General features: G+C 69.2%; 40 protein-coding genes (2 of these 40 cut by a window edge). 25 read left to right on the top strand and 15 right to left on the bottom strand.

Annotated elements, in window-relative coordinates:
• Positions 1 to 318: the start of a peptidase M3 gene (locus tag KY661_RS10150; protein WP_225410013.1), read on the bottom strand. 1,203 nt of this gene lie to the left of the window's left edge; 318 of the gene's 1,521 nt are visible here — the first part of the coding sequence; it begins with the start codon at positions 316 to 318; its stop codon lies beyond the left edge, outside the window.
• Between the two features lie 202 nt (positions 319 to 520).
• Here KY661_RS10150 and KY661_RS10155 point away from each other — a divergent pair, with 202 nt between their 5' ends.
• The 3 genes from KY661_RS10155 (at position 521) to KY661_RS10175 (ending at position 4,615) form a co-directional block, all read left to right on the top strand.
• On the top strand, positions 521 to 1,132 hold the full coding sequence (locus tag KY661_RS10155; RefSeq protein ID WP_225410014.1) for an RNA polymerase sigma factor: 612 nt from the start codon (positions 521 to 523) through the stop codon (positions 1,130 to 1,132).
• Entirely contained in the window at positions 1,129 to 4,062 is a 2,934-nt protein-coding gene (locus KY661_RS37225; protein ID WP_263436862.1) for a CHAT domain-containing protein, read from the top strand. The genes KY661_RS10155 and KY661_RS37225 overlap by 4 nt, the downstream gene beginning before the upstream one ends.
• 70 nt (positions 4,063 to 4,132) lie before the next feature.
• Positions 4,133 to 4,615 carry a hypothetical protein gene (locus KY661_RS10175; RefSeq protein ID WP_225410015.1) on the top strand — a complete coding sequence of 161 codons (483 nt, stop codon included), beginning with the start codon at positions 4,133 to 4,135 and terminating at the stop codon, positions 4,613 to 4,615.
• Between the two features lie 21 nt (positions 4,616 to 4,636).
• On the opposite strand, the gene purU is transcribed toward KY661_RS10175, so the two are convergent.
• The gene (purU, locus tag KY661_RS10180; protein WP_225410016.1) at positions 4,637 to 5,506 is read right to left on the bottom strand and encodes a formyltetrahydrofolate deformylase; all 870 of its coding nucleotides are present in this window, start codon (positions 5,504 to 5,506) and stop codon (positions 4,637 to 4,639) included.
• A gap of 142 nt (positions 5,507 to 5,648) precedes the next feature.
• On the opposite strand from purU, the gene KY661_RS10185 reads away from it, so the two are divergent.
• From KY661_RS10185 to KY661_RS10195, 3 genes are all read left to right on the top strand, one after another.
• Positions 5,649 to 7,058 (top strand): deoxyribodipyrimidine photo-lyase, encoded by a 1,410-nt coding sequence (locus KY661_RS10185; RefSeq protein WP_225410017.1) that lies wholly within the window; start codon positions 5,649 to 5,651, stop codon positions 7,056 to 7,058.
• Between the two features lie 398 nt (positions 7,059 to 7,456).
• Entirely contained in the window at positions 7,457 to 12,358 is a 4,902-nt protein-coding gene (locus tag KY661_RS10190) for a hypothetical protein (protein ID WP_225410018.1), read from the top strand.
• Entirely contained in the window at positions 12,355 to 13,845 is a 1,491-nt protein-coding gene (locus KY661_RS10195) for a hypothetical protein (RefSeq protein WP_225410019.1), read from the top strand. Before KY661_RS10190 ends, KY661_RS10195 begins: the two co-directional genes overlap by 4 nt.
• A gap of 247 nt (positions 13,846 to 14,092) precedes the next feature.
• Here the strand turns inward: KY661_RS10195 and KY661_RS10200 are convergent, their stop codons facing one another.
• Both KY661_RS10200 and KY661_RS10205 read right to left on the bottom strand, forming a co-directional pair.
• The gene (locus KY661_RS10200; RefSeq protein ID WP_225410020.1) at positions 14,093 to 15,694 is read right to left on the bottom strand and encodes an acyl-CoA synthetase; all 1,602 of its coding nucleotides are present in this window, start codon (positions 15,692 to 15,694) and stop codon (positions 14,093 to 14,095) included.
• A 62-nt stretch (positions 15,695 to 15,756) separates the two neighbouring features.
• Entirely contained in the window at positions 15,757 to 17,940 is a 2,184-nt protein-coding gene (locus KY661_RS10205) for a DUF7151 family protein (RefSeq protein ID WP_450097570.1), read from the bottom strand.
• A 339-nt stretch (positions 17,941 to 18,279) separates the two neighbouring features.
• On the opposite strand from KY661_RS10205, the gene KY661_RS10210 reads away from it, so the two are divergent.
• On the top strand, positions 18,280 to 18,948 hold the full coding sequence (locus tag KY661_RS10210; RefSeq protein WP_225410022.1) for an acetoacetate decarboxylase family protein: 669 nt from the start codon (positions 18,280 to 18,282) through the stop codon (positions 18,946 to 18,948).
• Positions 18,949 to 18,951: 3 nt separating this feature from the next.
• Here KY661_RS10210 and KY661_RS10215 read toward each other — a convergent pair whose 3' ends face one another.
• The 3 genes from KY661_RS10215 to KY661_RS10225 form a co-directional block, all read right to left on the bottom strand.
• Positions 18,952 to 20,796: a hypothetical protein gene (locus KY661_RS10215; protein ID WP_225410131.1), complete on the bottom strand. Its 1,845-nt coding sequence runs from the start codon at positions 20,794 to 20,796 to the stop codon at positions 18,952 to 18,954.
• A gap of 137 nt (positions 20,797 to 20,933) precedes the next feature.
• Complete coding sequence (locus KY661_RS10220; protein WP_225410023.1) at positions 20,934 to 22,301, bottom strand: serine/threonine-protein kinase; 1,368 nt, start codon at positions 22,299 to 22,301, stop codon at positions 20,934 to 20,936.
• Positions 22,302 to 22,396: 95 nt separating this feature from the next.
• A complete protein-coding gene (locus KY661_RS10225; protein ID WP_225410024.1) occupies positions 22,397 to 22,858 on the bottom strand; it encodes a hypothetical protein in 462 nt (153 codons plus the stop codon).
• A gap of 31 nt (positions 22,859 to 22,889) precedes the next feature.
• On the opposite strand from KY661_RS10225, the gene KY661_RS10230 reads away from it, so the two are divergent.
• On the top strand, positions 22,890 to 23,033 hold the full coding sequence (locus tag KY661_RS10230) for a hypothetical protein (RefSeq protein WP_177241288.1): 144 nt from the start codon (positions 22,890 to 22,892) through the stop codon (positions 23,031 to 23,033).
• Positions 23,034 to 23,138: 105 nt separating this feature from the next.
• Here KY661_RS10230 and KY661_RS10235 read toward each other — a convergent pair whose 3' ends face one another.
• Positions 23,139 to 24,488 carry a cellulose binding domain-containing protein gene (locus tag KY661_RS10235; protein WP_225410025.1) on the bottom strand — a complete coding sequence of 450 codons (1,350 nt, stop codon included), beginning with the start codon at positions 24,486 to 24,488 and terminating at the stop codon, positions 23,139 to 23,141.
• Positions 24,489 to 24,640: 152 nt separating this feature from the next.
• Here KY661_RS10235 and KY661_RS10240 point away from each other — a divergent pair, with 152 nt between their 5' ends.
• Entirely contained in the window at positions 24,641 to 26,392 is a 1,752-nt protein-coding gene (locus KY661_RS10240) for a DUF4215 domain-containing protein (protein WP_225410026.1), read from the top strand.
• Positions 26,393 to 26,398: 6 nt separating this feature from the next.
• Here KY661_RS10240 and KY661_RS10245 read toward each other — a convergent pair whose 3' ends face one another.
• On the bottom strand, positions 26,399 to 27,361 hold the full coding sequence (locus tag KY661_RS10245; RefSeq protein ID WP_225410027.1) for a LysR family transcriptional regulator: 963 nt from the start codon (positions 27,359 to 27,361) through the stop codon (positions 26,399 to 26,401).
• 126 nt (positions 27,362 to 27,487) lie between these two features.
• Here KY661_RS10245 and KY661_RS10250 point away from each other — a divergent pair, with 126 nt between their 5' ends.
• Both KY661_RS10250 and KY661_RS10255 read left to right on the top strand, forming a co-directional pair.
• Positions 27,488 to 28,225, top strand: coding sequence for an SDR family oxidoreductase (locus KY661_RS10250; protein ID WP_225410028.1), 738 nt, complete (start codon positions 27,488 to 27,490; stop codon positions 28,223 to 28,225).
• Positions 28,226 to 28,302: 77 nt separating this feature from the next.
• A complete protein-coding gene (locus KY661_RS10255) occupies positions 28,303 to 29,277 on the top strand; it encodes an RluA family pseudouridine synthase (protein WP_225410029.1) in 975 nt (324 codons plus the stop codon).
• Here KY661_RS10255 and KY661_RS10260 read toward each other — a convergent pair.
• On the bottom strand, positions 29,228 to 30,241 hold the full coding sequence (locus KY661_RS10260; protein ID WP_225410126.1) for a glycosyltransferase: 1,014 nt from the start codon (positions 30,239 to 30,241) through the stop codon (positions 29,228 to 29,230). The genes KY661_RS10255 and KY661_RS10260 overlap by 50 nt on opposite strands.
• Before the next feature lie 21 nt (positions 30,242 to 30,262).
• Here KY661_RS10260 and KY661_RS10265 point away from each other — a divergent pair, with 21 nt between their 5' ends.
• The gene (locus KY661_RS10265) at positions 30,263 to 34,273 is read left to right on the top strand and encodes a hypothetical protein (protein WP_263436864.1); all 4,011 of its coding nucleotides are present in this window, start codon (positions 30,263 to 30,265) and stop codon (positions 34,271 to 34,273) included.
• Between the two features lie 6 nt (positions 34,274 to 34,279).
• Here the strand turns inward: KY661_RS10265 and KY661_RS10270 are convergent, their stop codons facing one another.
• Positions 34,280 to 35,143: a PorV/PorQ family protein gene (locus KY661_RS10270; protein ID WP_225410031.1), complete on the bottom strand. Its 864-nt coding sequence runs from the start codon at positions 35,141 to 35,143 to the stop codon at positions 34,280 to 34,282.
• A 112-nt stretch (positions 35,144 to 35,255) separates the two neighbouring features.
• Between KY661_RS10270 and KY661_RS10275 the strand changes: the two genes are divergently transcribed.
• From KY661_RS10275 to def, 6 genes are all read left to right on the top strand, one after another.
• A complete protein-coding gene (locus KY661_RS10275) occupies positions 35,256 to 36,008 on the top strand; it encodes a hypothetical protein (RefSeq protein ID WP_225410032.1) in 753 nt (250 codons plus the stop codon).
• A gap of 82 nt (positions 36,009 to 36,090) precedes the next feature.
• The gene (locus KY661_RS10280) at positions 36,091 to 38,586 is read left to right on the top strand and encodes an HD domain-containing protein (protein WP_225410033.1); all 2,496 of its coding nucleotides are present in this window, start codon (positions 36,091 to 36,093) and stop codon (positions 38,584 to 38,586) included.
• 115 nt (positions 38,587 to 38,701) lie between these two features.
• On the top strand, positions 38,702 to 40,948 hold the full coding sequence (gene priA, locus KY661_RS10285) for a replication restart helicase PriA (RefSeq protein WP_225410034.1): 2,247 nt from the start codon (positions 38,702 to 38,704) through the stop codon (positions 40,946 to 40,948).
• A gap of 15 nt (positions 40,949 to 40,963) precedes the next feature.
• Positions 40,964 to 45,715: a DUF4388 domain-containing protein gene (locus KY661_RS37230; protein WP_263436865.1), complete on the top strand. Its 4,752-nt coding sequence runs from the start codon at positions 40,964 to 40,966 to the stop codon at positions 45,713 to 45,715.
• Between the two features lie 5 nt (positions 45,716 to 45,720).
• Complete coding sequence (locus KY661_RS10295) at positions 45,721 to 46,173, top strand: inorganic diphosphatase (protein ID WP_225410035.1); 453 nt, start codon at positions 45,721 to 45,723, stop codon at positions 46,171 to 46,173.
• 59 nt (positions 46,174 to 46,232) lie between these two features.
• A complete protein-coding gene (gene def / locus KY661_RS10300) occupies positions 46,233 to 46,754 on the top strand; it encodes a peptide deformylase (protein WP_075004573.1) in 522 nt (173 codons plus the stop codon).
• Here def and nth read toward each other — a convergent pair.
• A complete protein-coding gene (gene nth, locus KY661_RS10305; RefSeq protein ID WP_225410036.1) occupies positions 46,720 to 47,406 on the bottom strand; it encodes an endonuclease III in 687 nt (228 codons plus the stop codon). The genes def and nth overlap by 35 nt on opposite strands.
• A 69-nt stretch (positions 47,407 to 47,475) precedes the next feature.
• Here nth and ltaE point away from each other — a divergent pair, with 69 nt between their 5' ends.
• Together ltaE and KY661_RS10315 are read left to right on the top strand one after the other, a co-directional pair.
• A complete protein-coding gene (gene ltaE / locus KY661_RS10310; protein ID WP_225410037.1) occupies positions 47,476 to 48,501 on the top strand; it encodes a low-specificity L-threonine aldolase in 1,026 nt (341 codons plus the stop codon).
• Positions 48,502 to 48,533: 32 nt separating this feature from the next.
• Positions 48,534 to 49,511, top strand: coding sequence for a M23 family metallopeptidase (locus KY661_RS10315; protein ID WP_225410038.1), 978 nt, complete (start codon positions 48,534 to 48,536; stop codon positions 49,509 to 49,511).
• A gap of 57 nt (positions 49,512 to 49,568) precedes the next feature.
• Here KY661_RS10315 and KY661_RS10320 read toward each other — a convergent pair whose 3' ends face one another.
• Complete coding sequence (locus KY661_RS10320) at positions 49,569 to 49,838, bottom strand: HU family DNA-binding protein (RefSeq protein WP_002610473.1); 270 nt, start codon at positions 49,836 to 49,838, stop codon at positions 49,569 to 49,571.
• A 307-nt stretch (positions 49,839 to 50,145) separates the two neighbouring features.
• Here KY661_RS10320 and KY661_RS10325 point away from each other — a divergent pair, with 307 nt between their 5' ends.
• A complete protein-coding gene (locus KY661_RS10325; protein ID WP_225410039.1) occupies positions 50,146 to 51,612 on the top strand; it encodes a DUF1565 domain-containing protein in 1,467 nt (488 codons plus the stop codon).
• A gap of 17 nt (positions 51,613 to 51,629) precedes the next feature.
• Here KY661_RS10325 and KY661_RS10330 read toward each other — a convergent pair whose 3' ends face one another.
• Positions 51,630 to 52,763, bottom strand: coding sequence for an alpha/beta fold hydrolase (locus tag KY661_RS10330; protein ID WP_225410040.1), 1,134 nt, complete (start codon positions 52,761 to 52,763; stop codon positions 51,630 to 51,632).
• Between the two features lie 83 nt (positions 52,764 to 52,846).
• Here KY661_RS10330 and pssA point away from each other — a divergent pair, with 83 nt between their 5' ends.
• From pssA to KY661_RS10350, 4 genes are read left to right on the top strand one after another with little or no spacing between them, the layout of a single operon-like run.
• Positions 52,847 to 53,707, top strand: a complete 861-nt coding sequence (gene pssA / locus KY661_RS10335; RefSeq protein ID WP_075004578.1) for a CDP-diacylglycerol--serine O-phosphatidyltransferase — start codon at positions 52,847 to 52,849, stop codon at positions 53,705 to 53,707.
• Positions 53,708 to 53,767: 60 nt separating this feature from the next.
• Positions 53,768 to 55,033, top strand: a complete 1,266-nt coding sequence (locus KY661_RS10340; protein WP_225410041.1) for a CinA family nicotinamide mononucleotide deamidase-related protein — start codon at positions 53,768 to 53,770, stop codon at positions 55,031 to 55,033.
• Positions 55,030 to 56,403 carry a hypothetical protein gene (locus KY661_RS10345; protein ID WP_225410042.1) on the top strand — a complete coding sequence of 458 codons (1,374 nt, stop codon included), beginning with the start codon at positions 55,030 to 55,032 and terminating at the stop codon, positions 56,401 to 56,403. Before KY661_RS10340 ends, KY661_RS10345 begins: the two co-directional genes overlap by 4 nt.
• Positions 56,404 to 56,457: 54 nt before the next feature.
• Positions 56,458 to 56,955 carry a DUF1285 domain-containing protein gene (locus KY661_RS10350; protein WP_225410043.1) on the top strand — a complete coding sequence of 166 codons (498 nt, stop codon included), beginning with the start codon at positions 56,458 to 56,460 and terminating at the stop codon, positions 56,953 to 56,955.
• On the opposite strand, the gene recA is transcribed toward KY661_RS10350, so the two are convergent.
• Positions 56,952 to 57,671, bottom strand: the 3' portion of a protein-coding gene (recA, locus tag KY661_RS10355; RefSeq protein ID WP_225410044.1) for a recombinase RecA. 312 nt of this gene lie beyond the right edge of the window; 720 of the gene's 1,032 nt are visible here — the last part of the coding sequence; its start codon lies beyond the right edge, outside the window; it ends in the stop codon at positions 56,952 to 56,954. The genes KY661_RS10350 and recA overlap by 4 nt on opposite strands.

The raw sequence follows: 57,671 nt of genomic DNA on the forward strand, positions 1-57,671 counted from the left end.
CAGGCACGCCTGGGCCTCCAGCCGCGCGATGGCCTCCACGTCGCGCGCGGCGAGGGCCTCCTCGGCCTGCCCGGCGATGAGCTCGCGCAGGAGCTGCAGGCGGCGCACCCCGAGGGGCTCGCCCTTGGCGCGGACCTTCTCCAGCGCCTCCGTGGCGGCGGCGAAGGAGTCCTCCGCGGACAGCTCGGGGAAGGAGGCGTGGAGGGGGGCGACGGGCAACTCTGGCGAGAGGCCCGCGCCGTAGCGGTAGTGGAGGTTGGCCAACTCGGCGAGAAAGTCGTCCAACCTCGCACGCACGGAGTGCACGGGACGGTCCATAGGCGGGCGGACGCTAACAGGAAGCGGCCCCCGGGGAAGGGAGGCGGGAAGGAAAAGTCCTCCGGAAAATGCTCCGGAATAGTCCCCTGCTCCGGCGTACCGGAAGGGAAGGGCCCGACGAACGAGGGAGGACACCATGCAAGCGAGGGAGGCCCTGGAACCCCTTTCGCGATGGGTCCCCTCTGTGCCAAGTAGCGGGACTGTGGAGTTCCCGTTCCGATTCTCCCGCTCCCGGAAGCGGGACCGGGAGCCCGAGGCTACCGAAGGCCCTCGCGCCGCGGCCCCGGTGGTGGGGGATGCGGCGGAGTTCCAGCGGGTGGTGGCCAGCTGCCAGGTGAAGCTGGAGGAGCGGGCGCGCTTTCTGTGCCGGGGCCGGAACCCATCGGATGCCACGGACCTCCTGCAGGACACCTACGAGCGGGCCTTCCGGGCCTTCCACACGTACGACCGGAATGCGCCCCCGCTGCCGTGGTTGGCCTCCATCCTCGTCCGGCGCTTTCTCGACCTGTGCCGGCACGACAAGCGCCACCCCGAGCAGGAGTTCACCGAGGCGCTGGACCGGCCGCGCGAGGAGGACGAGCCCGCGGAAGCCTGGGGCGGCTATACGCTGGACGATGTCTGGCGCGCGGTGGAGCTGTTGCCCCAGGAGTTCCGGGACGTGGTGCGGTTGAAGGACATGGAAGGGCTCTCGTACGCGCAGATTGGCCAGCGCCTGGGCATCGCCCCGATGACGGTGGGCACCCGGCTCTTCCGGGCGCGCAAGAAGCTCAAGGCGCTGCTCCTGAAGCAGGCGGGCCCGGAGGGCGGACGATGACGTCTTCCTGCGAGCAGTTGGCCGCCTTCGTGGATGGGGAGCTGTCCCCCGCGGAGGCGGAGGCCTTCCAGAAGCACCTGTCCGGCTGCGAGGAATGCCAGGTGGGGCTGATGGATCAGGTGCAGGCGAGCACCGCCGTGCAGGCCGCCGGGGAGCACGCCCGGCAGAAGACCCGCGCGCCCTTTCAACCCGTCCGGGCCCGGCGGCGGACCCGCGCCTTGCCGTATGCCGTGGGGGCCGTGGCCGTGGTCCTGCTCGGCGTCCTGGCGGTGCGTGGACTGCGGACGTCTCCCGAGGATCCCCTGCTGCTGGCCCATGCCGGGACACGGCCCCTGGAGGGCTGGCTCAGCTACCCGGGCGCGGGGCGCTACCGTCCCCTGGCCACGATGCGAAGCGGCTCGGCGGACCGGGCGGCGCTGGACCACCGCCGCCTGGCGGAACTCGAGGACCGGGGGGACTTCCACGGCGTGGCGACGGCGTACCTGCTCGCCGGTGAGTTCGAGCGCGCGGAGCAGTTCCTGGACCGGGTGCCCGCCTCCCCAGAGGCGGACAGTGACCGTGCGCTGGCGGCGCTGGGGCGGGGAGATGCCGAGCGCGCCCTGGGGCTGCTGGAGCACGCGCTGACGTCAGCGCCGCGGAGCCCGCGGGTGCACTGGAACCGGGGCGTGGTGCTGCGGGCCATGGCCCTGGAGCTGGCCGCCTCCGTCGAGTTCCAGCGCGTGGCGGACACGGCCGAGCCGGGCTGGAGCGAGGAGGCGAAGCGGCTCGCCGGAGGGCTTCGGGCCAGCGCGGAGGCCCGCCAGAAGGCGTGGAGCGCCTTGACGGAAGCGGGGCAGGCGCTGGCGTTGCAGGGCACGCCCATGCCCGCCGCGATGGTGCCGCGCAACCCAGGCCGGGTGCGGCTGTACCTCTACCATGCGCTCCGGACTGCGGCGTCGCGGGAGCAGGTGCTCGCGCTGCTGCCCCTGGCCCAGTCGCTGGACCAGGTGTCCCGGACGCGCACGGCCTCCGCCTCCGTCCAGCGCATCGCCCAGGCGGACTTCACGCGGCGGGCACCCCTGGCGGAGACGTACCGCACGCTGCTGGCGGACCCGGGGGCGCTGTCGGATGGGGAGAAGGCGGCGTACCTGGAGCGGCTCCGGCGCTCGGGCGAGCAGGACCTGCTCCTGGGGGCCATCCTCCTGATGGGGGCGGAGCGCCAGCACCTCGCCGAGGTGGAGCGGCTCGTCCAGGCTTCGGACGACGTGCTCTGGTACCGGGGGCCGCTGGTGAAGGCCCAGGCCCTGGAGGAGATGGCGCGGGGCGCGGGCACGGCGGCCGAGCAGCGCCTCCAGGAGGCCGTGGAGGACTCCCGCCGGGCGGGGCTGGACTACCGGAGCATCGCGCTCCAGGAAGAGCTGAGCACCCTCTACAACCGGCTGGACCGCCGCCGGGAGGCCATGCAGGTGGCGCGCGCGGCGCTGGAGGCGGCCCGCAGGACCGATGACTGGTTCCACGAGGACCTGCTCGTGTTCGACCTGGTGACGAGCGCCCGGTTGAGCCACGCCCCCGCGCTGGCCCGGGCCTACCTGGACGAGTACCTTCAGCGCGCCCCGGAGGACTGTGACCGGCGCGCGGAGTACCACCACTTCCGGGCCCTGCTGGCCGTGGAGGCGCTGGATGCGCAGGCAGCGCGGCACGAGCTGGCCCAGGCCCAGGCGTGCCCCGCGGCCCCGACACTGTTCGAGATCGCCGTCTACGGAGACCTGCTCCGGTTTGGCGCCACCGGAGCTGAGCGGGCACAGGCCGAGGACCGGATCCGCCTGCTGCGCCAGGACGCTTCGCTCGAACCGGACCAGCGCCTGCTGCTGGAGCACCTCGCGGGCCGCATCCTCATCGAGACGGATCGCACCGGGGGCCAGCGCATCCTCCGCGACGTCATCGCCGGGGCGGAGAAGCGCAGGGAAACGGACATCGAGGCACGCAAGGCCTGGTCCCACAGCTACCAGGCCCTGGTGCGGGACGCGGGCAAGGCCGGAGCGTTCGATGAGGCCATCGCCCTGCTCTCGGCCGAGCTCGAACGGACCGCGCCGTCCACATGCCTGCTGGCCCTGGCCGGGCAGGACGAGCGGATCCTCTTCGTGGCGAAGGGCCCCCAGGGCGAGACCCGGGGCGAATACCGCGAGGGGCTCACCCGCTCCCTGCACGAGGCGGTGCCTCCCGTCCCCGCCGCGCTCCAGGCGGTGCTCGAAGGCTGTGACACGGTGCGGGTGCTCGCGGAGCCGCTCCTGCAAGGACGGCCGGGGCTGCTGGGACCGGACCGGGCTTGGAGCTACCTGGCCCCCAAGGTCCGGGGGACGAATGCCCCGGCGGTGGGAACCTCCTTCAAGCACGTGGTCGTGTCGGACGTGGAGCCTCCGGCCTCCCTGGGCCTGCCGCGCTTGCTGCCCTGGAACCGCCCCCCGGAGCCGGGCGAGGTCCACCTGCGGGGCGCTTCCGCGACCCCCGAGGCCGTGCTGGCGGAGCTCACCGACGCCACCCAGGTGGAGTTCCACGCGCATGGCCTGAGCCGGTCCGGTTTCTCCGATGCGTCCTTCCTCGCGCTCTCGCCGGGCGCCAGGGGCCGCTACGCGCTGACGGCGGCGGACCTTCAGGGCCGCTCGCTCCGGGGCGCGCCCCTGGTGTTGCTGGCGGCGTGCGAGGCGAACGTGGGGGCCCTGCGCTACCACGATGTGTGGAGCCTGCCCGCGGCCTTCATCCAGGCCGGCGCGCGCTCGGTGGTGGCCCCGTCCTCCCAGGTTCCGGACGCCGAGGTGGGCACCTTCTTCCAGGAGCTGCTCGAACGCGTGGACGCGGGGGCCACGGCCGCCCAGGCGCTCCGGGACACGCGCCGGGCCTGGCTCCAGACCAAGCCCACGCGTTGGGTGGAGGACCTGGTGGTGTTCGAGTAGCCGGAAATAACGCTGGCCTGGGGCGTACAGGAGGAGAATCGTCACCTTGGACACCTCCTGGAGGTTTGGAATGAAGCGCGGACTTCTGCTGGCACTGCTCACGGCAACGGTGGCCCTGGCCAAAGAGCCTCAACGGGCCCAGGTGCCCCGGGGGGAGCCTTCTGGACAGAACGCGCCCCGCTCCACCCCCCTCGCCCCGGCGGCCGAGCCGGCCTACTTCGATGTCGTGGCCTCCAACGACAAGGGCCAGCGCGTGGGGACCTACCGGTTCTACCGGGACACCCGGAAGGTGGTCCTGCTGCGGGCCGGGAAGGAAATCGAGAACACGGCGGCCTTCAACCGCATCACCAGCCCCGGTGACTATGTGATTGCCGTGGCGCCGGAGAAGAAGCCGAAGCCCAACCCGCCCAACCCGGGGGACGAGTTCCGGAGCTCGTGGAAGGTGCCCCAGGCGGAGCTTCAAGAGGCCCTGAAGCAGGTCCAGGCCGAGGTGCCGGCGGCGAAGGGCTTCCTCGTCGGCCAGTTCGCCTCGGACGTGCCCCGGGCGCGGTAGCCGCGCGCCCGGCGTGGGGGCTCAGGCGAAGACGATGGTCTTGTTGCCGTCGACGATGATGCGGTCCTCGGCATGCCAGCGCACGGCGCGCGCCAGCACCTGGCGCTCGAGATCCCTCCCGAGGTGCCGCAGCTCGGGCACCGCCTGGCGGTGGGACACGCGGCCGGTGTCCTGCTCGATGATGGGTCCCTGATCCAGCTCCGACGTCACGTAGTGCGCCGTGGCGCCGATGAGCTTCACCCCCCGCTCATACGCCTGCTTGTACGGGTCGGCGCCGATGAAGGCCGGCAGGAACGAGTGGTGGATGTTGATGATGCGGTGGGGGTAGCGCGCCACGAACCCCGCCGAGAGGATGCGCATGTAGCGCGCCAGCACGACGAAGTCCGCCTGGCCCTCCAGGAGCGCCAGCATGCGGGCCTCCGACTCCGCGTGGGTGGCCGCGTCCACCGGCACGTGCTCGAAGCGCACCCCGAAGCGCTCCACCGCCTCGCGGAGGTCGGGGTGGTTGGAGATGACCAGGGGGATGTCCACCCGGAGCTCTCCGCGCTGCCAGCGCCAGAGCAGGTCCATCAGCGCATGGTCATGCTTGGAGACGAGGATGCCCATGCGGGGCTTGTCGGCGGCGAAGCTGAGGCGCCAGTCCATCTCGAAGCGCTGGCCCACGACATCCCCGAATGCTTGCTTCAGCGTGGCCCGGGACACGTCCAGGTGGGGCGTCTGGAATTCCAGGCGCATGAAGAAGCGGCCACCGGTGGGGTCCGTGGAGTACTGGTCCAGCTCGGTGACGTTGGCCCCATGGTGGTACAGGAACGTGGTGACCGCCGAGACGATGCCGGGGCGGTCAGGGCAGGTGATGAGCAAACGGGCCGTCGTCTCGAATTGGGAAATCATGGGCGCCAGGGGGGATGCGGGCCGTGGGGTGCGGAAGTGGTCATCATACTGGCTTCCCTGACGTGCCGGACTCCCAGACGTACGGCTTCTGTGGGACATGTCCGGCGCAACGGAGAAGGGCACCCGGACCCAGGGGGACGAGATGGCGAGCAGGAAGGTCGAGGAGGGCCGGCTCAAGAGGCTCAACGCGCACGCGGCGAAGGGCGGCGAGTACGTGCTGTATTGGATGCAGCAGAGCGCCCGCGCGGAGCACAACCCCGCCCTGGAGTACGCGGTTCAGCAGGCGAACGCGGCGAAGCTCCCACTGCTCGTGGGCTACGGGCTGATGGATGACTACCCCGAGGCGAACGTTCGCCATTACCGCTTCCTCTTGGAGGGGCTCCAGGACTGCCAGCGGACCCTGGCGGAGCGGGGAATTCCCTTCGTGCTCCAACGGGGTGCGCTGCCCGAGGTGGCGCTGAAGCTCGCGCGGAACGCGGCGCTCGTGGTGTGTGACCGGGGCTACCTGCGGCACCAGAAGCAGTGGCGGGAGCAGGTGGCCCAGAAGGCCCCCTGCCCGGTGGTGCAGGTGGAGGCGGACGTGGTGGTGCCGGTGGAGGTGGCCTCGGTCAAGGCGGAGTATGCGGCGCGCACCCTGCGGCCGAAGATTCACCGGCTCTGGGAGACGTACCTGGTGAAGCTCGCGCCCACGCCGCTCCAGGTGGACTCGCGGAAGCTCGGCGTGAAGGGCGTGAACCTGGAGGATGTGGACGCGGTGCTGAAGAAGCTGGTGCTGGACCGCTCGGTACCCCCGGTGCACCACCGCTTCCGGGGGGGCACGCGGGAGGCGAACCGGCTGTTGCGGACGTTCCTCAACCGGCACCTGCCCGAGTACCAGGAGAACCGGCCGCACCCCGAGACGGACCACGTCTCGCACATGAGCAAGTACCTCCATTTCGGGCAGATCAGCCCGGTGGTGATTGCCCTCGCGGCCCGGGAGGCCCGGGCATTGCGGCCGCAGCGGGACACGTTCCTGGAGGAACTCATCGTCCGGCGGGAATTGGCGCAGAACTTCGCCGAGTACACGCCTCAGTACGATTCCTATGCCTGCCTTCCGGCCTGGGCGCGCAAGACCTTGGCGGCCCACATGGGGGACGAGCGCCCCTTCCAATACACGAAGGATCAGCTCGAACAGGCACGCACGCATGACCCGTACTGGAACGCCGCGATGCGAGAGATGCGTTACACGGGCTACATGCACAACGCCATGCGCATGTACTGGGGGAAGAAGATCCTGGAGTGGGGGAAGACGCCCGAGGAGGCGTACCGGACGGCGCTGACGCTCAACAACACGTACTTCCTGGATGGGCGCGACGCGAACTCCTTCACCAACATTGGCTGGGTGTTCGGCTTGCATGACCGCCCCTGGGGCGCGCGCGCCGTCTACGGCACCGTGCGCTCCATGTCCTCCAAGGGATTGGAGCGAAAGGCAGACATGGCTGCCTATATCGCGAAGGTGGACGCACTCGTGGAAGAAGCGAAGGCGGCCGGGGTGTGGTTCGAGGATGATTAAATATTTGTTAAGCGCTCAGCGTACCTTCATTGGTAAATACGAAAAAGAATGTGTTCGTTTGCTGCGCGAATGCCTTTCAATCCCGGCGCTTTTGCTGGCCGTGAGACAAAACACGCAAAGAGGAGCGGGAATCGAATCCAAAGTAAGGTGGAAGCAAAACTCTAAGCAGGCTGCGCTGTTGTCGGCTAAGAGTTCCTAACAAAAATCAGATTTGAGGGGCCATTCCCCTCGGGGCGGCGGCCCCAGCCCTTATTTTTGGTAGGAAATCTCAAGGCGAGGTGGTGCGGTTGCTGAGGGTTGTGCGCCACCGTGCGATGCGCTTGCTGGAGAAAACCTGCCCGCCCCAGGGCCCGAGGTACTCCGCGAGCTTACGAAGAAGGTATGTTAGGATGCTCTAGATGAGTGAGAGCGCCAACACTGCAGGCGGCCGTGCTACCGAAACGGGCATGGCCTTCCAAGCTGCCGTCGCGACTTGGTTCGCCGTCCAGATGCTCGCTGACGTGCCTGTCGGTTCTACCTTCGGTCTGTCGGCGGGCCTGAAGATCTCCGGACTTCAATGCGAGACCGGGGATGCTATTGACGACATCGTCGTTCGGCTTGACGGCGGAGGGGCCATTTATGTGCAGTGCAAGACACGGCCAGCTCTGGCAGTGGGGTCTGGTACCCCTCTTGCGAAGGGGCTTGCTCAGGTCGTTGCTCTGTATGCGCGCCAGAAGAATAGTTCGTCGCCTAATGGCCACGTTCGTGCCCTGCTTGCGGTCGCCGAAGACGCGCCACGAACCCTCGATACGCTGAATTCGGCTTGCCGCCTGTTCGACTATGGTGGCGTGTGGGATGAGGTGAATGCGCGAGCGACTGCCGAAGCGCAAAGGGCCTTGCAGGTGTTCGAAACCCACGTCCGCTCCGCTTGGCCTAACGATCTGAACACGCCGCTTGATGTAGGTGATCTCGTCGAACTCGCGCGGTTGTTCCAGATCCGACGGTTTCCCGAGGACACCACGAGTGAGGCTTGGCGTACCACCGCACAACTCCTTGGCCGGAGCCTCTATGGCTCCGAGGGCATCGGCGAAGGGCCGATAGATACCCTCCTTGGTCTCAGCCGTCGATTCATGCGCACTGGCGCGCCTATCGACCGCACGGGCTTGTTACGTGGGCTCCGCTCTGCGGGGCACGTCGATGTTTCCTCGCCAGGTTTCGACAAAGACATCAAGAAACTGTTCACCTACTCCCACGAAGAGCGAGAGCGCCTGCGCAAGCACAAGAGCTTGCCGATTGATGACGGAATCCCTATCCTACGGGACTGTCTCGCCCCGCTCCGAGCGGCTGCGGAGAGCGGAAGCCTGCTTGTCACTGGAGAACCGGGGGCCGGCAAGACAGGTGTTTTGCTACAACTTGCGGACCAAGTGGAAAAAGCGCCGGGACCGGTCATCTTTCTATCCGTTGAGCGATTCTCTGGCTTACTCAAGCGGAGCGACTTCCGCGATGAGCTCGGGCTGGGCCATGAGCTGATCGACGTTCTGAAAGCCTGGCCTGGCGCTAGTCCTGGCTTGCTGATCGTGGATGCTCTCGACGCTTCGCGGGGCGGTCCGTCCGAGGCGGTCATCGCATCGTTCATTGAGGATGCGGTTCGCAGCCTAGGCGCACGCTGGTCGATCGTTGCATCCATCCGAAGCTTTGACCTTCGCAACGGCCGTCGTTTCCGGGAACTCATGCCTGGTGAGATTCCTAACCTGAATTTCGCTGAAAAAGATCTCCGAGGTATCCGGCATTTCCACGTGCCAAGGCTCTCCGCTGGAGAAGTAGAGGCCGTGGCTGCGGCAGCGCCAAGGCTTCGCGAACTGGTAGCCTCGGCGCCGGACAAGTTAAGAGACCTGCTCCGCAACATCTTCAATCTCTCTCTAGCTGCTGAGTTATTGAGTGTCGGCGAGGATCCACAATCTATCCGTACTGTGTCCACCCAATCGGAACTCATCCGCCAGTACGAGAATAGACGGCTCCCGAATCAACGCCTTCACCTCGCCGTAAAGGCTGTAGTGGCCGTTATGGTTCGCCACAGACGACTCACGGTTCGAGCGACGGACATTGAGAATGAAGCGGTGGAAGAAGTGCGTCAAGCCGGGGTGCTGAATCCTGCCGGTGACAACGTGGCCTTTGCTCACCATGTGCTCTTCGACCACATCGCCGCCCGTTTCTACCTTTCGTGGAATGATCCAGATGCCCTGCGTGTGCAAATCACCCAAGACTCGACGATTGGGCTCATGCTCGGGCCGGCCCTGAGGTTTGCTCTAGAGCAAATGTGGAAGGAACCCAACGGACGGCCGACCACTTGGCGCTTTCTCGTAGATGTCGCCGGGGTGGCCGTCCCGGATCCAGTGATCCTGAGCATTGTTCTTAGGACCGTTGCGGAGCATGTCGATGTACCATCGGACATCAATGACCTTTGCTCCTTCATTGAGTCTGGGAAGGTTTCGGAAGCAGTCGGTCGGCTCGTGGGCCAACTGGCTCGGTTTGTTGGAATGGCTGCTGCTGAGAGGGGCGGTCTCCCAGCGTCGGCGGCCAAAGCCTGGGCCCACGTCGCATCCATCGCTGCTGCGACAAAGATCGAACGGATTGTAGATGCGTCCCGGGTGCTGTTACTGACTCTCGCGGACCAGGCTGACTGCACGGATCCAAGCGTCTTGACTGTATTTGGTGGCGCTGCGCGGACTCTCTTGGACACAGCTTGGTCGCTTCCTTCGGAGCACCCGGCTCTGACCACGGCGGGCATCCGCTTCGTGGCAAAATCCTACGGAACGGATCCTGACGCTTCGCGCAAACTCTTGAGCCGCATTCTGGACGACCGTTTCGAAGAGCACGCGCCGCAGGAGGCGCCTTGGCTCGCAGAAGGTGTCACAACGATCATTCCGCACGACCCGAATTTTGTCGCCCGGATCTACACGATACTGTTCGGGAGGGAGGTGACAGATGATGCAAAGACATGGCTAGGCGGGTCTCCGAGTCGGCTTCTTGCGATGACTTCCACCCGCCGACAGGATTACGAGCAGGCTCGTTGGCGCTTGAACGAGGCGCTTGGGCCCTTTCTGGAAGTGTCCCCAGGTGCTGGCACTGCAGGGGTGATCGGCGCCGTCCAAGGACTCGACGCAGCAGAGCGGCACGGCCACGACAATCCGCAGGTGGTCACTCGCCTAAGAGTCGGCGAAAAAGATCTCCAAGTCATCGACGACAACTTGTCCCTCCATGACTGGCGGGAGGCAGATACCCACGAAGAGGAGCCCCTGATCGCATTTGTGACCTTCCTCCGCACCTGCCCGCGGGAAGCCTTCCGCGAGGCGGTGGCGGCTGCCTTGGCTCTTCCCACGAATGCGTCCGTATGGGCTCGCCTGCTCAGGATGGCTGCTCAACGCCCCGAGGTGGCGGATGACATGCTCTGGCCCTTAGCCGTGCATCCCCACTTCACGGCGCTCCAAGGCCTGTCGCGCGACGCGGTGATTTTCCTGGCTGCTGCGTACCCACGGCAGCCGCCTGAGTGTCGTTCGGCTTTCGAGGTAGAGGCTTTGGCGCCAGACCTTTTCCCAAGCGAGCAAGAAGCCAACTGGTGGGCCTCAGTTCTCAATCGGTTTCTTTCAATTGCCCCTGGCGATCAAATTGTAACTCGTGAGATGCGCGCTCGGCGGTCCGACCTGGAGGCGTCTAGCAGGCTCACTGGGAATCCGCCGCTCCAAAGAATGAGCATCGAATGGGGCTCAACGAGAGATGTCGTCGACAACCTGCTGCGCACTCAAGGGGCGAATCTTGAGCGAAGCCCTGACCGCGAAATCCGTACTGCCAGTCGCAAACTTGAGGACCGTCTCAAGCAGCACACGGATGCTCCCGATACAGCCTACCTCGTGAATCTATGGGCTGACATCATAGCCCTTGTTCAACTCCTCGATTTAGGGGCTCAACAGGCTCCCCACCCAAAGCTTGTCCATTCCAGTTGGGGAGAGATCAGCAATGGCGTCGAGCGGCTTGCCAAGAGCAAAGATTATTCGCCAGAATCCGACGGGTTACCACAACTCGATGCCCTGCTGGATTTACTCGATCGACTGTTGGCGAGTCCCTATCCCGAGCGCACGGATACTCCCGAAGAGATGAGCTGGAGCAACTGGGATGTCCGAGTCTATGCTGCCTCAAGCTTGGTGGCTCTCGCGCCGAGGTTCGCGGAAACTCGGTTCGACATTGTCGACCGGATGGCCGCATGCCTACGCGATTCTGCTCACACGGTGCGGCTCCAGATCGCCCGAGGGCTAAGTGCCCTGTATGACGTCGCAAAAGAGCGAATGTGGACGCTAGCGGCCGAAGTTGCCGATCGCGAGATGCATAGAGGCGTGCTTCAATTCTTCGCCAGCGATTCCATGCGAGTGCTGTCGTACGCTGAGCCCGAACAGTGCGCGGTAATTCTTGATCGGCTGCTCACGCGCGATTGGGACCTCCGAGACGTGCGGGGGGCAAGCCATCCTCACGCGAGCGATGCGTTCGCTCGCCTAGTTGCATTCCTGTACGTGGCTCGCAGCCAGAATCTTGCTTGGAAGTGGATTGAGCGATGGGCCTCTGATTTACGTCACGGCGAAGCTTACATCGTGCCGATGCTGCATGACCTGCGACAGGTGTTCTTCTTCCCCTACTCGGACACTACAAAGCCTGAACAGCTTGAGATGGCGAAGAGAGCGCTCAAACTGCTTGATCTCGTCGTTGGCGCATCCGTCCGCGCTATTGATGAGGCTCGCCTACATTTGTTGGGTTCCTCCTCGCAAGAAGTGATCGAAGTTTGGCGACCACTGTATGTGGCTGGCGATCATGTGATCGGTCAGGTTTGCAGTCAATTCTATTTTGGCTCAGGCGCATTTCAGTCGCTAGAGAGGAGCGAAGCTGCGCTTGGCCTTGCCACTTCCAAGGCCAAACAGAGTTTCTTGGCCGACAATGCGATGGTCCTTGATGAGATCGCCGCTCACGCTCAAGCCCGGACAGTCCACAATCTCGTCGAACTGCTCGCCTATCTCGTAGACGGCGACCCTCCTGGGGTGTTCGATCGGATCGCTAAGGTTCTCCTCGGGCCAGCTGCTGAAGGTGGATACCAGTTCGAGGCACTCGGTTTGAGTAGCTTGGTGAAATTGGTCCGACGTTATTTGGCCGACCACCGTCCGATTTTCGACGATGCCTCTCGCCGTCGTACCCTTGTTAAAATTTTGGAGCTGTTCTCGTCAGCAGGTTGGCCCGAGGCTCTAAAGCTGCTCTTCGAACTGCCGGAACTGCTACGATGAGCGAAGCGGATAGAATTACTGCTTTTGAAAAAGCACTGCGGACTGCCTTCACGCAGTTTAAGCTCGAAGAGCAGGTCATTAGGGCCAAGCACGCTGCAGCCGTCCAGTCGGGGAGTCTGCGCGTTCCGCTCGACGACGACGCACTTCTTGAGCGGCCGACACGGCGCTTTCTAATCGATCCGATGCTGCGAGCTCTTGACTGGAATCCAGACAACCCAAATCAGTTGCAGGAGGAGGCGAGGAGCTGGGCCGAGAACGGCGATCGACTTTATTTTGATTACTTAGGTGTCAGTTGGCAACGCGCACCGACCCTTCTCGTCGAAGCGAAGGGTGCGGATTCTGTGAGTGCTAGACCGCCGCGTGAAGACAACATCAGCGCCCGGCATATGTCGGAATTGATCAGTGAAGCACTAGCCAAGCTGAAGACCGGCGACAAGCCCGGTGTTCTGGCGCAGTGGATCGTTTGGCTTAAGGATCTTCGCACATACGTTGCTTCGTTCAGCGAGGCGGATCGCTCGACACTTAAGCGAGTCGTGATTACTGCCGGATGTTGGCTGATTGTCTTTAAGAATCCCTTAACGGCATTCATCAACGATGGAAGTCCTGACCCCACCGAGATTCACTGCTATACTTCACCAGACGAAATTCTTGAGAGGCACCGCGAAATCTATAGTCTATTAGATCGTCGCCGGCTTATCGATACACTCCCGCTGACTATGAAACTGGGAGAAGCGCTACAGTTGCTTAAGCCCGAGTCATTGACTCAAGCGTACAGAGGAGTTGTGGTGGCGACCCGAATGATAGGGGGGATGCGCAGTGAATTCCCTCATCGTGTTGTCTATCCTGCGCTTGTGCTGATCAGTGGCGGTCGAGCGTTCGCGGTGGTTGACTACAGCACAACCCCTGCCTTCGAGCCGCGAGAGGCTAGCCAGCTCCGCACTTTTATCGCGGGCCTTACAACGAAAGCTAATCTTTTTCAAGGACGTGTGCTGAACGCTTTCAATCGAAGCGACCTGCAGATGATGCCGACATCCAATTTTCCCATCAACATTCGAGAGTCGGAACTCGGGGCTTCGTTTGCGCCGGAGCCTGGCTCGACGGTGGCTCTTGCTCCGACAGTTTCGCTCCGGCCTCAGCTAGTTCGACAGACTGGAGAGCGCAACGCACAGTATGAGTTCTTGGTGATCACCGGCCAAAGCTGGTTCTACAAGGAGGCCCTCCCTGCGGGACCAGAATGCGATTTCCACAACTTTCGGATCGCTAAGAAACGCGGTGCTGCGGGCGAGCAAGGACGATTCGAGCATATTGTTGATAGCTTCACGACTTCAGATGACCTTCAAAACTGCGAACACGCGGATCTCCTTGGCCTTCGGCGATCGCGCTGTCAGGTACTACAGATCGAATCGCACCTGTGCTGTAGGACATGCATCTTCCACGAGATCTGCTGGGAGACTGTCGAACTCAGCCGACTCCCCTGCGGGAAGTGATCTATTAGGATTGTAGGACCGCGCTATTTACGGCATCGTGCGATCTATGTTCTCCAAGGGGCTGGAGTGAAAGGCAGACATGGAGGCCTACCTCGCGAAGGTGGGCGCACTCGTGCGGGAGGCGAAGGCGGCGGGGGGCGGCTCACGAAGGATTGACTCCTGTTTAGGAGATGTTGGCGGTCTCTGGGACGGGAGCGGTCTTTGAGCATGAGGGCGGCGCTGAAGGCCCAAGCGTTGAACGCGCCGTTCAGAGGGGGAGCAACCGTTCCCGGAGAACGTGCTTCTGAATCTTGCCCAGTGCGTTACGCGGTAGCGCGTCAACGAATTCCACGCGGCGGGGCTTCTTGAAGCTGGCCAGCCGGTCCTTGCACCAATCCACCAAGGCCTGCGCGCTGGGCGCGGGCTGTCCGGCGGCGGGAACCACCACGGCGACCACATGCTCGCCGAAGTCCGGGTCCGGAAGCCCAAGCACCGCCACCTCGCCCACCCCTGGGTGCGTGGCGAGCACCTCCTCGACCTCTCGCGGGTAGATGTTGAAGCCACCGCTGATGATCAGCTCGCGTGCGCGGCCTGTAATGTGGAAGTAGCCGTCCGAATCCCGCAGCCCCAAATCGCCTGTCCGGAACCACCCCCCGTCCTTGTCGAAGGACTCCTCCGTGGCCTGTTCGCGCCTCCAGTAGCCCGAGAAGACGTGAGGGCCCCGGACTTCGATCTCGCCCGGCTCTCCATCCGGCACGGGCTTGCGCGTCCGCACGTCCACCACACGCGCCGCCTGGCCGGGGAAGGGCATGCCCACCGTGCCCGGCCGGCGCTCCCCCTCATAGGGGTTGGTGGTGTTCATGATCGTCTCCGTCATCCCGTAGCGCTCCAGAATGCGCTGGCCGAACTCGGCTTCGATCTCCTGGAAAAGCTGGGCGCTGAGCGGTGCCGAGCCCGAGACCATCAGCCGCAAGGGACGGGGCAGGACCCCGGTGCGCCGGGACTCCTCAAGCAGCCGCCCGTACATGGTCGGCACACCGAAGAACAGCGTGAACGCCGGATCCGCGTGCAGACGCTCCAGCACCTCCGGGGCCACGAAGCGGCGGTGCAACTCCGCGCTGGCGCCCGTGTAGAGGGTGCCGTGCAGGCCCACCAGGAGCCCATGGGCGTGGAACAACGGCAGGACGAGCAGCAGCCGGTCCTCCTCCGTCCACCGCCAGGCCTGGGTCACGGCCCGGATGTTGGAAAGCAGGTTGCTCTGCCGCAGCATGGCTCCCTTGGAGCGCCCGGTGGTGCCCGAGGTGTAGCCCAACACTGCGATGTCGGTGCCCCCAGGCAGGGACATGGGGCGCTCCTCCACTGGCTCGGCGAGGAGCGTGTCGAAGGAGAGGAGGGGCCGGGAGGGTGGGGGCGAGGCGGTGAGCGGCTCCACGGTGATGAGCCACTCCAGCGCGGGAAGCTCCCCCAGGAGCGGTGTCAGCTCGGCCGCGCCCGCGTCCCCGGTGATGCAAACGCGGGCTTCGGAGTCGCTGAGGATGTGGTTCAGCTCCACCTGCCGGTACTGCGTGTTGACGAGCACCACGATGCCCTGGGCGTACTGCACGCCCAAGTAGGCGATGACGAACGCCGGGCTGTTCTCCAGATAGAGAGCGACACGCTCCCCCGGCTTCAGGTGACGGCGAAGGAGCGCCTGCGCGAAGGCAGTCACGTCACGGGCGAGTTCGCCGTAGGTGTAGCGCTTCGCATCGAAGCGCAGGGCCAGCCGGTGTGGAGTCTTCCGGGCGTGCTCCAGGAAGACCTCCAGGATGCTGGAGGGACTTCCTGGGCCGTGCTTGTCCGGAGGCGTCGAGGGCGGATGCGGGAGCGTCATGGGCAGGTGAGCCTACCCAATCCCAAGGGCCGTGTTCCGCGGAGACTTACGGCCGTGCCCGGTTACGGCAACTCTTCGACCATCAGCAGGTTCTGCCCCCGGTTCCAACCGAAGAAATTGGAGCCGCAGGTGCTTCCATCCTGTTGCAGGGTCGTCGACCAGATAGAGAACGTGTGGTAGCCAGGCATCAGGTTGGGAACAAGGCACGTCAGGTTCATCGGATGATGGTGATTTTGAGCAGGCCCCACGCCCGAAACGAATTGGCCGTTGATGCACCCAGTCGGCTGGTAGTCGACGTACAGCTGGAAAGAGCCCCCTTTCTTGTTGCAATTGCCCACCGCACGGAACGTGTCCGAATAGGTCACCTTCAAGGTCTTCCCGGGTGAACTGACGCTGTGCGCAATCTGCCGCGCACCGACACCCGCCCAATCTCCAGAGAGTTCACCACTCCCGATGTTCATGTTCGAGAAGGTGAGCCCGGTATTCGGAAGTTCCTCGACGAGCAGAAGGGGACTGCTCCGCTCCCAACCCAGGTATGCATCTCCCCCTCCTGCTGTCTGCGAGAACGCTACGTCCAACTGATGCCTCCCCGCGGAGACGTTATGGAGGATGCAGGTCATCACGAAAGGATTGATGATATTGCCACCCTTTCCCTGCGCATCGTACTTGCCCGTGTAACAACTGGTGGTAGCGCCATCGAGCCGTACCATCACCGTCGCGGATGCGCCATCCAGTGCAGTACCCGCCCGGAATGTGTCCGCGAGCGTGACTTTGAGAAGCGAGGACGCGGACTGCTTCGTGAAGGTGACCTCCCGTCCGTTCACCTTGACGAGCGACGTGCTCCCCGTGCCCTCGCCTATGCCTTCCTTCGAAAATGCGTAGGGCTGGGTATCATCCATCTCCTCGGCGAGGAGTAGTGCACTGCCGCTGTAGTTTCCGCCAATGTAACTGGTTCCGAGCTCCGCGATCGACCACACATCGAATTCATACAGACCTTTGGGAAGTTGATCAGTCAGGCAGACGTTCGCGAATGGAAATTGATAATCCTGACTTGCGAAGGACAGATTGGAGTTGTGCTGCTTGGCGTCGCAGCCCATCCCGCTGCCATTCATTCGCACCGAGTACCAGCCACCTCCTCCGGGGGAGTTGAGACCCACCCGGAAGTTATCGGAGATGGTGAGCTTAATGCGAGACGTATTCTTGGTCTTGTAGAGCGACACCCGGCGAGACACGGGGACCCACAGGGTGGTGATCTCTCCAGAGGGATAGCCTCCCCGTGGGTTGCTCGCCCACTTCGTCCGGAAGAGATTGGCCATGCTGCACACGAACTGGGTGGTCGTGACCTCGGCGTCGTTCAGGACCTTGTCGCCATTCAGATCGAGGCCACTCTTCACGGCCGTGCCGCCGTAGGCACAGTTGGTGCCCGAGGCGTCGAGGTCGAGCCGGACGAGGGAATTCCTTCCATTCTGACCGTCGTTGCCACGCAGGCCATTGCACACGAAGGTGGTGTTCGTGACCTCGCTCGTTTCGAGCGTTCCATTGGAGTTGGCGTCGAGGCCACTCTTGACGGCCGTGCCCCCCTGACCGCAGTTTGCTCCGGACGGCTCGGCATCGAGCCGGATGAGGGCTTGGTGGCCGGCCGCTTCTGCAAGAGGAGTGCAGACGTACTGAGTCGTTGTCACCTCCGTGCTCTCGAGTTGCGCGTTGGCGTTCACGTCGATGCCCCCGAGCACGGCCGTTCCACTCCGTGAACAGTGCGCACCGGAAGCCTCGGGGACCAACTTCACCAAATAAGTGTTCCCACGCCTCCCGTCTTCGCCGTTGCAGAGGTACTGCGTGCTCGAGACCTCGGTGTCTCCCTGGATTCCGTCTGCGTTCGTGTCGAGGCCGGACAGGATCGCCGTGCCACCGGACGCGCACTGGGCGCCTGCGGACTCGGGCATCAGCTTCACGAGCGACATGCTCCCGGTCTGGCCCCCGCCACCGCTGCACACGTACGAGGTCTGTTTCACCTCATCGTCGGACAAGGCTCCGTCCTCATTGTCGTCGAGGCCGGTCTGGATCGCAGTGCCTCCTTGGGGGCACCTCGTTCCTGGTGGTTCCGGAACGAGCCGGACCGAGGCATTCTTGCCGTCGGTGCCATTGTGTCCACCCGCTCCCACGACGTCCGGAGGCGAAAAACAGGCGGTGAGCGCGACAACGAGACCGGCCACGACGGACCGGCGCCAAATCCAATGCTGGTGCATTCGAACTTCTCCCCCATAACTGGCTCGCGGGACACGCACTTCACGATTCACGCGCAGGCCAGCGGGAGGGAGAGAACCTTGTTTTCACTCTCAACGTCAAACCGTCACGGCTTCGATGGCCGGGCGCCTGTCTGACCGGTGACAGCAAAATGACAGCGATGTCGCTTGTCCGTCAGGCGTCTGTGATTCGGGGGCCTCCTGCTGCGTGGAGCCATCCAGACGGCCATTCCGGTTGTGCCCTGCGGACCGTGCAGGGGTTGCATGAAGAACACGTCTCTAGCGCTAAAAACGGTTGCTGGGGATGCCGCGATGCTGCTTGTCTTTTTGCAGGAGGTTTGCGTGAACCCTTCCAGCTTTCCGCCCGCGCCCTGGCGGCTTCAGGGGCAGCTTTACGCGTCCGTCTGGTGGGTGCCCGTGCGGCGCCTCCAGCTCTCCCTGGACCCGGCGCTCGAACTGCTCACCGTCGCGGGCCGCGCCTGCGTTGCCGCTGCCTTCGTCGACTACCAGCCAGGGAGCGTGCTGACCTATGGCGAGCTCTTCGGGGCCGTCAGCGTGAGGCTTCGGGGCTCTCTCCGCGCTGGCATGACCGTGACCCATATGTGGGTGGACAGCGAGCCCTCGCTCCGGGGCGGCCGGGCGCTCTGGGGCATGCCCAAGCAGATGGCCCGTTTCGCGCTCGACCCTGCGCCCCCGGATGCAGCCTTCACGGGCGCGAGCTGGGACTCCCAGGGCAAGGAGCTGGCACGGGTGCGCATGCAGCCGCTCGCTGGGGCTCCTCGGAAGGTGCGCCTGCCCGTGCCGGTGCTCAACCTGCAGGTGCTCCACGGGAAGGTGCAGGCCCCTCCCTCCGCCATCCGCTTCTCGCCCCGGTTGCTGCGGGCCGCCGAGTGGACCATCCCTGGAGACAGTCCCTTGGCCGAGCTTGGCATCGCGGGCGTACGCCCCGGGGTGAGCGCTCAGGCCCGGGACTTCGAAGGCAGCCTGTCCGCGGCCGTCCCCGTGACGTGAGGGCTAGCGGAGGTCATCCATCTGGTCGCCCAGGAGCCCTTCAATGTACTGGCTCAGTCCTCGCTCCACCTCGTCCGGGGTGCTGCCCTGGAGCTCGTAGCCGCTCTTGATTTCATTCAGAGCGGACATGACAGCATTGACGTCGCCGAGTTTCCCTTCGAGCGCTTCAATGAAGTGGCTGAACTTCTCTGGGCTCACGCCCGCTGCCTGGGCGCCGTCCGTGAGGGCCTCGAAGTAGCCCCCGTAGCTGATGAGGTCCGGATGGTCGTGGATGACCTGTTGGACTTGCTCAGGCGTCAGACCAAGCGCCTGCAACCGGTCCGCGCGTGAGTCCTGGCTGGAGACCGCCTCGATGACATCCTCGGGGATGGTGGGCAGGCCCTGACGGGCCAACGCCTCGTTGGCGGCGGCCATCAGGTCCTTCTCCTCCTGCTGGCGCTCTCCCCGGTTGATGATGCCGCTGGCGAAGTCGCCCACGGCGGTAAGCACCGTGCCCGCCGCGTTGATGATTCCTCCCACGGGCGCCAGGGGGGTGGCTTCGAGCACGCTGCCGGCGATGGACAGCAGGTCCCCGCCCATGGCCAGCCAGGTGCCCGCGTTCTTGTCGTCCTCGGTGGCGTGCTGGTACAGCGAGGCGGAGGCGGCTGCGGCTCCGAGCGCTGGCGCGAACCGGCTGGCGAGCCCCGCGAGACGCTCGGCCTTGGCGGCATGGCTGCCCAGCATCTCCGCGAGCTTGCCGCTCTGCGCGAGGGACTTGGTGACTCCCGCCAGCAGCTCCAGGCCGTTCTGGCCCGTCTCGGCCAGCGCCCCGATGGCCTCGGCGTAGTTGCCCTGGCGAAGCTCATTAGTGGCCGAGGCCGCGCCCGCCGCCACGCCGATGACGGCGATGGACTTCATCAGGCTGCTCTGGCCGCTCCAGTCCTCGGCCAGGTCTGCGAGCCGGTCATAGTTGCCGTTGGCGGCCTCCTCCGCGATGTCGAAGGCTTCCTTCAAGTCCTTGATGGACCCGGCGACCTCCGCGCCCTCCATGAACGGCGCGAGCTTCTCGCGCAGAAGGGCCACGCCCTCCTGCGGAGTGCCCGCCTGGGCGATGATGTCCGTGGAGGCGGTGGCGGCGGCTTTGCCCGCGATCTCCGCCAGCGCGGCGTCCTGGTGGAGCGGCGAGCCTGCCTGCGTGTAGCTGCGGCTCGCCCAGTCCAGCGCCGCCTGTGCTTCGGAGCTCTCCGCCAGCGCCGTGTAGCCTTCCTTCAGCGCGTCCGTGTTCTGTGCGAGCGCGGGATCTTCCAGCGCTGTCCGGAACTCGGTGGCGGCTTGGGCTTCGGCCTCGTAAACGTCCTTGTGCTCCTCGTGGTAGGCCTTGATGTACTCCTGCTTCTGCGCGTCGGTCAGCGCCGGGCCCAGGCGGGCCAGCTGGCCTTTGAGCACCTCATCCGCTTCCTTCACCTCCTCGCGCGCCGTATCGAGTGAGGCTTGGGCCGAGCTCACCTGGCTGGCGGCCTGCTGCTCCGCGGAAGGGGGCGGCGGCGGGGTGGGGGTGGGGCCGGGCTGCGGGGTCGGAACAGGAGTACCCCCCGCCTGCGTGGGAGCCGGCGTGGACGAGGCCGGTGGCGGGAGCGTCGGGGGAGCGGAGGGCGTCGGGGTGGGGGTCGGCCCCGGGCTGGGGGTAGGGCCCTGCCTGAAGGACTTCACCTCGAAGCTGCTGACGCCCTGGTGGCTGGCCAGCGCCACGTTCTTCGAGAGCTTGCTCTTGTCCGTTGTCTCGGGCTTCGGGGTGGGCTGAGGCAAGGGCCGGGGGGCTTCCTGCTTCTCCACCTTGGGTTGAGGACGAGAGCCAAGCTTGTTGATCATGGACTGAACCTTTCCTGTGAGGCCCGTGGGCGGAGGAAACCCCCCGTCCATTATCGCGGGAAGTGTGGCGGAGGTGTGTGCGCACCCAGGGGCCGCTTACGTCCGCGTCCTGCCTTGCTCAGAGGCCAAGCGTCCGTTCAGGGGGTAGGCACTTGTGGAGGAGCCGAGGTGCCGGGGCGGGGCGGCACAATCACAGGCAGGTAGCAGGCCCCTTTCCAGTCATAAAAGCTATCGCCGCAGGGCGGCGAGACTTGGATGAATTCAGCCCAGCACCCGCCCCGGATGTTGATCTGGTTGCGAGGGCAGGGCGGACGGCGCTGGCCGGGCAAGGGCTCCTTGGGCATCTCCAACTTCAGCCCGTTCGGCTGGGACTCTGGGGCCGCGCTGGACAGAGGTGGCTCCTCCACGGCCGCGTCCGCAACGCCCCCGGTTCCTCCATCCGCCGTGCCAGGAGGCGAGATCCAGGGCTCGTCCAGGTTCCAGTGTCCGGAGACCAGGGGCAGCAGCCCCACGGCCACAGGCAGGAGTGCCAGGAGCCAGCGCCTTCCGCGGCGAGGATTTGCGGCGGGGGCAATCTCGGCTTCCGTGGGCACGCTCGAATCGCTTGGGCGGGCCCTCGCCGGCCCGAGGGCCTTCGCGAGGTTCTCCAGGGCGGTGGCCAGCTCACCGGCGCTGCCTCGGTCCTGGGGCGTTTCGGAGAGCATGCGGAGGATGAGGGATTCCAAGGCGGGGGCCAATGGCTTCCAGTGGCCCGGAGGTTTCAAAACGTCCAGGGTGTCACGCGCATCATCTCCCACGATGGAGGGGTCCGTCGCCAGGGGCGGGTAGGTTCCCGTACACAATCGGTAGGCCATCACGCCCAACGCATACACGTCATCCGCGGGGGTGGCGCGGTAGGGGGGATGAGCCTCGCGGCGGTGGTTCCAGTGGAAGCGCAGCGCCTGGGGACTGCGGTAGAGGCGGGTGCCCGGGGCGAGCAGTCCCTCGGTGAGCGGAGCCGCCCCGCTCCAGGTGCCGCACCCGAAGTCCATGAGGAAGGCCCGCCCCTCGGGGCTCACGAGCACATTCTCGCCTTTGACGTCCCGGTGAAGCCCTTGAATCGCATGGGTGGCCTCCAGCGCCCGGGCCACCTGGGCCAGCAGCCGCAGGGCCTGACGGGACGTGAGCGGATGCTGCTCGGCCCAGTCGTAGAGCCGGATGCCCTCCACCCATTGCATCACCACATAGGGATGGGGGGCGCCCCAGGGGCCTCCGGTCCAGGTGCCCTGTCCCAGAAGGCGAGGCACGCCCGGGTGCTGGATCCGGGAGAGCAGCCGCGCCTCGCGCGCGAAGCGCAGGTCGTTCGGGTAGCGCGCCAGCTTGAGGGCCGCGGGCGGACCCTCCGTGTGCCCCACGCCGTGGGCGCGGTAAACCGCCCCGTACGTGCCGTAGCCCGCGGGGCCGTCCACCTGCCACGTGTCCAGGACGGTACCGGCAGGAAGCGCCTCGGGGGACGGCTTGGTCATGGCACCTCCAGGCAGGGTGAGGCCACTGCGTTGAGCCTACACCCTACCTCTTGGGTCACGTCACGTCAGCCCCACCCAGGACCCGCGAGAACCGCTCAAGGGCGGTAGATCTCGTAGGACGGCTGATGCTTGCGGTAGCCGGGGCCACTCCACATGTCCGTCTGCCGGAAGTCAGACACCCACTGGGAGCCGTTGTACATCGTGATGTGGCCGGCCGCCGAGCCCCCCGGATAGGGCTGGATGACCGCGACATCGCCCTTCTGCGGCACGTAGTTCTGGGTATTGACGGCCGTGAAGCCATGCCGCCCCAGGTACGGGCCGTAGTTCTTGGCTTCCCCAGGACGGGTGTTCACGTCCAGCCTGACCCCTCCCGCCTCGATGGCCTTGCGGACATACTGCGCGCATTTCTTCTGCGACGTCGCGTGGGCGTTGGCATCGAGGTGCGCCACGGCCTTGTCGACGTCCATGTTCGACGTGCCCCCGCCGCTCGCCCTGAGCTGCTTGACGGAGGTGGAGCGCTTGGCGAGCTGAGGGCTCGCTGCCTCGAATTGATCCACCGGCTTGTTCTTGGGCGCCGTCGTTCCGGTCTTGGGTGTCTTGGTTTCGGCCTTCGTCTGCCGGTTCTCACCCGAGGTGGAGCTGGAGCGTGAGGCCCCGCTGCTGGACGAGCTGGAGCGCGACGAGCTGGACGAACTGGACGTGCTGCTTTTCGATGAGCCGACGGACATGTGACACTCCTCGTGGGACGTCGAATCTAGCCTATCGGGGAGTAGCGCCACATAGACCTGAACTCACGGAGGGCGCGCGGATGCGAGCCCTCCGGTGCGGTAGGGACGTCTAGGGAACCGTGTCCTTGCGCGGCACGGAGGCGCTGCGCAGGCCGGCCACCTTCGCGTTGACCGCGTTGGTGTCCAGGTACGTGTCCTTGGCGAAGTACACCCAGTCCACCTCCTGGAAGTAGGTGCGCGGGGTGCCGTTCGTGGTGCCCAGCTCGATGAACCACATCTGGAAGTCGAGGAACTGGTTGATGAGCGGCGCGAACTGGGCCGAGTGGCTGGCGTGCTGCACGCCATCGATAAAGTAGGTGTTGCCCGAGGGCGTCACGTGGAGCAACAGCGTGCGCCAGCCGTCGTGGCTGTAGCTGAGCCGGGCCGAGGGGCTCGCGGTCACGTTCCTGTCGAACGAGGTCAGGAACATCGTGGGGGTATTGCCCTGGCCCCAGCCGCCGTTGGGCAGGTACTCGAAGTCCTGCTCGGAGTAGCTGGGGCTGTTGTAGGGCGTGATGACGAAGAAGGTCTGCACATACTTGTCGGCGAAGACGCGCGTGCCGGACAGCGGCGTATCGCGGAACTTGAGCCGGGCCGAGTAGGTGCCGAACTTGAACTTCTGCGCCTTGGAGATGACCTCCGAGTGCGTCGTGCCCGCCACGGACCCGTTGGTGCTCGTCTGCAGGCGCATCAGCCGGTTGGAGCCCTCGCTCACCATGGAGACGTTGCCCGCGGACCAGGTCGCGCCCGCCACGCCCGGGCCGCCCGCGTACGTGCGTACCGTCCAGAGCTGGCTGAAGGCTGCGTCCCCGGTGCCCGTGTAGGTGAAGTCATCGAAGAACTCGGCCGAGACGGTGGGCGGAGGGACCGTGCCCCCCGAGGGCGGGGTACCGCCCCGCACGCCCGCGGTAGGCGCGGAGCCCACGTCATGCACGGAGATGCGGCTCCAGTCGGCGAAGGACGTCTGGTTGCCGTACGAGTAGTCATCCGTCTCGTTGACGTTGGCGCCCCCGAAGGTGATGCCGAGATCGATCGGGACGGTGGTGGCCCCCGGCGCCAGGCTGCCGGCGGTGCTGGCGAAGCGGATCTCCACGTACTGGTCCGCGTTGGTGGCGGACACGCTGCCGGTGGTCAGCGAGATCCCCGGGCAGCTCGCCGTGGTCCACCACCAGCACGCCGGGGTCACCGCCGTGGCGCCGTTCTTCGTGAACCAGTAGCGCACGACGATGCTGCTCAGCGGGAGGGTGGCCGAGGTGTTGTTTCGCAGCTGGACGCCCGCCTCGATGATGGAGTCGTTGGGGGTCGCGGCGTTGTAGTTCTGGTACTGCACGGTGAAGTCCGCCGTGCCGGCGAAGCTCTCGCTCAGCGGAACGCTCAGCGACAGTGCGGCCAGCAGGCCCTGCTTCCAGGTCATCCTCATGGTCTCTCGTCCTTTCCCCGGGGGCTTCCGGGCAGGGGGGGGATACCAGAGAATTATTCTTGCTAGTCAGCTTTTTCTATTATGGAGGCTTTGGCCTGATGCGGAAGGGTCGTCGGATTGACATGCTGTCTCATGATTTGGACGATGCCCGCATGTCCGAATCACAGTGTTCATCTCGACTCTCTCGACTCGCAGCGCTTTCTATTCTCCTGATCCTCGCCGCCTGCGGCAGCGACATCGTGGACCCCAAGCCCGACGCGGGCGGAGGCAACACCCCTCCGGACGCTTCGACGGATGGCGGCACCGACGGCGGCGGGCCCGTGGATCCGCTCGATTGCGGCAACGGCACGCTCCAGGCCGGTGAGATGTGTGACGATGGCAACGCGAACGACGGGGACGGGTGCTCGTCGGTCTGCAGCATCGAGACGGGCGAGAACGGGTGGATCTGCCGGACGCCGGGCCAGCCGTGCGTGCGCAACGTGTGCGGCGATGGCGTGCGCGGGGTGAAGGAGGCGTGTGACGACTTCAACGCCCGGTCCGGAGACGGGTGCAGCGCCACGTGCACGGTGGAGAGCGGCTGGAACTGCCCGAGTACGGGCGGCAACTGCCAGGCGGCCAAGTGTGGCGACACCATCGTCGCCGGCGACGAGGACTGCGAGGACGGCAACGCGGTGGCGGGCGATGGGTGCAGCGCCACGTGCCGTCTGGAGGAGGGTTTCAAGTGCCCGGCGCCGGGCCAGGCCTGCTCGCGCACCACGTGTGGCGACGCGAAGGTGGAGGGCACCGAGCAGTGCGACGATGGCAACAACGACATGGGCGATGGGTGCTCGCCGTTGTGCAAGCGCGAGCCGTCGTGCACCAACGGCAACTGCACGGCCATCTGCGGCGACAACCTCATCCTGCCGGGCAGCACGGAGGAGTGCGATGACGGCAACGTGCGTGACAACGACGGGTGCTCGTCGCAGTGCAAGCTGGAGGCGGGCTTCCAGTGCAAGCAGATCGAGAGCGAGCCGCCGCCGGAGGTGAAGATTCCAGTCGTCTACCGCGATTTCATCGGCAACGATCAGACGGGCCAGGCCCAGCGGCACACCGACTTCGAGAACAAGAACGGCTCGGAGAAGGGGATCGTCAAGGCGGACCTGGTGAACAACAAGCCGGCCTATGCGAAGGCGGGCGTGACCAGCTCCACGACCCACGGCGAGGCCCTCTTCAACCAGTGGTACACCGACTCGTCCCGGAGCAAGACCTACGTGGATCAGCTGACGCTGACCCAGCAGAAGGACAGCCAGGGCCGGCCGACGGGGACCTACTTGTTCGTCAACAACACCTACTTCCCGCTGGACAAGAAGGGCTGGGTGGCCTCGGGCAACGAGCCCGAGCGCAGCGGCCACAACTTCAGCTTCACCAGCGAGGTGCGGTACTGGTTCGAGTACAAGGGCACCGAGAAGCTCGAGTTCACCGGCGACGATGACGTGTGGGTCTTCGTCAACAAGAAGCTCGCGTTGGATCTCGGCGGGGTGCACTCGGCGGAGAACGGAACCGTGGACCTCACCCCGGCCTCGGCCGCCACGAAGTACAACCTGAGGAAGGGCGGCGTTTACGAGGCCGTCGTCTTCCAGGCCGAGCGGCACACGAACGCGTCCAACTACCGGCTCACGCTCGCCAACTTCACCACCAAGCGGACCGAGTGCACGAGCAGCTGCGGCGATGGCCAGGTGCAGCCGCCCGAGGAGTGCGACACGGGGACGAACCCTGGCGGGTACGGCCAGTGCGCGCCCGGGTGCATCTGGGGCCCGCGGTGCGGTGATGGCGTCGTTCAGGAGGCGTTCGGCGAGAGCTGCGACGACGGGAACGACGACAACGACGACCTGTGCAGCAACACCTGCAAGCCGCGCATCGGCTAAGGCCGTCTACCGGGGGGGCCGTGCTGCTGGGCGGCTCCCCCCGCTTCCTGCGTCCCCCGGCTCAGCGGCCGTGAGCGTGAGCAGGAAGTCGATGAAGGCCCGGACCTTGGCGGCGGGAAACTCGCGCGAGCGGTGGTAGACGTGGACCGGGTACCGCTCGTCGGACCACGCCGGTAGCAGCTGGACCAGACGCCCGGAGTCGAGCAGCTCCCTCACGCTGAACTCGAAGGGCTGCCCCACGCCATGGCCGCTGAGCATGGCGCTGATGAGGCTTCCCGAGTCGTTCACCATGAGCCGGCCCTGGACGTCCACGGGGATGACTTCGCCGCCCTTGTGGAACTCCCACTCGAAGTGGCGCCCCGTCCAGGTGTTCCGCACGAGGATGCACTCGTGCCCGCCCCGGGCCAGCTCCCGGGGGTGTTTGGGCCGGCCGTGCCGCGCCACGTACTCGGGGGAGGCGCACGTCAGCACCCGGGAGCGGCCGATCTGCCGGCAGATGAGGCTGGAGGGCTCGGGCTCTCCGAAACGCACCGCCATGTCCAGCCCCTCCGCGACGAGATCTCCAATGCGGTCGCGCACGACGAGCTCCATTGTCAGCTCCGGATAGCGTGCGAGGAACTCGCCAATCCGGGGCGCGAGCACGTTGTGGCCAAAGGCCGCGTCGGCGTTCACGCGCAGGTGGCCGCGCACCGTGGCCGCCGCGCCCGTGGCCGCCGCGGCCGCGTCCTCAATGCCGGTGAGCAGCGGAGACACCTCCTCGTAGAACCGTCTGCCCTCGGTGGTCAGGCTGACGGCTCGGGCCGTACGGTCGAAGAGCCGCACCCCCACGCGCTGCTCGAGCCGGGCCACGGCGCGGCTCACGCCGGATTGGGTCAGGCCGAGCGTCTCCGCGGCCCGGACGAAGGTGCCCGCCTCCACGACCGCGGCCATCACGCCAATGCCACTCAGGAGTTTTCCATCGAAGGCCATCCATGACTCCCCGTCATGCTTGGAGGGACATTTATGCGGTGGTGTCATGGAGGGTCAATCCGTAGCTTTTCTCCACGCACCGCACGCGCCAGGCGCGGCGGGCGGATACCCCTCCAGGAGAAGGCCATGGACATTCAAGGCAAGGTCATTGCAATCACAGGCGCATCGAGCGGAATCGGCGAGGTTACTGCCCGCCTGCTGGCCGGGCAGGGCGCGCGCGTCGTCATCGGCGCACGGCGGACGGACCGCCTGGAGGCCCTGGCGGCGGAGCTGGGCCAGAAGGGCCAGGAGGTGGCCCTGCGCCGGCTGGATGTGACGCAGCGGGAGGACGTCCGGGGCTTCGTCGAGTTCGCCACCGGGCGCTTCGGCCGTCTCGACGTGCTCATCAACAACGCGGGGCTGATGCCGCTCTCCCGGATGGATCAGCTCAAGGTGGACGAGTGGGACCGCATGGTCGACGTCAACCTCAAGGGCGTGCTCTACGGCATCGCCGCGGCGCTGCCCGTGTTCCAGGCCCAGAAGGCGGGCCACTTCATCAACGTCACCTCCGTGGCGGACCGCGTGGTGGTGCCCACCGCGGCGGTCTACTCGGGCACGAAGTTCGCGGTCCGGGCGATCTCCGAGGGGCTGCGCCAGGAAGTGGGCCGGGACATCCGCGTCACGCTCGTTGCGCCCGGGGCCACCCAGTCCGAGCTGCCCAACACCATCTCCGACCCGGAGCTGCGGCGGCTGGCCATCGAGCAGTACCGCCAGGAGCTCATCCCCGCGGAGGCCATCGCCCGGGCCATCGCGTTCGCCATTGGCCAGCCCGCGGACGTGGATGTCAACGAGCTGGTCGTCCGGCCAGTGGCCCAGTCCTACTGACGCTGGCGCGGAAGGCCCAGGGGGCATACACCTGCCCGTGCGAAGGGAGAGGCGTCTTTTCCCTGGGAGGAGCACCCGTGAAGCGCAGGACGTTCCAGGCCGAGGGCACGCTGGTGGGCCGTCCCGTGGTGGAGGCCGTGGCGGCCCAGCTCGGCGTCCCCGCGGCGGAGGCGCTCGGGTGGGTGGAGGCGGGCGCGGTGTACCTCGCGGGCCGCCGCTGCCGGGAGCCCGGGGCCCGGCTGCGGGCCGGCCAGGTGGTGGCGGTGGTCCTGGAGGAGGGGGGCCGCAGCCCCCTGGAGGCCCTGGCGCCGCCCCCGGCCCTGGTCATCCTGTTCGAGGACAAGGAGCTGATCGCCGTGGACAAGCCCGTGGGCATCACCGCGCAGCCCACCGAGGGGCGGACCGGGGGAAGCCTGGTGGACCTCGTGAGCGAGCGGCTGGGGCGCCCCGCGGGGCTGGTCCACCGGCTGGACCGGGAGACCTCGGGCGTCACCCTCTTCGGCAAGACGCCCCAGGCCACGACGGCGCTGGCGGAGGAGTTCCGGGAGGGGAGGGCGCGCAAGCGCTATGTGGCGGCCACCGGGCCGGGCCTGCCCCCCTCGGGCACGGTGGACCTGCCGCTGTCCCGGGACCCGTCGCGGCCGGGCCGCTGGCGCGCGAGCCGCACGGCCAACGGCGTCCCGGCTGTCACCGTGTTCCGCACCGTGTATGCCGGGGCGGACTTCTGTCTCGTGGAGCTGCTGCCCCAGACGGGCCGGACGCACCAGCTCCGGGCGCACCTCACCTCGCTGGGGATGCCGATTCTGGGCGATGCGCGCTATGGCGGCGCGGCCCAGGCCGGAGGGCTGCCCGCAAGCCGCTGCCTCCTGCATGCGCAGGGGCTGGAGCTGGCGCACCCACGCACCGGAAAGCCCTTGCGGCTCGAAGCCCCGCTGCCCGGGGACCTGCGGGCCTTCTTCACGGCGGCGAAGGTTGCGCCCCCCGAGGGGCCCGTGCCCGCCCTCACGCCGCGCACAGGAAATCCGTCCCCTCCACCCACCCCCGGGCGGTGAGGTCCGCGCGCAGCTCCTCGCGGGCCCAGCGCACCCCGACACAGACGAGCAGGAGCCCTCGGCCAGGAGGGCCCAGCTCCGCGCCGGACACCACCGGGATGCTGTTGATGCGGGTGCCCACCTTGCGGGGGTGGACCTCGATGTACCGCTCGATGCGGATGCCCTCCTGCAGGAGGAACCGGCTGAGCGTCAGCCCGCTGGGACCCGCGCCCCAGACGGAGCACGGCCGCCCATCCGCGAGGGGGCCCCGGGCCAGGTAGTGGGCCTTGAGCCACAGAAAACGCCGCTTCGCATAGCGCGCGTCCGTCCGGGTGAGCCGCTGGGCGCTGTCACGCCAGCGCAGCAGAACCTCGGGCAGGTTCTTCAGCCCATACCCTGCGTGGATCAGCTTGAGCCACAGGGCGTAATCCTCTGGAAAATCCCCGTCTTCCCAGCCCCCGGTGGCAAGGAGCGCGTCCCGTCTCAGGCACACGGAGGGGTGGCACAGGGGGCTCTCGAGGAAGCGCTCCCGGTGGAGGGCCTCGGGGGTGGTGAGGCCGTTGAGCCAGGCGGCATAGGACTGGAGTGAGGGGCTGACAGGCTGGTCGTCGCGGAACAGCTCCACCCCCGTGCCCACGCCCGCGAGGTGCGGGTCGGCCTCCAGCGCCTCCACGCTGGCCTCCAGGCGCCTCGGCAGCGCCTCGTCATCGGCGTCCATGCGGGCCACGTAGGGAGAGTGCGTGTGAGCAAGCGCCAGCTGGAGCGCGGCCACGAGCCCCCGGCCCCCGCCGTCCAGCAGCTCCACCCGGTGGTCCTGGGACGCCAGGCGCTGGAGAACCCGCTGCGTCTCATCCGTCGAGCCGTCATCCACGGCAAGCACCCGAATATCCGGGAAGGTTCCCTCCAGCAGGCTTTCCACGGCTCGGGCCACCGTGGTCTCGGCGTTGCGGGCAGGAAGGAGGACGGTGACGACCGGGGCGGGCATCACGTGTAGACTGCCCCAGTGATGGGTGGCGTGAGAAACGGGAAGAGCGTCGAGGGGCCTGGGGATTCCGGTGCCCGACAGGAGACGCCCGCCGTGGACGCGCAGGCCGCAGGCGATGACCGCGGTGTGCATGCCAAGGTGGAACAGCACCTCCAGGTGGCCGCGCGGCTGCTGCGCGAGCGCCAGGCCCCCAAGGCCTTCGGGGAGCTGGTCCGCGCCAGCCGCATCCTGCCCATGACGGCGCGGCTCGCCGCGGCGCTCGTCACCGTCTCCCTGGAGGCGGGCACCGAGGCCGCCGCCATCACGCTGCTCACCGCGTCGCTCGAGAAGGTGGAGGGCGCCGTCCACCGGGCCGTGCGCCGCCAGCTCGCGCGCGTGCTGCGGCGGGTGGAGCAGGTGCCCCGCGCCATCGAGGCGCTGGAGACGCTGCTGGCCGCGTTCCCCGAGGACCACCGCGCGCGGCGGGTGCTCCAGGAGCTCTTGCAGCGCACCGGCCGGTGGGAGGCGCTCGTGGCCTCGCTGGAGGGCGAGGCCCAGGAGGCGCTCGTCCGGGGCGAGTTCTACCGGGCGGCCCGGGCCACCCGCTGGCGGGCCCGCGTGCAAGCCGAGCAGCTGCGCAGCCTGGCCCGGGCGGCGGAGAGCTACGGGAAGGCCGCCAACTACCTGGAGCAGATGGAGGATGCGGGCGGGGCCCTGTCGGTGCGGCTGGATGGGCTCCGGGTGCTGCATGCCGCCGGCGCCTCCGAGGCCGTGCTCACCGCCGCCTCCTCGGTGTGTCTGTCCGCGGGCTCCCGGCTGAACCGGGGGGACGAGGTCCGGCGGGTGCTCGAAGAGCTGCGGCTCATCCCCACCCGGGCCGAGCCCCCGGCCGGGAAGGCCCCTGCCGCGGAGGTTCCGCCCCCGCCGCCGTCTCCGGAGGCCGAGGCGCCTGCCGCGCCTCCGGCGCCTGCCGCGGTGTCCTCCACCGCCGCGACGGTGCTGGAGATGCCCGCGGTCACCGAGCCCGCGCCTCCTCCGGCGGAGCGCCGGGAGGAGCCCGTCTCCCAGCAGCGGCAGGAGACCCAGCTCATCGCCCGGCAGGCGTGGCCCGAGCTGGCCCAGTTCTACCTGGCGCGGGCCGATGCGGCGAGGGAGCCCTCGGTGCGCGCGGAGGCGCTCACCCGGCTCGCGGAGGTGATGGAGAACGAGCTGGAGGATCCGGCGGGCGCCGCGCGCATGTACAAGGAGATTGTCGCGCTGACCGGCGACCGCGTCGCGCTGAAGGAGCAGGTGCGGCTCCTGGCCAAGCGGGGAGACCCCTCGCTGGTGCAGCGCGCGCTCAACGAGGCGGTGCAGGGGGCGCGCTCCTCCAGGGCCCGGGCGGACGCCTACCTCACCCGTGCCGAGCGCGAGCTGGAGACCGGAGACTGGCTCAAGGCGAAGGCGGACTTCGAGACGGCGGAGGCGCTCACGCCCGGACTGCTGCTGGTGCTCGCGGGCCTGGTGCGCTGCGTGTCCGATGCGGAGCGGCCCTCCATGGCCGCCCGGCTGCGCGCCTCGCTCACCGCCGCCCCCCGCCGCTCGCCCGACCGGCTCGAGGCGCTGCACGTGCTGGCCACCGTGGCCGAGGAGTCGCTCCGGGACATGCGGCTGGCCCAGTGGGCCTGGTCGGAGGTGCTGGCCGAGGAGCCCAGCACCGCCCATGCGCGCGAGCGGCTCACGGCCCTCGCCCGGCAGCTCGGGGACAAGGGCTCGTTGGGCTCGCTCCTGCGGGAGCAGCTGGCACGGGAGCCCCGGGGGCCCGCGGCGCGCCTGGCCCGCCTGGAGCTCGTCTCCGTGCTGGAGAAGGCGGGGGAGGAGCAGGAGGCCCTCACGGAGCTGCGGCAGGCCGTGCGCTTCGAGCCCGGGCACAAGGAGGCCTGGCTGCTGCTGGCGGACCGGCTCACCGCGTTTGGCCAGATTGGCGAGGCGGCCTGGGCGCTGGAGCATGCCGCCACCGCCATGGAGGATGAGGCGGAGCGCCAGTACACCTGGGCCCGCCTGGCCCGGTTCTGCCAGGACGTTCTCAAGGATCCGGCCCGCGCGGAGGTGTACTCGCGGCGCGCGGAGAACCTGCGGCGCTCCCGGGAGGAGCCCGATGCGCCCCTCGTTCCCGAGGCCCCCCGGAGCGCCCGCATCCGCCGGGAGCGGGAGCTGAGCGTCCCGCGCACCGTGATTCTCATTCCCCCGCCGGGCGCCGTGGAGCTGACGCCCTCCGGTCAGGCGCTGCCCCTGCCGTCCTCCGAGAGCCCGGCGCCCGCGCCGGTTGCCCCGGACACCTCCAGCTCGCCGACCCAGGAGTTCGAGGCGGTGTTCCCTCCCGGTGCGCGGATGCCCTTCTCCGACGAGGAGCCGACGGCCACCGAGGCGCCCGAAGGGTTCGTTCCCCCCGGCGATGCGGCCCCCGAGGCGCCCGCGGCTTCGGTGGAGCCCGCGGCCCCGGTGGCGCCCGCGGAAGCCCCTCCGCTGGAGGACACGGGCCTGATCGAGGAGCCGCTCGGGGAGTCCTCGCCCAACACCAGCACGTCCCTGACCGCCTGGGCCTGGCGCAAGCCCCGGCCGCCGCCGCCCGCCGCCCCCAGCGCCGGTCAGAAGGACGCCGCGTCCCGGAAGGCCCGTTCCGTCCCGGAGGCCGAGGAAAGCACGGCCACCCAGGCACCTGCGTCCCGGAAGGCCGCCGCGCCCCGTTCTCCCGAGCCCCCGGCCGTTCAGACCGTGGCCCCGAAGCCGGCCGCGGCACCGCCGCAGGAGAAGGTGGCACCCGCCGGGGCCTCGCTGCTGGCCCCCATCCCCTCGAAGGGAGGTACCTCCAAGCGGCCCGCCCTGGACCTGCCGGGGACGCACCCGGGCACCGTGGCCAAGGGGACCTCCGGCACCCGGCGTCCGGTGCGCGACGACTCGCCCTTCTCCAAGGTCTCCCCCCGGGAGCCCGAGGGCGCGCCGGCGCCGGTGGAGCCCAGCGCCCCCGTGCAGAACACGGCGTTCCTCTCCTGGGAGGCGCCTCCGGGAAAGATGGACCCGGTGCGGCGCATTGCCCGCGCCCGCGGGAGCACGTCCATAGGGCCCGCGCCGGTGAAGCCGCCCCCGGCCCCCGCCGCGGGCGCCGAGCCCGCCGTGTTCCAGCAGGTGCGGGAGCGCCCCCTGGACGAGAAGCTCTATTCCGAGGTCGCGGAGTACTTCGAGGCCCGCGGGGATGCGGAGCGCGCCGCGCTCATGCGCGAGATCGCCGACGCCATCGAAGGCCGGGAAGGCCCCGCCCCCCGCGCGCTGCGCCGGCCCCTGTCCCCGGAGGAGCGCTCGGGCTTGCGGCACCCCTTGCTGCGCACGCCCCCGGGAGAGCTGCTCGCGTGCGTGGGGCTGGCGCTCTGCCGGCTCTTTCCGGCGTACGGCCGTGGCGCGGGCACCCAGGAGCCGTTGCGCCCGGAGCGCGGGCCGGGGGCGCCCCTGGCCATCGAGGCCCTCGCGGCCACGGAGCGGCTGCTGGGCATCGAGGCGCCCGAGGTGGTGCTCTCGGAGGACAACGGGCCGCCGTTCTCCCTCGTCTATACGAACACCCCACGGCTGCTCACCGGCAAGCAGGCGGTGCGGCAGGTGCTGTCGGCCGCGGAGCTGCGCTTCTACGCGGGGCGCGCGCTGCTGTGCCTGGGGCCGGAGCTGCTCGCCCTGCGCAGCCTCAAGAAGGACCAGGTCCTGCGCGGCCTGGCCCACCTGTCCTCGGTGCTGAAGGACAGCAAGGCCACCGGGCCCGAGGCCCGCGCGGTGCGCGAAGTCCTGACGCCCTCCCAGCTGTCCCGGGCCGCGGCGCTGTTCGACTCCGCCACGCGGCAGTTCGATGTGTCCGCCCTGGCGGATGCGGCGCGGGACTCGGCCAACCGGGCGGGGCTGGTGGCCTGCGGGAGCGTGGGGCCCGCCCTCGCCTCGTTGCGGATGAAGCGGGCCCTGGAGCGCGAGGTGGTGGAGCTGGTGCGCTTCGCCGCCTCGGAGCGCTACTTCCAGCTGCGCACCCCCCGGTAGGGCGCCTCAGCCCACCTGCATCCGGACGGACAGGGAGAACAGCCGCCCCCGTCCCTCGCCCTTCCCGAACTCGTGCCGGTAGGCGAAGTCGATGCCGCCGCCCTGCTGGGTGATGAAGCCCAGCCCGAGGCCGAGCTGGGAGGTGCGGCGGAAGGTGTCGTAGGAGTAGCCCAGGCGCACCGGCACCGCCTGGCCGAACAGGTACTCCGCACCCCCACTGTAAGTGAAGATGTTCTTCTCCGCGGTGTCGAAGTCCGCGCGCACGTCCGCGCCCAGCGTGAGCAGCCCGGTGAAGATGCCCAGGTGGGCCGAGTAGTAGCGGCTGAGCTCCGGCCGGTCGCTGCCCACGAGGTTGTGGGCGGAGAAGCCCAGCGTGTACGCATTGCCCAGGCGCACCAGCAGCCCCGCGTCCACCGAGGTGTCGTTGACGCGCAGGGGGTCGATGCCCCCCCGGAGCCGCAGGTAGTGCAGGGACGAGCCGATCATCAGCCCCGAGCTCAGGGGCAGGGCGAGCGCCAGGGTGGTGAAGTGGGCGGTGGAGCGGCCCGCGCCGCTGCGCAGCGACAGGATGTGGTAGTCGAGCCCGGCGGCCAGGGCGCTCGTCTTGGCGTCCATCAAGGACACCCCGGCGAAGGCGTCCTTGTCCGAGGTGTCCCAGGCCCCGTGCAGCTCCACCCGGTACATCTTGAAGAGGGCCATGGCGGCGGGGTTGCCCAGGATGGACTCGGTGCCCAGCCCGTGCGCCAGGGTCGCTCCGCCCATGGCGTAGCCGCGCGCGGAGGAGAGGTCCCTCAAGTCATCGAATTCAGCCTGGGCGTGAACGGTGGCGGAGAGACCCAGGAGAAACAGCAGCGTCAGGCGGCTCAACATGAGGCATCCATCCTAACCGCCTTGATGCCATGGGGGGCCACCACTAGATTCTTCCCCCCCCCATGGTCACGCAGGAGACACGGTGGGTTACCTCGAAGGGCGTGGAGACGTCATGAAGCGGCTGGTCGCGCTGGTGGGAGGGCTCGTCGCGTTTGCCGCCGGAGCCTATGTGCTTCCGGGCGGCTCCATCATGCGCCGGACGGTGAGCGCGCGGGAGGATGCCGCGTTCGCCAACCTGCGCGTGGAGGGCACCTACGTCTTCTTCGGGCCCGCGGCGAAGGAGGCGGGCACGGCGCTGGGCGTCTCCTCGGATCGCCCCGAGCTGGCCGCCGATGGGGCCATGCTCCTGAAGCCCCCGGAGCGCTGCCGCTTCGAGCTGGGAGCGCAGGATGGCAACCGCCTGGCCGTGGTGCAGGCAGGCGGCCGCCGGCGCCAGGAGGGCACGGAGCTCGCCGTGCTGTCGGCCGCCATGGGCCAGCTCTGCCCGCTGCTCACGGCGCGCAACGGCTCCGACGGGGAGGCGCGCGCGGAGCTGGAGCAGCACCTGCAGGGGCTGGGCATCGCCACGCGCACCACGTCGCTGGCCCGCTTCGGGGGCGATGTGGCGTACGTGCTGGGGGACACCGGGGAGGGCAAGCCCCAGTTCTGGGTGTACAAGGACAACTTCCGCCCGGCCCGGGTGCGCTGGACGGACAAGGCCGGCACGGCGTGGGACGTGCGCTTCATCGACTACGCCTCCGCGGTGACGGGGGGCACGCTGCCCCGGAGCATCGAGGTGTGGCGCGGCGGCCAGCGGGCCCTGCGCTTCACCTCCATCCGGTCCGACGCACGCACCGTGCTGGCCGATAAACTCTTCACCCCTTAGAAACCGGCTCCCGCCCGCCCGCTTCCGGGGGGCCATGGCTTCGAGGTAGCTCCCGCAGGCTGCCCGCCCCTATGTTGAGGGCATGTTTGACTGTGAGCGGACGCAGCTCTGGACGAGGACCCTGGGCGAGCGGGAGGCGGATCCAGACCGGGCGGCGCGGGAATACCTGAGGGAGCACCTGCGCCGGCTGCGCGAGCGGGCGGGGCTGGCCGCCGAGCAGATCCGGAATGCCTACCCGAGCTTCGGGTGGGTGCGCCGGGGCAACCGCTTCGATGTGTTGTGGGAGCGGGTGGATCTGCTGCTGGGGCCCAGCTATCCGCTCACGGCCGCCGAGGCCTTCGTGCTGGGCAGCGCGCTGCTCGTGCAGGAGCTGGGGGTGGGGCTCGCGGGCATGCCCGGCGGCGAGGCCGGCCTGCGCGCCACGCAGGAGTGGAAGGATGCCCTGGCCGCGCGCATCCACCAGGAGACGGACCGGGCGCCTTCGCCCGCGGAGCTGAAGAACCCGGCGGAGGAGTACATCCTGCTCGCCATGGAGGATGCGCTGCGGGTGCTGGCGCTCAAGCGCGCCCGGAGCCTGGCGCTGTTCTCCTGGCAGGGGCCGCGGGGCGAGGCGCTGCACCTGCTGGAGGACGAGGGGCTGCGGCGGCACTTCGGGGAGCTCGTGGGCGAGCTGGCCTACAGCCAGGAGTGGGACGTGTCCGAGGTGGGCCGGGTGCTCGCGCAGCGCACGCTGGCGGCCCCGGCCTCGCTGCCGGCGGACTGGACGGTGGATGGGCTGAAGGTGGCCGCGGTGCTCCGGGCCGCGCGGACGCTGCTCGTCGAGGAGCGGCGCCGCCGGTTGAGCCGGCCCACGCTGGTGCAGGACCGGCTCCTGTACACCACGGGCGAGCCCTTCTCGCGCGGCGAGTCCGAGGTCTTCTGGACCTGCTTCGACGCGCTCCGGGTGATTGACCGCGAGCTGCGTGACGTGGACGCGCTGCTCCGGGCCAGTGGCCGGCCCCGCCTGATGGCGCAGGGCGTGGTGGACGTGGACGATGCGTCCCGGCTGGCCTCGCACCTCAAGACCCAGGACTGGATACCGGTGGATGCGCGGGTGCACCTCTCGGAGGTGCCAGGGCTGCTCGCGCAGCTCGGCGGCGCGGCGCTGTACCGCAAGGACCCGTCGGTGCCGCTGCGCGAGCTCATCCAGAACGCGGCGGATGCCATCCGGGCCCGGCGCGTGCTGGAGGGCCGGGATGCGGAGTGGGGCACCATCACCGTCCGGGTGGGCCGGGACTCCCACGGCCGGTGGATCGAAGTGGCCGACACGGGGCTGGGCATGACCGAGCGCGTGCTGACGCGGCACCTGCTCGACGTGGGCCGCAGCTACTGGATGTCCGAGGAGATGCGCCGGGACCACCCGGGCCTGTCCTCCAGTGGCTTCCACCCCACGGGACGGTTCGGGGTGGGCTTCTTCTCGGTGTTCATGTGGGGCGACCGGCTGCGGGTGGCCTCCCGGCCCTTGCAGGGGCAGGCCACCCAGGTGCTGGAGTTCGACAATGGCCTGGGCGCGCACCCCATCCTGCGGCCCGCGCAGCGGGGGGAGCCGCTGGACGAGGCGGGCACGTGCATCCGCGTGTGGCTGGCCCGCGAGCAGGACTGGGAGCAGATGCTGCTGGACCGGAGCGATCAGTGGGACCACTGGTCGGAGTCCGAGGAGCGCATCACCTTCGGCGAGCTGCTCGGGCGGGTGTGCCCCACGCTGGATGTGACGCTGGAGCTGGAGGAGCGGCCGGGCCAGGCGGTGACGGTGCTCAAGGCCAACGACTGGCTGACGCTGGAGAGCACGCGGCTCTTGCGCCGCATTGGCAACACCGCGCGCGGGGTCAACACGGCGCTGATGGAGTTTCTGGCCCCCATGGTCCGTCCGGTGATGGCGGAGAACGGGCAGTGCGTGGGGCGGATCTGCATCGCCTCCGGCTCCATGCAGCGGTGGGCGGGCATGTCGGTGCTCACCGCGGGGGGCATACGGGCCCGGTACTCGCGGGAGTTCACCGGGGCGCTGCTGGCCACCACGGATGTGGTGACGCGGGACGACGCGGAGCCGCTCGCGATGCGCGAGGACCTGGCGCGCTGGGCCTCGGAGCAGGCGCGGCTTTGGGAGAAGTACCAGCTCAACTTCGAGGGGTACGAGCTGCACAAGCGGCTCGACATCGGGCTGGCGGTGCTCTCCTGCGGCGGCGAGCCCGGAGAGCTGCCCATCGGATACCGGGCCGGTACGTCGCTGACCCTGGCCGCGCTCCAGGAGTTCGTGGCGGAGCGGGACAAGGTGACGCTGGTGGACGGCGCGGAGCGGGCCGTGCGCAAGCACGCCGAGCTCGTAGTGATTCCTTGCCACGAGGCGGGACATGCCGCCGCGGGCCGCCTGCTGGCGCATCTGCCGGAGCTGATCGGCGTCTACCTGGCGAAGGCCTGGGGCGCGTCCATCCAGGAAGTGGTCGACAACGTGCAGATCTCCGAGAAGGAGTGGAACCCCACCGATGGGCGCAAGCGCCGCACGTGGGTGTTCCAGCGGCCCGAGGTGCCCCGGTTCCACTGAGCGTCCCGGCTCCCCCGGGACATGGGGGCCGCCCTGACGGCTGGAGGGGCGGCAGGGGGCCTTTCCCTGCGCCGGGAAAGTGGTCGTGTCGGAGCACGCCGCTACAGTGGTCCTTGTGAACGCGTCCGCCGCCCTAGCGTCCGTTGCCGTCGGCCGCCCTGTCCGGGGCGAGTTCACCTATGTCGTCCCGGAGACCCTCTCGGGACGGTTGGTGCCCGGACAGCGGGTGCTGGTGCCGTTTGGACGGGGCACCGCCCTGGGCTTCTTCCTGGGGCCTGCTGCTCCGCCCGCCGAGGAGGGGGTCAAGCTCAAGCCCATCCAGCGCGTGCTGGAAGAGTCCCCGTCCCTGCCGGCGGACCTGATCGCCCTCTTGCGGTTCGCGGCCGAGCACTACCGCTATCCGCTGGGGGAGGTGATTCGCAGCGCGCTGCCCCCGGGGCTCACCAAGGCCGAGGACGGGAAGGAGGCCCGGCCGGACGTGCAGCAGTTCGCGGTGGCGCTGGTGGCCGAGCCCCCGGCGGAGCTGCGCCGGGCTCCGGCCCAGTCCGCGGCCCTGACCTACCTGCTGGCGGTGGGCGGGCGGGCGCCCCTGGAAGAGGTGTCCCACGCGATTCCCGGCGCCCGGGAGATGCTGAAGAAGCTGGCCTCGCGCGGCATGGTCCGCATCGAGGAGCAGGTGCTCCAGCCGGGCGTGCGCGAGGGGCTGGAGCAGGGCCGCCCCACGCTGCTCACCCCCGAGCAGTCGGTGGCGGTGAAGTCGCTCCAGGGCTCGCTGGAGGCGGGCGGCTTCCAGACGGTGCTCCTGCACGGGGTGACGGGCAGCGGGAAGACGGAGGTGTACCTGCGCGCGGTGGAGCACGCGCTCGCGCAGGGCAAGGGCAGCCTCGTGCTGGTGCCGGAGATCGCCCTCACGCCGCAGCTCGTGGGGCGCTTCCGCAGCCGCTTCGGCGCGGAGGTGGCGGTGCTGCACTCGGGGCTGAAGGACCGGGAGCGGCTCTTCCACTGGCAGGCGCTGCGCAAGGGCACCGTGCGCATCGCGGTGGGGGTGCGCTCGGCCATCTGGGCCCCGGTGGAGAACCTGGGCCTGGTGGTGGTGGACGAGGAGCACGACCCGTCCTTCAAGCAGGAGGACAAGCTCCGCTACAACGCCCGCGACATGGCGGTGGTGCGGGGCAAGCAGGCCGGCGCGCTGGTGGTGCTCGGCTCGGCCACGCCCTCGCTGGAGTCCCTGGAGAACGTGCGCCGCGGCCGGTACGGCCTGCTGGAGATGAAGAGCCGGGTGGATGACCGGCCCATGCCCGGCATCGAGCTGGTGGACCTGCGCATCGAGCGGCCCCGCGACGGCGGCCCCGTCCAGGAAGAGGCCCCCATCCTCTCCCCGCCGCTCCTGGATGCGATGCAGCAGACGCTCGAGCGCGGGCAGCAGACCATCCTCTTCCTCAACCGCCGGGGGCACAGCACCTTCCTGCTGTGTGAGGTGTGTGGGCTCACGCTCAAGTGCTCGGACTGCGACGTGTGCCTCACGCTGCACCGCTCCTCGTCGCGGGTGGTGTGCCACTACTGCGGCCTGAGCGGCCCCGTGCCGGAGCAGTGCCGCGAGTGCACGGGCCCGTTGCTGAGGCTTGGCGTTGGCACCGAGCGCGTGGAGGCGGAGGTAGCCGAGCGCCTGCCCCACGCCCGCGTGGCGCGGCTGGACCGGGACTCGGCCACCAGCGCCGAGCGTGTCACCGAGCTGCTGGCCGCGTTCGCCCGGCGTGAAATCGACGTGCTGGTGGGCACGCAGATGGTGGCCAAGGGGCACGACTTTCCGGGGGTGACGCTGGTCTGCGTGGTGATGGCGGACACCTCCCTGGCCATCCCGGATTTCCGGGCCGCCGAGCGCACCTTCCACCTGCTCACCCAGGTGGCCGGCCGGGCCGGGCGTGGCAAGGACCCGGGCCGCGTGCTGGTGCAGACGTACAATCCGGACTCCGAGCCCGTGAAGCGCGTGCTCGCCCATGACTTCGAGGGCTTCGCGCAGCAGGAGCTGGAGTGGCGCCGGGCCCTGGCCTATCCCCCCTACACCCGGCTGGTGGCCATCCGGCTGGAAGGGGAGCACCCCGAGCAGACCGCCCGCGTGGCGCGGATGCTGGGGGACTTCCTCTCGCGGCGCATGCCTCCGGCCTCCGCGGGGGTGCGCATGCTGGGGCCGGCCCTGGCCCCCATTGCCCGGGTCCGGGGTCGCACGCGGTGGCAGATGCTCCTCAAGGCGCCGACACATGCGGCGCTCGCCCCACTGCTTACCCGGCTGGAGGTGAAGCTGGAAGAAGTTCCCGCAGGGGTGAAGGTGACAATCGACGTGGACCCGGGAGCCATGCTGTAGACTCGCGCGGCTTCCATGGCCGCCCCGGTCCTCCTCGTCCACGACGACATCTCCACCATCGCCACCGTCCGCCGGTTGCTCTCGCGAGAGGGGCATGAGGTCATCCTCGCCACCTCCGTGGCGGATGCGCTCATCGCGTACGGCCACCATCTGCCGGCCCTGTTGATTCTGGCGCCCGGGGTGGAGAGCGGCCGGGGGCACCTGGTGTTGGAGGAGCTGTCCCAGCACCCCGAGGGGCACCGGGCCCGGGTGCTGGTGCTCGGCGAGCCCATCCCGGGCCACAACACCCCGGTGACGCCCCTGCCGCTGGATGCGCAGGGCTTCCTGCAGCTCATCGGGGAGCTGGTGAGCCCGCCGGTGGAGGCGGATGCCTGGCACCTCCAGGAGCCGCGGGCCTTCGAGGAGGCCTACCGCGCGGAGGTGTCCGAGGAGCCCGAGCCCTGGCAGGCCTCGGCCCCCGCGGCGTGGGCGTCGGGCCCTCCGGCCGGGGCCCAGCCGTCCTTCGAGGGCTCCCCGGGGGGCGCCTTGCCGGAGGAGGACTTCTCGGGCGTGAGCCTGGAGCTGGCGGCGGAGCCCCCCGTGCTCGCCACCCCGGCGGATGCCTTCGCGATGGACCCGATGGCGCTGGGGCTGGAGTCGGCTCCCGCCACGCTCGAGGCGCCTCCGGGCGGGTTGGACTCCCTGTTCTCCGGGGCGGAGGAGATCCTCGTTCAGGATCCGGTGGCTTCGGCGGCCCCCGTCCCGGCGGAGCCCTCTCCCGTGCTGGTGGAGGGCGTGGGCGCGGGGGGCCTTCTGGAAGAGGAAGAGCTGCGGCTCATGGAGGAGGAGGTCCACCGCGAGGCCGCTGCGCGGAGGCGCCGGAAGCGGGAGAAGGCTCCGGCGGCCCCCCCTGCTTCCGTGGAGGCCCTGCGGGCGGAGGTGAATCACCTGGGGCAGGCCGAAGCGGATGCGGCGCTCGCGCGCAAGCAAGGAGGTGCGCCCGCCGGGGCCCCTCCTTCCGCGGAGTCCGTGGGCACGGCCTCGCGGCTCTGGGAAGCGGACTTTTTCGATGTCGCCGCCCCCGTGGACGAGGACGCCGCGCCGCCCGCCGGGCCGCTCTCGCTCGAACCCGAACCTCAGGCCCCTCCCAGCGAAGACACCGACCTGGAAGAGGCCTTGAAGGCCGGAGGCATGGCGCCTGCCACCCCGGGCCGTCCGCAGACGGAGCGGACGGCGCAGTGGGCGCAATTCGCCCCCCCGCCGGAGGAGTCCTCTGAGGAGGACGGGATGGCGCAGACGGCGCAATGGGCGCGGTTCGCTTCCAAGCCCGGGTCTTCGCTGCGGGAGCGGATGGAGCAGACGGCGCAGTGGGCGCGGTTCTCCTCCGAGGACGAGGCCTCCGAGGCTCCGTCGGGGCCGCTGGAGTGGGTGGCGCCGGGCACGTCTCCGGCGGAGCCCTCGGTGTCGGAAGAGCTTTCCACCCAGCAACTGGAGGAGCTGCCCGAGGATGCGCTGCCGCCCCCGGTCGCCGATGATCTGCCGGTGGCCTCGGGCCAGGAGACCGAGGGGCTCCTGCAGGAACTGGAGGTCGCGCTGCGCGAGGCGGATCAGTCGCGCGAGCAGATCCAGGCCTCCCGGGCCGAGCTGGAGCAGGAGGCCGCGCGGCGCCAGAAGGCCGAGCAGGAGGCGGGCGAAGAGCGGCTGCGCGCCGAGGTGCTGCGCAAGGAGCTCGAGGCGGCGCAAGCGAAGGAGGAGGAGCAGCGGCTCTCGCAGGAGCTGGAGTCGCGGGACCTGAAGGCGAAGATTGCCTCGCTGAGCCGCGAGCGTGACCACGAGCACCAACTGCGCATCGAGGCCGAGCGCTGGGTGATGGAGTTCCGGGGCCGCGAGGCCGCGAACGCGAAGGTGCGCGCCGAGGAGGAGAAGCGCCGCCGGGCGATGGAGGCCGAGGCCGAAGCGGCGCGGGCCAAGGAAACCCGCTTCCAGGAGCAGGAGGCGGAGCTGTCGCGGCTGCGCGAACAGACCGCGGCGCTGCAGCGGGAGACGGCGGAGCTGAACCTCCGGCTGACGCAGTCCGAGGAGCGTTTCCAGGACGAGGGGCGCAAGCGCCGGGAGGCGGAGGCGCAGGCGGAGATTTCCTCGCACTCGCGCGTGGACGCGGAGGGGCGGGCGGAGGCGGAGGCGCACCGGCGGGCCGAGGCCGAAGCGCGGGCGAGCGAGGCGGCCCAGGCCCAGACGGAAGCGGAGTCGCGTGCCGCCGCGGCCCGGACCGAACTCGAGGCGCGGGTGGGCAAGGAGGAACTGGCCCGGTTCGATGCCCAGGTCCGGGCGGATTCCGAGGCCCTGGCGCGGACCCAGGCGGAAGCCCGGGCGGCCGACGAGCTCCAGAAGCGGGCCGAGCTGGAGTCCCGGCTTCAGAAGGAGGCGAAGGCCCGGGCAACGACTGAGGCACGGGTGACCGCGGCGGTTCAGGCCCGCACGGAGGCGGAGGAACGGGCCGAAGCGGAAGCGCTGGGACGGAGCAGGGCGGAAGCCCGGGCGGAGGCGGAAGCCCGGGCCCGGCTCGACGCGGAGACGCGGGCGGAGGCGGAAGCCCAGGCCCGAATGGAGCTGGAGGCCCGCGTCGAGGCGGAAGCGCGGGCGCGGGCCGAGGCCGAGGCGCGGGCGGAGGCGGAGGCGCACGCCCGCCTCGAGGCGGAAGATCGGGCGGAGACCGAAGCGCGGGCGCGGGCCGAGGCGGAAGCGCGGGCGGAGGCGGAAGCCCGGACGCGAGCAGAGGTCGAGGCGCTTGCGGAAGCGGAAGGACAGGCCCGGGTCGAAGCCCAGGCTCAGGAGAAGGCCGAGGCGCTGACCCGGAAAGAGGTGGAGACGCGCGCGGAAGCCGAAGCGCAGGCCCGGAAGGAGGCCGAGGCGCGGGCCGAGGCCGAGGCGCAGGCCCGGCGAGAGGCGGAAGCGCGCGCGGAAGCCGAGGCGCAGGCCCGGCAGCAGGCCGAGGCGCAAGCGCGTGCGGAGGCCGAAGCGCGTGCGGAGCAGGAGGCCCGCGCCCGGCAGGAGGCGGAAGCCCGCCTGGAGGCACAGGCGCAAGGCCACGCCGAGACGGAGAAGAAGCTCCAGCAGGCAGCGCGCGCCTTCAGCCAGGCGGAAGCCAAGCTGCGGGCCGCGGTCCAGGAGCTGGGAACGCTCCGCACCCGCCTGGAGGCCGAGGAGCAACTGCGCGGCGATGCGGAGGCGCAGGCCCGGCAGGAGCGGGAAGAGCGCATCGCCCGCGAGGCCCAGCTCCAGGCGGAGCTTCAGATTCGCGCCGAGGTGGAAGCCCAGGCCCGGGACGCCGTGGAGCGCCTGCGCGCGGAGTCGGGAACCGAGTCCTCCCGCCTCTCCGGCGAAATGGCCCAGCTGACCGAGGAGCTGCGGCGCTGGAAGGAACAGGCCCACGCGGCGGAGGCGGCGGCGCAGCGCGAGCTGCAAGCAGCGGCCGGGCGGGAGCGGCAGCTGCAAGAGACCCTCACCCAGCTCCAGGAGGAAGCCGCGCGGGCGCGGGCGGAGGCCGGGCGGCTGGCCCAGCAGTTGGAGCAGCTCCGCGAGGACAGGGCGCGGCTGGAGGCGGAGACCGCCGAGCGTCTGGCCGCCGCCGAGCGGACCCGCCAGGAGACGGAGGACGCCGTGCGCCGGGAGGTGGAGTCCGTCGCGAAGGCCCGGGCCGAGACCGAGGCGCTGGCGAGCCGGATGCAATCCACGGCGCTCCGGCTCGAAGCGCCCGGACAGCCCGAGCGGGCCATTCCCCGCAGCGGCAGCGTGACGCAGGAGGGCCTCGTCCACCTGCTCCTGTGGCTCTGCGAGGCGGGATCCACGGTGCGCCTGGAGCTCAAGGTCCAGGACGCGCTGCGCGTGCTCTGGCTGCGCGAGGGGAGCCTCGTGGGCGCGGTCTCCTCCGGGGCGGGAGAATCGCTCATCGACCGGGCCCGCCGGGACGGGCTCATCGACGCGCGCCAGGAGAACGAGCTGCGGCTGGTGCGGGGCGCCTCCACGGGGGCGCTGCTCGACAGCCTGCGTGGCCGGGGTTACCTCCGGGAGTCCGAGGCCGTGCCGCTGGTGCAGCGCTACACGGAGCAGATCTTCCTGGAGGCCTTCGCCGAGCCCGCGTCGAGCTACCGGCTCGCCGATGAGCCGCCGCCGCCCGAGGTGGCACTCGCCGCCGCCACGCGGCCCCCGGCTCACCTGCTGGCGGAGGCCCTGCGCAACTCCCTCTCCTCGGAGTCCCTGGTGGAGGAGGCCGGAGGGCTGCGGGCCCTCGTCACCCGGGGCGACGCGCGCCAGGAGCCCGAGTTTTTCGGGCTCTCCGCCCGGGAGCTGCGGCTGCTCTCGGAGGTGAATGGCGAGCAGACCCTGGAGGAACTGCTCCTGGGCGGGGGGATGTCGCAGGAGGCGGCCCTGAAGACCTTCGCCATGGCGCGGATGTTGGGGCTCGTGGCGCTGCGGCCCTCGAGCCCGTCCTCGGCGGTGCCCGCCGCCCCGGAGCTGGACATCCGCCGGCTGGAGGCCAAGTTCGAGGAGATTCAAGACGCGGACTACTTCACGGTGCTGGGCCTGTCCCGCACTGCGGGCGGCGAGGACGTGAAGCGCGCCTATGACCGGCTGTCCACGGAGTTTCACCCGCTGCGGTTCGCCGGGCACCCGGATGTCTCGCTCCAGTTCCGGGCCAAGCAGATCCGCGATGTGCTGGCCGAGGCGGTGCGCGCGCTCGCCGATGACAAGCTCCGGGCGGACTATGCCCGCCACCTGATGGACTGAGGCCCATGCCCTTCGCGCCCGAGCCGTTCTCGCTGCGGAATCTGCCGAATGAGCCCGAGGTCCTCATCGAGTCGCCGCGCTGGTCGGTCGTGAAGCGGCGGGTGGACGGGAGCGTCGACTTCATCTCGCCCTTGCCGTGCCCCTACAACTACGGCTGCATCCCCAGCCTGCTCTCGGACGATGGCGACCCGCTGGATGCCGTCGTCCTGGGGCCACGCCTGGCGCGGGGCCAGCGGCTGGTGGTCCGCCGGGTGGGGGTGGTGGACTTCCTCGACGCGGGCCGGGGGGACCCCAAGGTCATCTGCTCCTCGGGCCCCTTCAGGCCGAGGGACCGGGCGGGGGTGGAGCTGTTCTTCCACACCTATGCCCGCTTCAAGCGGGCCCTCTACCGGGCGCGGGGTCAGCTACCGGATACTCGCTTCCGGGGGTGGCTCCTGGAACCGGCCAGGGAGGCGTAGAGCGGGGGAGGATGCGGCCCCGGGTTGCCCGCTCCCTTCAGGAGGGTTAAGAAAAATCCATGGTTCGCGAGATTCTGATCTGGCCGCATCCCGTTCTGAAGCAGAAGGCCCAGCCGGTCGCCAAGGTGGACGACGCCGTCCGGGCCCTGGTGAAGGACATGTTCGAGACGATGTACGCCGCCGACGGTGTGGGCCTCGCGGCGCCGCAGGTGGGTATCCTCCAGCGCATCATCGTCCTGGACACCACGCCCCGGCAGCCGGACTCCAAGCCGCTGGCGATGATCAACCCGGAGATCATCGGCATGGAGGGCTCCACCACGTACACGGAGGGCTGCCTGTCCATCCCCGGCGAGGCCGAGGACGTGGACCGCGCCGCCACCGTCACCGTGAAGTTCCTGGACGTGGAAGGCCAGGAGCGGACGCTCACCTGCGATGATCTGCTGGCCATCGCGGTGCAGCACGAGACGGACCACCTGGATGGCACCGTCTTCGTGGACCACGTCTCCTCGCTCAAGCGGGAGATCATCCGCAAGCGGATGAAGCGCCTCAAGTCCGAGCGCGAGACGCGCCCGCAGGCTTAGCCTTCGCCACCCCCCGCTTCGGGCACAGCCCGGCCACGGTGCAGCGCTCGCACGCTGGAGCGCGCGCGAAGCACGTGCGCCGGCCGTGCCAGACGAGGAGCTGATGGCCCATCATCCACCGCTCGGAGGGGAGCAGGGCTTGCAGGTCCAGCTCCACCTTGTCCGGGTGCGCGTGCTGGGTGAAGCCCAGCCGGTTCGCCAGCCGCTTCACGTGGGTGTCCACCGGAAAGGCCGTGTCCCCGCCCAGGTGGATGCACACCACCCCCGCCGTCTTCCGGCCCACGCCGGGCAGCTGCTCCAGCGCCTGCCGGGAGTGCGGCACCTCCGCGCCGTGCTCGCGCACCAGCGCCTGGGCCGCCAGGACGATGTTCTTCGCCTTGGCACGGTACAGGCCACACGTCTGGATGTAGGGCTCGACGTCCTGGGGCTGCGCCCCGGCATAGGCCCGCGCGTCGGGGAAGCGCTGGAAGAGGGCAGGGGTGACGAGGTTCACCCGCTTGTCCGTACACTGGGCGGACAGGATGACGGCCACCAGCAACTCCAACGGGGTGCGGTAGTCCAACTCGATGCGCGCCTCGGGCATCTCGTGTTCCAGCAGGTCCAGCACCTTCGCCGCGCGCTGCCGCCTCGCCTCTGTCGATTCACGTCCCACGCGGCCTTGTATGGCATAAACGCCCTCGTCCCAGAAGAGGGCTCCCACCCATCAGGTAGGTAGAAAACCATGAAACCGATCGACTTTCGCTCCGACACCGTGACTCGGCCGACGGCGGGCATGCGCCGCGCCATGCTCGACGCCGAGGTGGGGGATGACGTCTACGGCGAGGACCCCACGGTGAACCGGCTCGAGGAGCAGGTGGCCGGGCGGCTGGGCTTGGAGGCGGCCATGTTCGTCCCCTCGGGCACCCAGTCCAACCAGATCGCCATGGGGCTGCACTGCCGGCCGGGAGACGAGGTCATCACCGAGGCAGGCAGCCACATCCTCCAGTACGAGGGCGGCGCGGTGTCCGCGCTGTGGGGCATCCAGCCCCAGCCCCTGCCCAGCGAGGACGGCTTGCTGTCCCCGGAGCAGGTGACGGCGGCGGTTCGCCCGGAGGGCATCCACGCGCCCCGCTCGCGGCTGCTGTCGCTGGAGAACACCCACAACCGGGCCGGTGGGACGGTGTGGCCCCTGGAGCGCTTCCAGGCGGTGGTGGAGGCGGGCCGCCGCGCGGGCCTGGCCGTGCACCTGGACGGGGCGCGCCTGTTCAACGCGGAGGTGGCCGCGGGCACCCCGGCGTCCGCCTGGGCGAAGCTGACGGACACCACCTCCGTGTGCTTCTCCAAGGGGCTGGGCGCCCCGGTGGGCTCGGCGCTGGTGGGCTCGGCGGCGCTCATCCAGGAAGCCCGGCGGCTGCGCAAGCGGCTGGGCGGGGGCATGCGGCAGGCAGGCATCCTGGCCGCCGCGGCCCTGTACGCGCTGGAGCACCAGGTGAAGCGGCTCGCGGAGGACCATGCCCACACGCGCCGTCTGGCGTCGGGGCTGGCGGAGCTGCCGGGCGTGAAGGTGAACCTGGCCCGGGTGGAGACCAACATCCTGCTGGTGGAGTTCGCCCGGCCCTCCGGGGAGATGGTGTCGCGGCTGGCGGCGCAGGGGCTCCTCGTCAACGCCACGGGGCCGCACACCGTGCGGCTGGTGTGCCACCTGGATGTGTCGTCCGCCGACATCGACGAGGCGCTCTCCCGCTTCCGCCGGACCCTGGAATCGTGAGGCTGGGGAGGCCGTGGTAGGCTCGGCGGGTCTTGTCCCGCCTTGCCACCCTCGCCGCCCTTGTGTGTCTTGCCCTGTCCGCCTGCGCCACCCAGCGCGCGGACAAGGTCAGCTTTGAAGAGGCCTTTGGCTCCGCCTCGCCGCCCGCTCCGGAAGAGGACTTCTCCCTGCCTGTGCCCGTGCGCAGGCCCAAGCGGGTGCTCGCGGCGCCCGGCGCGGAGCTGCCCTCCGCGCGCAAGTCCCAGGAGCTGGAGGCCGCGCTGGCCTTCTTCGTCAACCAGTCCCGGGCGTACCGCACCCAGGTGGAGCGCGGCAGTCCGATGACGGCCTCCCAGGTGAACAACTGGCAGCAGATCGCCGCCGCGCTCGATGCGTTCCTCGAACGGCCCGCGGCGAAGACGTCCTCCCTGGACATCGTCCGGGCCCGGGTGACGCTGGAGGCGGAGCTGGAAGAGGATGCGCGCGCCTACGGGGACATCCCGCCGGAGCTCGCCGAGGCGGTGATGGGCCGGGTGTCGCTGCTCGCCGTGCGCATGACGGAGGTGCGGGGGCTGCTGGTGAAATCCACGCGTCAGGCACCGCGCCTCGCCTGGCCCATTTACCCCGTCTCCGTGACGAGCCACTTCGGCGAGCGCGTCCACCCCATCAAGGGAGAGGTGAGGGACCACCTGGGCGTGGACCTCGCGGCCCGGCGGGGGCAGGGCATCGCCGCCGCGGCGCCGGGCGTGGTGCTACGGGCCGGCTGGAATGGCGCCCACGGCTACCAGGTGGAGGTGCAGCACGCGGAGCGCGTCGTCACCCGCTACAGCCACCTGTCGCGCGTGCTGGTGGAGCCCGGCGAAATCCTGGAGCGGGGCGACGTGCTGGGGCTCGCGGGGGACACGGGGCTGGCCACCGGCGTGCACCTGCACTTCGAGCTGTGGGAGGACGGGCAGCCGATGGACCCGCTCGACGGGCTCGGCTCCTCCGACGAGGCCGTGGCGGGGGGCATCCCCGTCTCCCAGCGCTAGAAACACGAAGGGCGCCGTCCAGAGAGGACGACGCCCAGGGTAAACCGCCGCCCAACCCTACAGGGAGTTCTTCAGCTCCTTGGCGGGACGGAAGCCGATGGTCTTCGAGGCCTTCAGCTTCATCATCTCGTTGGTCTGCGGGTTGCGGATCTTCCGCGCTTTGCGCGAACGCACCGACCAGGTCCCGAAGCCGGGGTAGCTGAAGCGCGCGTCCCGCTTTACCGCCTTGCCGATGTTGCTGAAGACGATGTCGAGGATCTCCGCCGCCGACTTCTTCGTCAGCCGCGACTGCGCTGCCACCACCTCCACGAGCTCTGCCTTGGTCATTCGCCCCTCCGTCCGGGGTTGTCTGGCGTTGAATCGGAAACCCGTGGCGGTGGTAACAAATCGCTCTTTTCCCTGTCAATGATGGAGCAGCGCCCGGGCCGGAAAATCGGTCCCCGAGAAATGTTGACGGATGAAACACACGGCTTACAGAAGGAATGCGCGTGAAAGGACTTCCACTCGCTTACCCAGTCCGGTTCTGCATTTGAGAGGGATTGTGATCGATTGGAGAGGAATTCCTTTGTTGTTTCGATCACTTGCATGCGGATTCTGATCGCGGCGGCCCCGTGAGGATAGAATGGCGAACCCGATGAGCCCGCGCCTCCCCGTCCTCGCGCTGCTGTGCCTGGTGGCCTGCCGGGCCCCCACCCCCGCCGCGCCTCCTCAGGCCCTCCCGGCCCCGGTGTCCGGGGTGTGGGTGAATGCCGCACAGAGGGGGGCGGGGGATGGCTCCCGGGCGAGGCCCTTCCAGACGCTCGCCGAGGCACTGGCCGTGCGGCCCTTGCCTACCGTGTACGTCGCGTCCGGCGTGTACGCGGGGCCGGTCCTGCTGCCCCCGGGGGGACACCTCGTGGGGGAGGGGCCGGGCACGGTGCTGCGGGGGGCGGGGGGCGGGCCGGTGGTGAGCGCCCCGGGCGGGGGGACGGTGGCGCGGATGACGCTCCAGGGGGGCGCCTGGGGCGTGGAGGCCCTGGCCGGACTTCGGGTGGAGGAGGTGGCCTTCCAGGGGCAGCAGGAGGGCGCGGTCTGGCTGCGGGCCGGCTTGCTCGGGGTGCAGGGGGCACGGTTCGAGGCGGGCGGCGCGGAGGCGGTGGGCCTTGCCGTGGAGGGCGCCTCCGTTGCGGAGGTGCGGGGCAGTGCCTTCACCGGGGCCTGGCAGCGCGGCGTGCACGTCCGGGAAGGCGGGACGGTGGTGCTGGAGGATGTTCGCTTCGCCGGTGCGAAGGTGGCGCTGGACCAGGAGGGAGGCCAGGGCCGGCTTCACCGGGTGACGGTGGAGGGGGGCAAGGGGCCCGGCCTGCTGGTGCGGGGCGGCGCCCTCGTCATCTCCGAGGTGAAGGTGGCCGGCCACGAGTATGGCCTGGCCACCTATGGCGCCGCGCTCGAGGTCCGTGGCTTCACCTCAGTGCGCGCGCAGCGGGCGGGGCTGGGGCTGACGCGGAGCACGGGGAGCCTTCAGGACATCCAGGTGCGCGAGAGCGGGAGCTTCGGTGGGGTGCAGCTCGTGGACTCGGACCTGACGCTTCAGGGCTTCCAGGTGGAGAACGTGGACGCCTATGGCGTGGTGGCCGTCCGGGGGGCCCTGCGGGCCTCGAAGGGCCGCATCACCCGGGTGCGCTCGTCCGATGGCTTCTCGGGGGACGGGCTGCACCTGCGCGGGGGGAAGGCCGAGGTGGAGGGGCTGGAGGTCCGTGACGCGAAAGGCGTGGGCGTGCTGGTGGCGCAAGGCACGGTGGCCGGGGTGCGGGACGCTCGCTTCAATGGGTGCCAGCAGGCGGGCCTGCTGGTGGAGAGCCTGAGCGTCCTTCGGGCCACGGACATCGAAATCCATGACACGGAGGGCCCCGCGCTGGCGGTGCTGCGCGATGGGCAGCTCCAGGTGGAGAGGCTCGCCGCGAGCGGGCTGGCCGAGGGGCTCGTGGGGGCCGAGTGCGGTGGAACGTCCCGGGTGCGGCTCCAGGGCGTGCGGTCGGCGGATCTCCGCGGCATTGAGGCCCCGTGCGTCGAGCGCGAGGCCCCGGACGGAGGGCAAGCGCCCCCGCGCCCTCCCCGCTGAACGCGGGCCGTCTGGCCTCAGGCCGGAAGGGTGGCGGGCGCGGTCTGCTCGACGGGCGAGGGCAGGGGGGTGGCGTGGGCCTGCAACCACGTGCCGATGAGGGGGTACACCTCCAGCGGGGCGCCCGTGCCGAAGATGAGATCGCCGTGCCCGTAGTCCATCTTGTCCCCCCGGTCGCGGCCGAACACGTGGAGCGTGCGGTCGCTGCAGGTGAGCAGCTCGTACTGCTTGCGGATGTTCTCCGGGGTGGCCAGCCGGTCGCTGCTGCCCCCCATGATGAGCATGGGCTGGGTGAGGCGGGACAGGCCCGCGCGCCAGTCCACGGAGTGATCGTACGAGCGGAAGGTGTCGTGTTCGATCCAGTCCTTGAACTGGAGGAGCACCTTGCGGCTCATCGACGACATCATGTTGGCGTAGACCTGCCGCTGGATCGTGGGCGGCATGTGCTTCGTGTTCACGAGCAGGTCCGACAGGGGCAGGGTGACGTAGCCCAGGAAGGGGGCCATCGTGGCGCTCATCCATTCCTGCCGGAAGCGGGCGGGCCAGGCCGCGCGGACTCCAATTCCCACCAGGGCGCGCAGCAGCGGGCCGGACTGGAGGAAGACCGGGGCCCCCAGCGCCATCAGGCCCGCGAGCTTGGGTCCGTGAGTGCCCTGCGCCACCCCGTACCCCACCAATCCGCCCAGCGAGTGGCCCAGCCAGAAGGCCTTGGGGGCGCCCGTCTCGGCCAGGGCGAACTCCAGCAGCGCGGGGCCATCCTGGAGGATGTGGTCATCCACGGTGAAGTCCGTGTACCGCCGCCCGTGCGGGGGGCGCCGCGAGCCGGCCGTGCCGCGCCACTCCACGCTGAAGCAGTCGAAGCCCGCCTCCGCCAGGTAGTGGGCCACGGAGTAGGGCGGGGCGAAATCGAACGTGAATCGGTTGGCGGACAGTCCGTGGCACAAAAGGACGGGCTCCTGGAAGCGCCGCACCGGGGCCCGGCGGACATGGACGGCAATCTCCCAGCCATCCTGGCAGCGGACCCGCCGCAATTGTGGTGGTACTGTACGGGGACGGTACAACCGTCGGACGCCCAGGACCCACAGGACGTTGCCCAGGATGAGGAGCAGGACGATGACTGCTCCCCAGAGCGCCCAAACTTCCGGATGCATCCCAGTCCCTCCGTCGGAGCAATAAAAACTTGCTATGGTTCGTTCATCCCGCCGTGCACGGGAATCCGAAAAGCGAGGACACGATGAAGTTGCGGAAGTTGATGTTCGTACTGCCGAACCTCTTCACCGTTACCTCCATCTTTTGCGGCTTCTACGCCATCACCCTGTGCACGGGCGAGGCGACGCCCGTGCACCTCTATCAAGCCGCATTGGCGATCCTCTTCGCCATGTTCTTTGACGGGTGCGATGGGCGTGTTGCCCGGCTGACGAAGACGCAGAGCGACTTCGGGGTGCAGCTCGACAGCCTGGCAGACGTGGTCTCCTTCGGGGCCGCGCCTGCCCTGCTGGTGTACAAGTGGGCGCTCGCGCCGCTGGGCTTCCTGGGCCTGTTCATCTCCTTCACCTTCGCGGCCTGCGGCGCCCTGCGGCTGGCGCGCTTCAACGTGCTCGCCGCGCGCAACCCGCACGGCGGCGGGGGCAACTTCTTCGTGGGCCTGCCCATCCCGCTGGCGGCCGGCGGGCTTGTGTCCCTCATCATCGCGCACCACGCGGTCCGGGGCGGCGAGGTGAGCCCCTCGGTGCAGGGCCCCGTCGCGGCGGCGGTGCTGGCCCTGGCCCTGTTGATGGTCTCCACGGTGCGCTACCGCACCTTCAAGGACCTGCGCCTGTCCAAGAAGTCGGCGCTCGTGCTGATGCTCGTGGCGGTGGCCGGCTCCGTCATCGCCACCCGCGCGCACCCGGCGTATGTGCTGGTGGCCTTCTCCTCCGCGTACCTGGCCATGGGCCTGATCGAGTCCGCCTTCCTGGTGCGCCGCCGGTTCTCCGCGCGCAAGGTGGGGGCGGGCGCCGTGGGCGCCGCGGCCGTCGTGCTCGACGAGGAGGAGGACGAGGAGGACGAGGACGAGGAGGAGGGCAGCCCCGAGGGCCGGAACGGCTTCCTGTAAGCCGCCCCACGCGGGAGTTTGGATGCGGGGGCCGGGCGGTGCCGCTAGGATGCCCGCCCCATGCACGTCGAGCTGCTGTGTACCGGTGATGAACTCGTTACCGGGCTGATCACCGACACCAACAGCCCCTGGTTCGAGGCCCGGCTCTTCGAGCTGGGGGTAAAGGTGGAGCGGGTGCACCTCGTGGGAGACGTCCACCCGGACATCACCCATGCCCTGCTGGAGACCGCCCTGCGCGCGGATGTGGTGCTCGTCTCGGGGGGCCTGGGCCCCACGTCGGACGACTTCACCCTGGAGTGCGCGGCGGCGGCCGCGGGCGTGCCGCTGGTGGAAGATGCCCGGGTCCTGGCGTGGCTTGAGGAGCGCTACCGGGGCCGGGGGCTGACGCTCTCGCCCAGCGCCCGGCGCATGGCGCGGATTCCCCAGGGGGCCGAGGTGGTCCGCAACCCCGCGGGCTCCGCCCCCATGGTCATCCTCCGGCTAGGGCGGTGCCAGCTGTTCTTCGTGCCCGGGGTGCCTCGGGAGTACCGGGCGCTGGCGGAGGGCGAAGTGCTGCCGCGCATCCGGGCCCTCCTGGCGCAGGAGCCTGGGCGCGCGTACCGCGCCTTCCGGCTGCTGCGCACGGTGGGGGTGCCCGAGTCCCAGCTCGATGCCCGGGTGGCCCCGCTGCATCCCCTGCATCCCCAGGTGGTGTTCGGCTTCCGGACCCATGCGCCGGAGAACCACGTCAAGCTGATGGCCACCGCCTCCTCGCAGGCCGAGGCGGACGCGGCGCTCGCCTCCGCCGAGTCCGCCTGCCGCGCGCTGCTCGGCAGTGCCCTCTTCGGCGTGGACGGGGAGGAGTACACGCAGGTGCTCGCCCGGCTGTTGACGCAGGCGGGGGCGACGCTGGCCACGGCGGAGAGCTGCACGGGAGGGCTCATCGCCCAGCAGCTCACCGAGGTCTCCGGGGCGAGCGCCTTCTTCATCGGGGGCGCGGTGTCCTACTCGGAGAAGATGAAGCAGGCGTGGGTGGGCGTGCCCGCGGAGGTGCTGGAGCGCCACACCGCCGTGTCGCGGCAGACGGCGGAAGCCATGGCGGAAGGGGTGCGCGCGGCCTGCGGCAGCACCTACGGCCTCTCGGTGACGGGCTATGCGGGGCCCACGGGCGGCACGGCCGAGGATCCGGTGGGCACCGTCTACTGCGCGCTCGCCCGGCAGGGGCACCCCACGCGGTGCGAGCGCTACGCGTTGTCCGGAGACCGGGACCGGGTGCGCCTCTTCGCCGCGTCCTCGGCCCTGGAGCTGCTGCGCCAGGCCCTGCTGTCGGGAGGCACCGCGGGATGAGCGGCAAGCCCTCCCTGGAGCCACCTGAGGCCCCCTTGCCGCCTGGAGCCGAATCACCGCCCTCGCCCGGTGGCCCGAGGCGCTGGTGGGCGGCCTACAAGACGGAGGCCCTGCTCTTGCTGGTGGGCTTCGCGGTGCTGGCGAGCTTCAGCTCGCAGCGCTTCCTGCGCCAGAGCGCGGCCCCGCACTTCGTCTATCAGGCCCAGTCGTGGCTGGAGGGACGGCTGGACGTGGATCCAGAGGTGCTGCCCAACCTGGAGGACTGGGCCTGCGTGCGCGTGAGGGAGGGGAAGAAGGTCCGGTGTGAGGGGCGGCTGTTGCCCGGGGACCGCTGGTACGTGAGCTTCCCGTCGTTTCCGGCGGTGGTGATGCTCCCGTTCGTGGCGCTGCATGGCTACCAGTTCAACGACACCTCGTTCGGCGTCTTCACCGGGGCGCTGGCCCTGGTGAGCTTCTACGTCCTGCTGCGCTTCCTGTCGCGGCGCGGAGAGTCCTCGCGGAGCCCGCACGAGAACCTCGCGCTGGCGCTCCTCCTCGGCTTCGGCACGCTGTTCTTTTACTGCGCCATCCGGGGCGAGGTGTGGTTCAGCGCGGAGGTGATGGGGGTGGCGCTCACCTGCCTCTACGTGCGCAACGCGGTGGGGGCGAACCGCCCGGTGCTCGCGGGCCTGTTCTTCTCCATGGCCACGCTCACGCGCACGCCGCTGCTCTTCGCGGGCCTCTTCTTCGTCCTGGAGGCGCTGTGCCCTGGGCCAGACCGGCGCGAGCAGCTTCGGGCCCTCGCCCGGAACTGGAAGCCCGCGGCCCGGAAGCTGGGCCTCTTCGCCCTGGGGGCCGCGCCGCTCGCCAGCCTCGCGGCGGCCTACAACCTCTACCGCTTCGGCCGCCTGGGGGAGTTCGGCCACGCGTTCCTCTACAACAACCGCGTCAACCTCGACATCGACCGGCACGGGCTGTTCAACCTCGCCTACCTGGGGCGGAACCTGGAGGCCGCCTTCTTCAAGCTGCCCCAGGTGTCGTGGAACCCGCTCCGGCTGGGGTACGACCCGCATGGGCTGACGCTGCTGCTCACGTTGCCGCTGCTCGTCTTCCTGGTCATCCCGAAGAGCCGCCCCCGGCTGCATCTGCCCCTGTGGCTCACCGTGGCGGTGTGCGCGCTGCCCGGGCTCTTCTACCAGAACACCGGCTACATGCAGTTCGGCTTCCGGTTCAGCCTGGACTACACGCCCTACCTGCTGGTGCTGTTCGCCGTGGGCGGCTGGTCCCTGCGCCACCGGGCGGTGCTGGCGGCCGTGGCGCTCGGCGTCCTGGTGAACTTCTGGGGGGCCGTGGCCTTCCGGGGCTACACGGAGCTTGTCCGGAACTGGTAGCCGGGGGCACGTGGGCTTGCGTCCACCCATGTCCCCGCGCACATAAGGAGCCTCATGCAACCTCCCACCGGCCAGCCCCCTCCCGGCCAGCGTTGGCACACGCGCGAGGACAGCGGTATCCGCCTCGATGCGGCCCTTCGCTGGTGGCACGACGACAAGCCCGTGGAGCACCCGAAGATCATCGAGCTCTTCAACACCTCGCTCGTGCTCGATGACGAGGGGCGCTACCAGCTGCGCATCGGCAAGGACTGGTGCTACGTCCAGGTCGAGGAGGCTGCCTACGAGGTGCGCACGGTGGACGTGACGGAGGACGAGCGCGTCTCCGTCCGCTTGAGTGACCGCACCGCCGAGGCCCTGGAGCCCGCCACGCTGACGCTGGGGACTGATGGCGTCTTCCGCTGCCGGGTGAAGGGCGCCCGGGCCCTGGCCCGCTTCTCCCGCGACGCCCAGTACCAGCTGGGCGAACTGCTGGAGGAAGGGGAGGACGGCCGCCTCTTCCTCCGGGCGGGCCAGCGCCGCCTGGCCGTCTCGCTGGACGCGCCCCCGGCTTAGGCCACCGCCTCGGCCGCGTCGGGCAGGGCGGCCAGGGCGGGCGCGCTCCCCGCCAGTTCGGCGGCCAGCGCCTCCAGGACCTGGGGCCGTTCGCGCAGCCAGTCCGTGGCGCGCTCCCGGCCCTGGCCAATCCGCTCCCCGCGCAGGCTGAAGTGGCTGCCGGACTTCTCGATGAGGCCCAGCTGCACGCCCAGGTCCAGCACCTCGCCCGCGCGGTGGATGCCCACGCCGTACAGCAAGTCGAACTCCGCCTCCTGGAAGGGCGGCGCCAGCTTGTTCTTCACCACCTTCACGCGCGCCCGCGTGCCGATGATGCTCTCGCCCTCCTTGAGGTTGCCCGTGCGGCGGATCTCCAGCCGCACCGAGGAGTAGAACTTCAGTGCGTTGCCGCCCGTGGTCGTCTCCGGGTTGCCGAACATGACGCCGATCTTCATGCGGATCTGGTTGATGAAGAGGATGCAGGTGCCCGAGCGGCTCACCGCGCCCGTGAGCTTGCGCAGGGCCTGGCTCATCAGCCGGGCCTGCACGCCCATGTGCGCATCGCCCATCTCCCCCTCGATTTCCGCGCGGGGCACCAGCGCGGCCACCGAGTCCACCACGATGAGGTCCACCGCCCCGGAGCGCACGAGCTGCTCGGTGATTTCCAGCGCCTGCTCGCCGGTGTCGGGCTGGGAGATGAGCAGCTCCTCCACGCGCACCCCCAGCTTGCGGGCGTA

The sequence above is a fragment of the Allostigmatella hybrida genome (assembly GCF_020103775.1).
In the GTDB taxonomy this organism is placed as follows: Bacteria; Myxococcota; Myxococcia; order Myxococcales; family Myxococcaceae; genus Hyalangium; species Hyalangium aurantiaca.

What these genes read in the sequence shown, in the direction of transcription:
- KY661_RS37225 (WP_263436862.1), top strand. Translation starts at nt 1,129, where the DNA reads ATGACGTCTTCCTGCGAGCAGTTGGCCGCCTTCGTGGATGGGGAGCTG.
- KY661_RS10175 (WP_225410015.1), top strand. Translation starts at nt 4,133, where the DNA reads ATGAAGCGCGGACTTCTGCTGGCACTGCTCACGGCAACGGTGGCCCTG.
- purU (WP_225410016.1), bottom strand. Translation starts at nt 5,506, where the DNA reads ATGATTTCCCAATTCGAGACGACGGCCCGTTTGCTCATCACCTGCCCT.
- KY661_RS10185 (WP_225410017.1), top strand. Translation starts at nt 5,649, where the DNA reads ATGGCGAGCAGGAAGGTCGAGGAGGGCCGGCTCAAGAGGCTCAACGCG.
- KY661_RS10190 (WP_225410018.1), top strand. Translation starts at nt 7,457, where the DNA reads ATGAGTGAGAGCGCCAACACTGCAGGCGGCCGTGCTACCGAAACGGGC.
- KY661_RS10195 (WP_225410019.1), top strand. Translation starts at nt 12,355, where the DNA reads ATGAGCGAAGCGGATAGAATTACTGCTTTTGAAAAAGCACTGCGGACT.
- KY661_RS10200 (WP_225410020.1), bottom strand. Translation starts at nt 15,694, where the DNA reads ATGACGCTCCCGCATCCGCCCTCGACGCCTCCGGACAAGCACGGCCCA.
- KY661_RS10205 (WP_450097570.1), bottom strand. Translation starts at nt 17,940, where the DNA reads ATGCACCAGCATTGGATTTGGCGCCGGTCCGTCGTGGCCGGTCTCGTT.
- KY661_RS10215 (WP_225410131.1), bottom strand. Translation starts at nt 20,796, where the DNA reads ATGATCAACAAGCTTGGCTCTCGTCCTCAACCCAAGGTGGAGAAGCAG.
- KY661_RS10220 (WP_225410023.1), bottom strand. Translation starts at nt 22,301, where the DNA reads ATGACCAAGCCGTCCCCCGAGGCGCTTCCTGCCGGTACCGTCCTGGAC.
- KY661_RS10235 (WP_225410025.1), bottom strand. Translation starts at nt 24,488, where the DNA reads ATGAGGATGACCTGGAAGCAGGGCCTGCTGGCCGCACTGTCGCTGAGC.
- KY661_RS10240 (WP_225410026.1), top strand. Translation starts at nt 24,641, where the DNA reads ATGTCCGAATCACAGTGTTCATCTCGACTCTCTCGACTCGCAGCGCTT.
- KY661_RS10245 (WP_225410027.1), bottom strand. Translation starts at nt 27,361, where the DNA reads ATGGCCTTCGATGGAAAACTCCTGAGTGGCATTGGCGTGATGGCCGCG.
- KY661_RS10250 (WP_225410028.1), top strand. Translation starts at nt 27,488, where the DNA reads ATGGACATTCAAGGCAAGGTCATTGCAATCACAGGCGCATCGAGCGGA.
- KY661_RS10260 (WP_225410126.1), bottom strand. Translation starts at nt 30,241, where the DNA reads ATGCCCGCCCCGGTCGTCACCGTCCTCCTTCCTGCCCGCAACGCCGAG.
- KY661_RS10265 (WP_263436864.1), top strand. Translation starts at nt 30,263, where the DNA reads ATGGGTGGCGTGAGAAACGGGAAGAGCGTCGAGGGGCCTGGGGATTCC.
- KY661_RS10270 (WP_225410031.1), bottom strand. Translation starts at nt 35,143, where the DNA reads ATGTTGAGCCGCCTGACGCTGCTGTTTCTCCTGGGTCTCTCCGCCACC.
- KY661_RS10275 (WP_225410032.1), top strand. Translation starts at nt 35,256, where the DNA reads ATGAAGCGGCTGGTCGCGCTGGTGGGAGGGCTCGTCGCGTTTGCCGCC.
- KY661_RS10280 (WP_225410033.1), top strand. Translation starts at nt 36,091, where the DNA reads ATGTTTGACTGTGAGCGGACGCAGCTCTGGACGAGGACCCTGGGCGAG.
- KY661_RS37230 (WP_263436865.1), top strand. Translation starts at nt 40,964, where the DNA reads ATGGCCGCCCCGGTCCTCCTCGTCCACGACGACATCTCCACCATCGCC.
- KY661_RS10295 (WP_225410035.1), top strand. Translation starts at nt 45,721, where the DNA reads ATGCCCTTCGCGCCCGAGCCGTTCTCGCTGCGGAATCTGCCGAATGAG.
- def (WP_075004573.1), top strand. Translation starts at nt 46,233, where the DNA reads ATGGTTCGCGAGATTCTGATCTGGCCGCATCCCGTTCTGAAGCAGAAG.
- ltaE (WP_225410037.1), top strand. Translation starts at nt 47,476, where the DNA reads ATGAAACCGATCGACTTTCGCTCCGACACCGTGACTCGGCCGACGGCG.
- KY661_RS10320 (WP_002610473.1), bottom strand. Translation starts at nt 49,838, where the DNA reads ATGACCAAGGCAGAGCTCGTGGAGGTGGTGGCAGCGCAGTCGCGGCTG.
- KY661_RS10325 (WP_225410039.1), top strand. Translation starts at nt 50,146, where the DNA reads ATGAGCCCGCGCCTCCCCGTCCTCGCGCTGCTGTGCCTGGTGGCCTGC.
- KY661_RS10330 (WP_225410040.1), bottom strand. Translation starts at nt 52,763, where the DNA reads ATGCATCCGGAAGTTTGGGCGCTCTGGGGAGCAGTCATCGTCCTGCTC.
- pssA (WP_075004578.1), top strand. Translation starts at nt 52,847, where the DNA reads ATGAAGTTGCGGAAGTTGATGTTCGTACTGCCGAACCTCTTCACCGTT.
- KY661_RS10340 (WP_225410041.1), top strand. Translation starts at nt 53,768, where the DNA reads ATGCACGTCGAGCTGCTGTGTACCGGTGATGAACTCGTTACCGGGCTG.
- KY661_RS10345 (WP_225410042.1), top strand. Translation starts at nt 55,030, where the DNA reads ATGAGCGGCAAGCCCTCCCTGGAGCCACCTGAGGCCCCCTTGCCGCCT.
- KY661_RS10350 (WP_225410043.1), top strand. Translation starts at nt 56,458, where the DNA reads ATGCAACCTCCCACCGGCCAGCCCCCTCCCGGCCAGCGTTGGCACACG.